Origin of the sequence: Micromonospora nigra, from assembly GCF_900091585.1 — a bacterium.
GTDB lineage: Bacteria > Actinomycetota > Actinomycetes > Mycobacteriales > Micromonosporaceae > Micromonospora > Micromonospora nigra.
The window spans coordinates 5,420,001-5,477,091 of sequence record NZ_FMHT01000003.1; the positions used below are offsets into that span (position 1 = coordinate 5,420,001).

Below are 57,091 nucleotides of genomic sequence, written 5' to 3' on the forward strand. Positions count from 1 at the left end.
TGATGTGTTGTGCAGGTGTGTGGATGGGTAGGGGAGCGTCGTGCCGGGGGTGAAGCAGCCGAGTGATCGAGTTGTGGACGCGGCACGAGTGAGAATGCAGGCATGAGTAGCGAAAGAAGGGTGAGAAACCCTTCCGCCGGATGACCAAGGGTTCCAGGGCCAGGCTAATCCGCCCTGGGTGAGTCGGGACCTAAGGCGAGGCCGAGAGGCGTAGTCGATGGACAACGGGTTGATATTCCCGTACCCGCGAAAGAGCGTCCCTGATGAACCTCGTTGTGCTAACCACCCGAACTGTCGGAGGTCTTCGGACCGATGATGGGGAGCGTGGGAACCTGACGGGTAGTAGTCAAGCGATGGGGTGACGCAGGAAGGTAGCTGATCCCGGCCGGTGGTTGTGCCGGGGTAAGCGTGTAGGCCGTGTCGTAGGCAAATCCGCGACGCATGAAGGCTGAGACGTGATGCCGAGCCGATTCAGGTGAAGTCAGTGATCCTATGCTGCCGAGAAAAGCCTCTAGCGAGTTCTGAGCGGCCCGTACCCCAAACCGACACAGGTGGTCAGGTAGAGAATACCGAGGCGATCGGGCGAACTGTGGTTAAGGAACTCGGCAAATTGCCCCCGTAACTTAGGGAGAAGGGGGGCCGGAGACGTGAAGCCCCACGCGGGTGGAGCGTTGTATGGCCGCAGAGAGCAGGGGGAAGCGACTGTTTACTAAAAACACAGGTCCATGCGAAGAAGTAATTCGATGTATATGGACTGACGCCTGCCCGGTGCTGGAACGTTAAGGGGACCTGTTAGCTCTTCGGGGCGAAGCGGAGAACTTAAGCGCCAGTAAACGGCGGTGGTAACTATAACCATCCTAAGGTAGCGAAATTCCTTGTCGGGTAAGTTCCGACCTGCACGAATGGCGTAACGACTTCCCCACTGTCTCAACCACAGGCCCGGCGAAATTGCATTACGAGTAAAGATGCTCGTTACGCGCGGCAGGACGGAAAGACCCCGGGACCTTTACTATAGCTTGACATTGGTATTCGAATTAGCTTGTGTAGGATAGGTGGGAGCCGGTGAAGCTCATACGCCAGTATGGGTGGAGGCAATCTTGAAATACCACTCTGGTTGATTTGGGTATCTAACTTCGGACCGTTATCCGGTTCAGGGACAGTGTCTGGTGGGTAGTTTAACTGGGGCGGTTGCCTCCTAAAGGGTAACGGAGGCGCCCAAAGGTTCCCTCAGCCTGGTTGGCAATCAGGTGTTGAGTGCAAGTACACAAGGGAGCTTGACTGTGAGACTGACAGGTCGAGCAGGGACGAAAGTCGGGACTAGTGATCCGGCACTTGCGAGTGGAAGCGGTGTCGCTCAACGGATAAAAGGTACCCCGGGGATAACAGGCTGATCTTCCCCAAGAGTCCATATCGACGGGATGGTTTGGCACCTCGATGTCGGCTCGTCGCATCCTGGGGCTGTAGCAGGTCCCAAGGGTTGGGCTGTTCGCCCATTAAAGCGGTACGCGAGCTGGGTTTAGAACGTCGTGAGACAGTTCGGTCCCTATCCGCCGTGCGCGTAGGATACTTGAGAAGGGCTGTCCCTAGTACGAGAGGACCGGGACGGACGAACCTCTGGTGTGCCAGTTGTCCCGCCAGGGGCACGGCTGGTTAGCTACGTTCGGAAGGGATAACCGCTGAAAGCATCTAAGCGGGAAGCTCGCTTCAAGATGAGGTATCCCACCCACCATTGGTGGGGTAAGGCCCCCAGCTAGACGACTGGGTTGATAGGCCGGAAATGTAAGCCCGGTAACGGGTTCAGTTGACCGGTACTAATAGGCCGAGGACTTGACTACCAAGCTGCTACGCGTCCACTGTGCAACTCTAGACAAACGAACACACCACACCACACCCCAGAAACATCGGGGTCGATGGAACGGTTTGTTTGACATGTCCATAAAGTTACGGCGGTCATGGCGGAGGGGAAACGCCCGGCAACATTCCGAACCCGGAAGCTAAGCCCTCCAGCGCCGATGGTACTGCACTCGGGAGGGTGTGGGAGAGTAGGACACCGCCGGACACACTTCCAGTCGAGGGCCGGCCCAACAGGGGCCGGCCCTCGACTGCGTAGCGCCGTGGAAGGCGCAATCAGGAAGGATGTACCCGTGAGTTCAGGACCGCAGGGCGGAGATCGCCCCCGGCGTTACGACGACCGGCCGGGCGGACGCGACGAGTCGCCTCGCAGGGAGGACCGTCCACCGTACCGGGGCGACCGAGACGACGACCGGGGCCGCAGCGGCAACTTCCGTGGTGGCGACCGTCGTGAAGGCGGTTTCCGGGGCGGTTCCCGCGACGGTGATTCGCGTGGTGGCGGTTTCCGTCGAGACGGCGACCGACCGAACAACTCCGGTGAGCGCCGTGAAGGCGGCTTCCGCGGCGGTGACCGCCGTGAGGGTGGTTTCCGTGGTGGCGACCGCCGTGAGGGTGGCTTCCAGGGCGGCGACCGCCGTGAGGGCGGTTTCCGTGGTGGCGACCGCCGTGAGGGTGGCTTCCAGGGCGGCGACCGCCGAGAGGGTGGCTACCGTGGTGGCGACCGCCGTGAAGGCGGTTTCCGGGGCGGTTCCCGCGACGGTGATTCGCGTGGTGGCGGTTTCCGTCGAGACGGCGACCGACCGAACAACTCCGGTGAGCGCCGTGAAGGCGGCTTCCGCGGCGGTGACCGCCGTGAGGGTGGCTACCGTGGTGGCGACCGCCGTGAGGGTGGCTTCCAGGGCGGCGACCGCCGTGAGGGCGGTTTCCGTGGTGGCGACCGCCGGGAAGGTGGTTTCCAGGGCGGTGACCGCCGTGAGGGTGGCTTCCGCAGCGGTGAGCGCCGGGAGGGTGGCTTCCGCCGGGATGGCGAGCGCACCGGTGGCTTCCGTGGTGGTGACCGCCGGGAGGGCGGATTCGGCGGCCAGCGGCGCGAGGGCGGGTACCAGCGCGACGAGAACCGTCAGGACGACCGTCGCGGAGGCTACCGGGAAGGCTCCCGTGCCGGTGAGCGGCGGGAGGGCGGTTTCCAGGGCGGTGACCGCCGTGAGGGTGGCTTCCGCAGCGGTGAGCGCCGGGAGGGTGGCTTCCGCCGCGACGACCGGGGCCAGTCCGGCTTCCGGGGCGGCGACCGTCGTGAGGGCGGTGAGCGGTCTGGTGGCTTCCGTGGCGACCGTGAAGGCGGCGAGCGCCGGGGTGGCGGCTTCCGGGACGGTGACCGCCGGGAGGGTGGCTTCCAGGGCGGTGAGCGCCGGGAGAGTGGCTTCCGCCGGGATGGCGAGCGCACCGGTGGCTTCCGTGGTGGTGACCGCCGGGAGGGTGGTTCCCAGGGCGGCGACCGTCGCGACGGCGGCTACCGCCGGGACGGTGACCGGGGCCAGTCCGGCTACCGGGGCGGCGACCGTCGTGAGGGCGGTGAGCGGTCTGGTGGCTTCCGTGGCGACCGTGAAGGCGGCGAGCGCCGGGGTGGCGGCTTCCAGGGCGGCGACCGTCGTGAGGGCGGTTTCCGTGGCGGCGAGCGCCACGACGGCGGCTTCCGTGGCGGCGAGCGCCACGACGAGCGCCGAGACCGGCCGGAGGCCGGGGCCAGGAGCACCACAGAACCGGTCTTGTCCGATGACATCGCCGCGACCGACCTTGACAAGGACGTCCGTGCGGAGCTGCTGTCGCTGGCCAAGCCGGTGGCCGAGACGGTCGCCCGGCACCTCGTTGCCACAGGCCGGTTGATCGACGATGACCCGGCTGAGGCCCTCGCCCACGCCTTGGCCGCGCGCCGGCTCGCCTCGCGCATCTCCGCGGTGCGGGAGGCCGTCGGGTTGGCCGCGTACCACGCGGGGGAGTGGCAGTCCGCGATCGCGGAGCTGCGTACGTACCACCGGATGTCCGGACTGCAGAGCCACCTGGCGGTGCTCGCCGACTGTGAGCGGGCGTTGGGTCGGCCGGAGCGCGCCATCGACCTGTTCCGGGGCGCGGACCAGGACAAACTTGACCAGGCCGTGGCGATCGAGCTGCTGATCGTCGCCGCTGGCGCACGCGGTGACCTCGGTCAGAAGGACGCCGCCGTGGCGATGCTCCAGGTGCGGGAACTCACCGCCGACGAACCGACGCCGTGGGCGGCCCGACTGCGTTACGCGTACGCCGACGCGCTGCTGGCCGTCGGCCGCCGCGACGAGGCCCGGGAGTGGTTCTCGCGGGCGGCCGACGCGGATTCCGACGGCGAGACCGACGCGGCCGAGCGACTGCTCGAACTCGACGGCGTGCTGATCGAGGGCGACGACGAGGACGAGGCGGCGCTGGAGGACATGGTCGCCGGCCCCGGCAGCCCCGGCGCGGTGGCCGTGCACCCCGACGCCGACCTCACCGGCGGCGGTGACCAGGCCGACGACGCCGACAGCGCGCCGTCGTCGGTGGACGTCGACCGGAACCCGGTCCCGCAACTGGACGACCTCGCCGACGACGAGCTGACCGACGAGGAGGCGCGGGACCTGGTGTCCGAGCGCGACGACGTGTCCGATCGCGAGGACGTCGCCGGCCACGGGACGTCCGAGGACGTCGAGAGCGACGGGCCGTCCCGGGACGTCGAGGGCGACGGGGCGTCCGACGATGTCGGCCGCGACGAGGTGTCCGACGGCGTCGACCGGCGTGGACCGGAGGCCGAGGGACGATGAACGACGGGGTCGGGGGCCGGCTGGCCGACGGGTACGTCATGGTCGTCTTCGACCTGGACGGGGTGATCTACCTGATCGACCGGCCGATCCCCGGCGCGGTCGAGGCGGTGGGCCGCCTGCATGCCGAGGGGCGGGCCGTCGCGTACGCCACGAACAACGCCTCCCGCCGTTCCAGCGAGGTGGCGGACCTGCTCACCGGTATGGGTGTGCCGGCGCGGCCCGACGAGGTCCTGACGTCGGCGGTGGCCGCCGCGGAGCTGCTGCGGGACCGGTTGCCCGCCGGCGCGGCGGTCCTCGTGGTGGGCGCCGAGGCGCTGCGGGCCGAGATCCGCGCTGTCGGCCTCACTCCGGTGGCCCGCGCCGACGAGTCGCCGGTGGCGGTGGTGCAGGGGTACGGGCCGCAGGTCGGCTGGCTGGACCTCGCCGAAGCCAGCGTGGCGGTGCGTGGCGGTGCCACCTGGGTGGCGACCAACACCGACCGGACGCTGCCGAGCGGACGGGGTCCACTGCCGGGCAACGGTGCGCTGGTCGCCGCGCTGCGCACCGCGCTCGACCGGGATCCCGACGAGGTGGTCGGCAAACCGGAGCCGGAGCTCTTCGCCAGGGCCGCGCGGCGGGCGGGAGAAGGACGGACCCTGGTCGTCGGTGACCGCCTGGACACCGACATCGAGGGCGCCAACCGCGCCGGGCTGGACAGCCTGCTCGTGCTCACCGGCGTCAGTGACGTGGCCGAGTTGCTCGCCGCGCCGCCGGACCGCCGCCCGACGTACGTCGCCTGGGACCTGGCCGGGCTGTTCGACCCGGCGGCGGTGGTGTCGGTTCCCGGGCGGGCGGACGCCGACGGCTGGTCGGTGACCGGCAGCGACGACGGGCTGGAACTGGCCGGTTCGGGTCGTGCCCTCGACGCGGTCGGCGCCCTCTGCGCCGTGGCCTGGTCGGCCGGCGACGCCGGGTCGAGAGCCTGGCGGGTGCGGGCCGCCTCCGCGGCGGCCACCGAGACTCTCGCCGCGCTCGGCCTGCCGGTCTGATCCTGTGCCGTCGGCGGACCTGCCGGTCTGATCGCGCCGTCGGCGGCTCAGAGCAGCTTGCGCAGCTTCATCAGGTCGAACGGGTTCGCCTTGATCGACACCCGCCGCGCCGCGATCGCCTTGGTGATGTCCAGCTCGCCCCGGACGAGGGCGATCAGGTCGTCACTGGAGGTGCTCATCGCGATCTTGGCCTTGGGGTCGTCGCCGTCGGTCAGCCCCACCAGCCGCCCGTTCGTGAGCCGGCCGTGGAAGGCGGTGTCGAGGTCGGTGATCCGGCAGGCCAGGGTGCGGTCCAGGTCTACGCGCTCGCGTACGGTCTCCGCGTCGCGGTCGAGCCGTGCGGCCAGATCCTGCAACGCCTGCCGGCACTCGTCCACGCTGGCCACATCGCCCCCTTGTCGCTCGGCACGTCCGTCCCCGGCACCGTACCGCACGGGTGGCACCGCGCGGCCCGGTAGCGTGACACCTGCACATCCCGCCCCGCGGAAGGACTCAGTCATGCAGGACGCGTGGCGCGCCTACCTCGAGCTGGCCATGGGCCTGACGGAGGCGCCCCGGAAGAAGGCCCAGGACGCTGTCCGCCGCCTCGCCGGCTCCAGCGGCGCGACCGCCGCCCAGTTGCAGACCCTCGGCGAGGAACTGATCTCCACCGGCGCGGCCAACCGGGAGGCGTTGACCAAGTTGGTCCGCTTCGAGGTCGACCGGGCCCTGGGCGCGGTGGGACTGGCCACCGCCGACGAGGTCGCCGAACTGACCCGCCGGGTGCACGAGCTGGAACGCCAGCTCCGGCAGGCCAGGGGAGTACCCCCGGCCGGCGAGCCGCAGCCGGCGACCGGCAGCCCGGAGACGGTGGCGAGCGGGACCGTCGTGCAGCAGGCCGCAGCGAGCAAGACCGTGGCGAAGAAGGCCGTGGCGAAGAAGGCCGTGTCGAGCAAGACGGTCGCGAAGAAGACGGTCGCGAAGAAGGCCGTCGCGAAGAAGGCCGTCGTGCGCAAGCCGCCGGCCACCGTGACCCGTACCGCCGAGGTCGGCGATGATGAGTCGGCGCGGCCGGCGAAGGCCACGCGGCCGGCGCGTCGGCCGGAACCGGGCGGTGCCGCGTGACCGGGCGGACCGGCAGGTGAGCACCCCGTTCCGCCCCGGCCCGCCGCCCGGTGCCCGTCCCGGCCCGCGGGTGGGCCCCGCGTCGTCCGACGACCTCGGCGAGGTGCGCCATCCCGCTGTCGACGCCGCGGTGCAGGCGATGGCCAACGCCGCCGAGCTCCCTCCGGCCGACCAGATCGCCCAGTACGAGGCGGCATACGAGACCCTGCGGGAGACTCTCGCCACCATCGACCAGTCCTGATCCGGAGAACAACCATCCATGGCACGTCGTAACCGGCTGGACGCCGAACTCGTCCGTCGTGGCCTGGCCCGCTCCCGCGAGCAGGCCGCCGCCCTCGTCGAGGCCGGCCGGGTCCACCTGCGGGGGGTGCCGGCGCGCAAGGCCGCCGCGATGGTCGACCCCGCCGACCCGCTGCTGGTCACGGGCGAGGACCCGAGCACGGAGTACGTGTCCCGGGGCGGGCACAAACTGGCCGGTGCCCTGGCGGCCTTCGCCCAGGGCGGACTGCGGGTCTCCGGCCGGCGCTGCCTCGACGCGGGGGCGTCCACCGGCGGCTTCACCGACGTGCTGCTGCGGGCCGGCGCCGCCGAGGTGGTGGCCGTGGACGTCGGCTACGGCCAGCTCGCCTGGCCGCTGCGCACCGACGACCGGGTCCGGGTCCACGAACGCACCAACGTGCGCACCCTCACCCCGGAACTGATCGACGGGCCCGTCGACCTGACCGTGGCTGACCTGTCGTTCATCTCACTGCGACTGGTGCTGCCGGCGCTGGCCGGCTGCACCCGCGCCGACGGCGACCTCGCCCTGATGGTCAAGCCGCAGTTCGAGGTGGGCAGGGAACGGGTCGGGGCGGGCGGCGTGGTCCGGGACCCCGAGCTGCGGGCCGAGGCGGTCCTCGACGTGGCCGCGTCCGCCGCCGGGCTCGGCCTGGGCCTCGCGGACGTGGCGGCCAGCCCGCTGCCCGGGCCGAGCGGCAACGTCGAGTTCTTCGTATGGTTACGCCGGGACGCCCCCGCGGCCGACGCGGGGCGGGTGCGGGCCGTGGTGACCGCCGGGCCGCAGGGCCCGGGGCCGTCCGGTGACGTGCCGGACGCGGCGACGGAGGAGGTGGCCGGGTGATCGAGCTGCACAGCCCCGGGGGCGGGACCCGCCCCGTCCGAAAGGGACCGACGCGGTGAGCCGGACGGCCCTGCTGGTGACGCACACCGGCCGGCGTCGCAGCACCGAGCATGCCCGGGCGGTCGCCGCCGACCTGACCGGGGCCGGCTTCGAGGTGCGGGTGGTGGCCGAGGAGGCCGACGACCTGGACCTGCCCGGGGCGGTGCCGGTGACCGGCCCGCAGGCCGCCGACGGTGCCGAGATCGTGTTCGCCCTCGGCGGGGACGGCACCTTCCTGCGCGCCGCCGAGCTGGCCCGCCCGGCGAAGGCTCCGCTGCTCGGCATCAACCTCGGCAAGGTCGGCTTCCTGGCCGAGGCGGAGATCGACGACCTCGACGTCGCGGTACGTGACGTGGTGGAACGCAACTACACGGTGGACGAACGGCTCACCCTCGACGTGACCGCCGAGTTCGACGGTGGCCCCACCATCGAGTCGTGGGCGCTCAACGAAATCAGCGTCGAGAAGGGCGAGCGGGCCCAGATGCTGGAGCTGCTCGTCGACGTCGACGGCCGGCCGTTGTCCCGGTACGGCTGCGACGGTGTGGTCTGTGCGACGCCCACCGGCTCCACGGCGTACGCGTTCTCGGGGGCGGTCCGGTGGTGTGGCCTGAGGTCGAGGCGCTGCTACTGGTGCCGATCAGTGCGCACGCCCTGTTCAGCCGGCCCCTGGTGACCGCGCCCACGTCCACGTTCGTCATCACGGTGGACCCGTTCACCACGCTGGCCGTGCTGTGCTGCGACGGCCGGCGGGTCTACGACCTGCCGCCCGGCGCTCGCGTGACGGTGCGGCGCGGTGCGCTGCCGGTGCGGATCGTGCGACTGCGGGACCGGCCCTTCACCGACCGACTGGTCGCCAAGTTCGACCTGCCGGTGCACGGTTGGCGGGGTAGCCGCCGCTGACGACCCCGCAGGGCCGGGGCCGGCGAACCTCGTCGCCTGACGCGGGTGCGGTGGGCAGCAGGGTTCCGGGACGGAGCGGCGCGGCGGGCAGCAGGGTTCCGCGACGGGAACGGCGCGGGGGGTGCGGCAGGCAGCGGGGACGGGGGACGGCGCGGGGTGCGGCAGGTCGCGGTGTCCGGGGAGACCGGGGCCGTCCGGCTGCGCCGCGCCGGCTGGTCAAGTGTCGGGGCCCGCGTCTAGTGTCGGGTGCTGTGCTGGAAGAGCTGCGCATCACCGGACTGGGCGTCATCGAGGACACGACGCTGCCGTTGACCGGCGGCATGAACGTCATCACAGGCGAGACCGGGGCCGGAAAGACCATGGTGGTCACCGGTCTGGGGCTGCTCTTCGGCGGTCGGGCCGACGCCGGACGGGTCCGGGCCCAGCCCGGCAGGGCGGTCGTGGAGGGGCGGCTGCGCCTGCACGGGCGGGTGGCCGACACGGTGCACGCCCGGATCACCGACGCCGGCGGCGAGCCCGACGAGGACGGTTCGCTGCTGCTGAGCCGTACGGTCACCGTGGAAGGGCGCTCGCGCGCCCACCTGGGCGGGCGGAGCATGCCGGTGTCGATGCTCGGCGAGGTGGGCGAGCAGGTGGTGGCGGTGCACGGCCAGTCCGACCAGCTGCGCCTGCTGCGTCCCGCCGAGCAACGCGCGGCGCTGGACCGGTTCGCCGGCCCCGAGCACGAGAAGCTGCTCGACGCGGTGCGGGAGGCGTACGCCGGGTGGCGGCGGGTCGTCGACGACCTGGCCGACCGGCGGCGCAACGCCCGGGAGCGCAACCAGGAGGCCGACCTGCTGCGCCTCGGGCTCGACGAGATCACCCGGGTCGACCCGCAGCCGGGGGAGGACGACGAGCTGAAGGCGGAGGCCCAGCGCCTGGAGCACGCCGAGGGGCTGCGCACGGCGGCGCAGTTGGCGCACCACAGCCTCGCCGGCGGGGCCGAGGCGATCGACGAGACGCCGGACGCGACGTCGTTGCTGGGCACGGCGCGGCGCACCCTCGAGGCGCAGGCCGGCACGGACCCGGCGCTGGGTGAGCTGGCCGTTCGCCTGGAGGAGGCGGCGACCCTGGTCACCGACGTCTCCGCGGAGCTGTCGGCGTACCTGGCGGCGCTGGACGCCGACCCGGCCCGGTTGCAGACCGTCTACGAGCGCCGGGCCGCGCTGCGTGCCCTGACCCGCAAGTACGCCGACGACGTCGACGGGGTGATCGCCTGGGCGGAGCGGGCCCGCGCCCGGCTGTCCGATCTCGACAGTTCCGACGAACTGCTCGACGAGTTGGAGCGGGAGTCCCAGCGGCTGGCCGTCGAGGTCGCCGACCTGGCCGGGCGGCTGTCGGCGTCCCGCCGGGAGGCGGCCGGCCGGTTCGCCGAGCAGGTCACCGTCGAGCTGGCCGGCCTGGCCATGCCGCACGCCCGCGTCCAGGTGGAGGTGCTGTCCCGGCTGGCCGGGCGGGCCGAGCCGTCGCTGCCGGTCGACGGGGTCGAGGTGGGCGTCGGCCCGGACGGCTGCGACGAGGTGGAGTTGCGCCTGCTGGCTCACCCGGGGGCACCGGCACTGCCGTTGCAGCGGGGTGCCTCGGGTGGCGAGCTGTCCCGGGTGATGCTGGCCATCGAGGTGGTCTTCGCGGGGTCGGGCGGGCCACCGACCCTCGTCTTCGACGAGGTGGATGCCGGGGTGGGTGGGCAGGCCGCGGTGGAGATCGGCCGCCGGCTGGCCCGGCTGGCCCGCAGCCACCAGGTGCTCGTGGTCACCCACCTGCCGCAGGTGGCGGCGTTCGCGGACCGGCACCTGGTGGTGGCGAAGGACACCGGTGGCGCGGTCACCACGAGCGGCGTACGAATGGTGGAGGACACGGAACGCGCTCGGGAACTGGCGCGAATGTTGGCGGGTTTGCCCGACTCGGATCTGGGTATCGCCCACGCCGAGGAGCTGCTGGCCCTGGCGGCGCGGGAAAGGCGACCCTGAGTCCGCCGATTGTGAGCGGAGGCACACCGGCCTCCGCCAGAGTGTGCTTCCCTGGGTAGGCGGCCCTGCTCAGGCATGTCGCGACAGATTCCCCTGCCTCACATGCCAGGATGGTCACGATGCGTCTACCCACGTTGCGCCGGGCCCGGAACGCGGAACCGGGCAGAATCCTCGGCACCGCACGCCTCGACCGCCGCACCAAGCGCCTGGTCGGCCGGCTCCGCCCCGGCGACATCGCGGTCATCGACCACGTCGACCTGGACCGGGTCGCCGCCGACTCGCTGGTCGCGGTCGGCGTCACCGCGGTGCTCAACGCCAAGCCGTCCGTGTCGGGGCGGTACCCGAACCTGGGTCCCGAGGTGCTGGTCGCCGCCGGGATCGCCCTGCTCGACGACCTCGGTGAGGGCGTCTTCGAGCAGATCCGCGAGGGCGACACCGTGCGGATCGAGGGCAACACGGTGTATGTCGGTGAGGAGCCGGTGGCGCACGGTGCCCTACAGGACGCCGAGTCGGTCGGCAAGGCGATGGCCGACGCCCGGGAGGGCCTGTCGGTGCAGTTGGAGGCGTTCGCCGCCAACACCATGGACTACCTGCGGCAGGAACGCGACCTGCTGCTCGACGGCGTCGGCGTGCCGGACATCGCCACCCAGATCCGGGGCCGGCACTGCCTGATCGTGGTGCGCGGCTACGACTACAAGGCCGACCTCGACGTGCTGCGCCCGTACATCCGGGAGTTCAAGCCGGTGCTGATCGGCGTCGACGGCGGGGCGGACGCGCTGGTCGAGGCGGGTTACACGCCCGACATGATCATCGGGGACATGGACTCGGTCACCGACGACGCGCTGCGCTGCGGCGCCGAGGTGATCGTGCACGCCTACCCGGACGGTCGGGCCCCGGGGCTGCCCCGGGTCAACGGCCTGGGGGTGCCGGCGATCACCTTCCCGGCCGCCGCCACCAGCGAGGATCTCGCCATGCTGCTGGCCGACGAGAAGGGTGCCTCGCTCATCGTGGCCGTGGGTACCCACGCCACCCTGGTCGAGTTCCTGGACAAGGGCCGCGGTGGCATGGCCTCGACGTTCCTCACCCGGCTCAAGGTCGGCGGCAAGCTGGTCGACGCCAAGGGCGTGAGCCGGCTCTACCGGCAGAGCATCTCCGGGTCCTCGCTGCTGCTGCTGGTCCTGTCGGCGGTCGCCGCGATGGCGTCCGCCGTGGCGGTCTCCACCGTCGGGAAGGCGTATTTGGGCGTGGCCTCCGAATGGTGGGACAATCTTGTGTTCCAGCTCGGCCTGCTCTTCTAGCTCCCGACCCGATCAAGAGGCTGTAAGCGTGATCAACTTTCGATACCACGTGGTGTCCCTGACCGCGGTCTTCCTGGCGCTGGCGATCGGCCTGGTCGTCGGCACGGCCGCCCTGAACGGCCCCGTGGCCGACTCCCTCAAGGAAACCGTCAACGGACTGCGCAAGGACAACCAGCAGATGCGCCAGGCGGTCCAGAGCATGGAGCGGGAACTCGAGCTGGAAGAGGACTTCGCAGCCGAGATGGCCCAGATCCTGCTGCCCGGCAAGCTGACCGGCAAGCGGGTGCTGGTGCTCAGCCTGCCCACCGGCCGGGACCACACCGAAGGTGTGCTGGAGATGCTCCGGCTGGCCGGGGCCGACATCACCGGCCGGATCGACGTGCAGGACAAGTTCATCAACCCGGAGAACAACAACGACCTGCTGGAACTCGCCGTGACCGCCGCCCGGCCCACCGGCGCGCCCACGGCCGGGCTGCCCGGCAACGGCCACGGCGTGGAGACCTCCAGCGCGCTGCTGGCGAGCGTGCTGCTGGACCGGGCGCCGGACGCCGCCCCGGTCAGTGAGGCCGACCGGCGGGCGGTGCTGGCCGCTTACAGCAACGCGAACTACCTCACCACCGCCGACCAGGTCAGCGGGCCCGCCGAGGCGGTCGTCGTGGTCAGCGGCCAGCCGTACGTGGACAAGGACTCCGCCAAGAAGGACGAGTCGGTCGTCAAGATCGTCGAGCAGTTCGACCGGACCGGGGCGATCGTCGTGGCCGGCAACGGCTCGGCCGGCGGCAACCTGGTGGCGTTCGTGCGGGAGGACGCGGTGCTGACCCAGTCCGTCTCCACCGTCGACAACGCCAACACGGTGCAGGGGCAGTTGGTCACCACCCTGGCTCTGGTGCAGCAACTCAACGAGCGCAAGGCGGGTCAGTACGGCGTGGCGGACAACGCCTCGCTGCTGCCTAGACTGCCCCAGTGACCCGCGCCCGGTGGACCGACGGATGGAGCACGACAGTGATCGTGAGCGGCCTGACGATCGCGGGCGGCGGACCGCGCCGCACCGCCGGACGCGGGGCGACGGCATGAGCGGCCTGGGTCGGCTGCTGGTCGCCGGAGCCGGGGCGGCGCTCGCCCGGTACGCCCTGCGTGAGGTGCGGACCTCGCCGGTCGCCCCCGCGCTGGAGCGCACGAACTTCCGCGGCCGTACGGTCACCCTGGCCGGCGGCCCGGCCCTCACGGTCGGTGCGGCCGGGGCCGCGGCGTTCGGGGCCACCAGCGCCTCCTCGGGCGCGGCGGCGCTGGTCGCCGGTCTCGGTGCCGGCGCGGTCGGCCTCTACGACGACGTGGTCGGCGCCCGACCCGAACAGAAGACCGCCAAGGGCTTCGCGGGGCACCTCGCCGCGTTACGCGAGGGACGGGTCACCGCCGGACTTGTCAAGATCGTCGGGGTGGGTGCCGCCGGGGTGGGTGCCGCCGCGTTGCTCGCCACCGACCGCCGGGTGGCCGGGCACCGGCGTCGGCAGCGGCAGGGTGCCCTCGGGCGGGGCGTCGACGTGCTGCTCGGCGCGGGCGTGATCGCCGGCACCGCCAACCTGGTCAACCTGCTCGACCTGCGCCCCGGGCGGGCGCTGAAGTCCGGTCTGCTGCTCGGCGCGCCGCTGGCCGGCGGGCCACACGGCGGGATCGCCGCCGGGGCCGTCGGTGCCGCCGCCGGCCTGCTCCCCGACGATCTCGGCGAGAACGTCATGCTCGGCGACAGCGGGGCCAACGCCCTGGGCGCGCTGGTCGGCGTGACCCTGGCCGCCCGGACCGGCCCCCTCGGTCGCGCCGGGCTGCTGGCCGTGCTCGCCGGCCTGACCGCCGCCAGCGAGAAGGTCAGCTTCACCCAGGTCATCCAGCGCACCCCGGTGCTGCGCGAACTCGACGCTGTGGGCCGGCGCGCCGACTGACGTGACGACACCGGCACCCCTCGCCGGCGCCGGCCGGGTGGCCGGAGCAGCCGCGCTCATCGCCGTGCTCACCGTGGTCAGCCGGCTGGTCGGGTTCGGGCGTACCGCCGTGTTCACCTGGGTCGTCCAGGACAGCGACCTGGGCGGCATGTACGTCATCGCCAACTTCGTACCGAACATCATCTTCGAGATCGTCGCCGGTGGGGCGCTCGCGAGTCTGGTCGTACCGCTGCTGGCCGCGCCCGTCGCGGCGGGCGACCGGCGGGCGGTGGCCGCCACGACGGGTGCCCTGCTCACCTGGACGGTGACCCTGCTGGTGCCCCTGGCGGTTCTGCTGGCGGTCCTCGCGGCCCCGGCGGTCACCCTGATCAGCGAGGGGCGTTCGGACGCGGAGCTGGCCGCCGGCGCGCGGATGCTGCGGGTGTTCGCCCCCCAGCTGCCGCTCTACGGCATCGGCATCGTGCTCACCGGTGTGCTCCAGGCGCACCGGCGGTTCGCCTGGCCGGTCATCGCGCCGCTGCTGTCCAGCCTCACCGTGATCGTGGTCTACGTCGCCTTCGGTCAGGTGGCCGGCCGGGGCGCCAGCGTCGCCGCGACGGGTGCCGGGGCGGAGCTGATCCTGTCGGCCGGCACCACCCTCGGGGTGGTGGTGCTGTCGCTGTCCCTGCTGGTTCCGCTGCGCCGCCTGCGCCTGCGCCTGCGGCTGCGTCCCGGGTACGCGTTCCCGGCCGACGCCCGGGCGAGGGTGGGCGGGTTGGCCGCCGCCGGCGCGGTGACCGTCACCGCCCAGCAGCTCGCCCTGGTGGTGCTGCTCAACCGGGTTTCCGGCGGTCCGACCGGCTCGCCGCAGGTGTTCACCCTCGCCCAGACCTTCTACCTGCTGCCGTGGGCGGTGCTGGCGGTTCCGCTGGCCACCGCCGCGTACCCGACCCTGGCCGCGGCGGCGGCCGGTGGCGACGAGCGGGAGTACCAGCGCACCCTGTCGAGCACCCTGCGGGGGGTGCTGCTGGCCAGTTTCCTGGGCGCGGCGGTGCTCGTCGGTGCCGCCGTGCCGATCGGTCGGTTCTTTCCGCTCGACTCGGCCGCCACGGCCGCCGCCGTCGCCGGCTTCGCTCCCGGTCTGATCGGCTACGGGCTGTTCGCGGTGCTGTCCCGCGCCCTGTACGCGCGGGGCGCGACCCGGTCCGCCACCGTCGCCATCACCGCCGGCTGGCTGGCCGTCGCGCTGGCCACGGTGCCCCTGGCGGGCCTGCTCCCCGTCGCCGACCGGGTGCTCGCGGTCGCGTTGGCGAACTCGGTCGGCATGGTGCTGCTCGGGGCGCTGCTGTTGACCGCCGTGTTCCGGTCCGCGGGCCGGCCGGCGGTCGCCGGCGCGGCCCGAGCCGCTCTGGCGGGCCTGCTGGCCGGTGTGCTGGCTGCGGCGGCCGGCGCGGTCCTGGCCTGTCTGCTGGACGACGCCGCCGGCGGCACCCCGACGACGGGTGCGGCTCTGCTGCAGGGCATGCTGTCCGGAGTCCTCGTCGGTGTGGTCTTCCTCGCGGTGGTCTGGCTGGTCGACCGGCGGGACGTACGGCCGCTGCTCGCCGGCGTGCGGCGACGCCTGCGTCGGCGTGGCGCCGACGCCGGGCGGACCGGGGAGCGGCACCAGGGAATCCCCCCGGAGCGGGACGACGGGAAGGAGACGGTGGCCCGGTGAGCGCGAGGAGTGCAGCGCAGCGGAGCCCCGCAGTCGCGAGCGAATGGCCTGGTGTGGTGAGCGCGAGGAGTGCAGCGCAGCGGAGCCCCGCAGTCGTGGATGGGAGGTCGGCACGGTGAGCGCGTCCCCATCGCCCACCTGGCGGGGCACGGTGCTGTTGCTGCTGGCGTCGAGCACCGGCGGGGTGGGCCAGCATGTGCGGTCCGTGGCCCGGGGCCTCGTCGAGGCCGGGGCATCGGTGCTGGTGTGCGGCCCGGCCGCCACCCAGGACCAGTTCGACTTCGTCGGTGTCGGAGCCCGGTTCGCCGCGGTGGAGATCCCGGCGATGCCGACCCCGGCCGACGCCCGCGCCGTCGTCGCGTTGCGTCGGGCCCTCGCGGCGGAGCCGGTGGCGGTGCTGCACGCCCACGGCCTGCGGGCGGGCCTGGTCGCGGTGCTCGCCCGCCCGGCGGTGCCGGTCGTCGTCACCTGGCACAACGCGGTGCTGGCCGGTGGGCTGCGCGGAGGCGTGTCCCGGCTGGTGGAGCGCGTGGTGGCCCGGAGGGCACAGGTGACGTTGGGCGCTTCCGCCGATCTCGTGGCGCGGGCCGTCGCTCTGGGTGCGACCGACGCACGACCGGCCCCGGTGGCCGCGCCGGCGCTGCCAGCGCCGCGCCGCCGACGGGCCGCCGTCCGGGCGGAGTTCGGCGTGGCCGGTGACCAGACGTTGATCGTGTCGGTGGGCCGACTGCACCCGCAGAAGCGGTACGACGTGCTGGTCGACGCGGCGGCGCGGTGGCGCGGCCGGACCCCGCCGCCGGTGGTGGTGATCGCCGGCAGCGGCCCCGCCTACCTGCCGTTGGCGGCCCGGATCTCGGCGGCGCGGGCCCCGGTGACCCTGCTCGGGCACCGCTCCGACGTGGCGGACCTGCTCGTGGGCGCGGACCTGGCTGTGGTGACCAGCGACTGGGAGGCCCGGCAGTTGTTCGCGCAGGAGGCGTTGCGGGCGGGCGTACCGCTGGTGGCGACCGCGGTCGGTGGGCTACCGGACCTGGTCGCCGACGCCGCGGTGCTGGTGCCGCCCGGTGACGTCGACGCGGTCGACGTGGCTGTGCGGGACCTGCTCGACGACGGGGCCCGCCGGGCCGAACTGGCCGACCGGGGCCGGACGCGGGCGGCGACCTGGCCCACCGAGGCGGACACCCTGGGCCAGTTGCGTGCCCTCTACGCCGAGCTGGCGCCGCAACCGGCCGGACCGGCGACGCCCGGCGCGGACGCACCGTCGACGGGGCGCCGCTGATGCTGCTGCGCAGACTCACTCCGGTCCTGCTCACCCTGGTCGTGGTGGCATTGGGCATCACGGCCCTGGCGGCCCGCCCGGAGACGGCCCCGACCCGGCGCGGTGCCGACTACGTGGTCCTGGCCGGGGTGGCGGGGCTGCGCTGGGAGGACGTGGACCCGCAGACCACGCCGACGCTGTGGCGGATGGCCAGCGAGGGTGCGATCGGTTCACTGGCGGTGCGGTCCGCGCACCGCCCGACCTGCCCGGTGGACGGCTGGTTGACGTTGGGCGCGGGCAACTACGCCGCCTGGAACGGCGATCGGGGCGACGGCGGGTGCCGGCCCGTCGAGGTGGCGGTGGAGCGACCTGACGGGATCGGGGCGAACCTGCCGGCCCAGGAGAGCGTCGTGCTGCACAACCAGGACCGGCTGCCGTGGGGCGCCATGCCCGGTGCGCTGGCGGAGTCGGTGCGCTGTTCGGTGGCGGTGGGGGAGGGTGCCGCGGTGGCGGCGGCCCGTCCCTTCGGTCGGGTCGACCGGTACGCTCCCGTCCTGCCGGACGACCCGGCGGAGCTGCTCGGGTCGTGTGTGCTGAGCATCGTCGACCTGGGCACCGTCGCCGGTGAGGACCCGGCGGTCCGCCGCGCCGCCGCCCGCGCCGCCGACGAGAGGCTGGCGCGGGTGGTGGCCGCCCGTCCGGCCGAGTCGCTCGTGATCGTCGCGGGGGTGTCCGACACCGAGCGGCCCTCCCGCCTGCACGTGGCCGTCGCCCACGGGGCGGGCTGGGACGGGGGCTGGCTGACCTCGGCCAGCACCGGCCGGGAGGGTTACCTGCAACTGATCGACCTGGCGCCGACGGCCCTCGCGGCGTTGGGTCGGCCCATGCCCGATCGGGCGTTCCTCGGGCACCCGGCGCAGACAGCCGGCACCCGCCCGGCGGATCTGGCCGAGGCGATCGCCGCCCCCGCCGACGCCGACCGGGAGGCCGCCGCCCAGCGGCAGGTGTCCGGCTGGTTCTTCGGGGTGCTCGTGGCCGCCCAGGTGGTCCTGGCGGTGGCGGTGCTGCCGCTGCTGCGCCGGGCCCGTCGGCACGCCGGTCCGCACGGTCCGGAGCCGGTGGCGCGGCCGATCGTGGCGACGGTGGAGGTGCTGCTGGTCGCCGCCGCGCTCGCCGTGCCGGCGGCGTTGCTGGCCGAGACGCTGCCGTGGTGGCGCAACGACCATCCGGCGCCCTCGTTCGCGGTGTTGACGGCACTGCTGCTGGCCGTCGGGACCCTGGTGGTCCGCCTGATCCCCGGGTACGCGGGCACCCTCGGCCCGTTGGGCGCGGTCGCCGGGCTGACCACCCTCACGGTCGGGCTGGACGTGGTCACCGGGGCCCGGTTGCAGCTCAACGGCGTGGTGGGCTACTCCGCTCTGGAGGGCGGCCGGTACGCGGGGTTGGGCACGGTGGCGCTCGGGGTGTTCCTGGCCGGCGCCCTGCTCTGCGCCGGCTGGCTGGCCCAGCGGGTCCGCCGGCAGTGGCGGCCGATGGTGGTGGTGGCTGTCGGTGGGACGGCCGTGGTGGTCGTCGGCAGCCCGTACCTCGGCGCGGACTCCATCGGTGCGATCGCGTTGACGGCGGGGGTGAGCGTGGCGGCGGCGGTCAGTGCCGGTGGCTGGCTGACCGCGAGCCGGTTGGCCTGGGCGGGCATGGCGGGTCTGGCGGTGACGGTGGGTTTCGCGGTGTTGGATCTGCGTCGCCCGCCGACCGAGCGGGGCAGTTTGGGCAGGTTCCTGGCCGCGCTCGGCGACGGCACGGGCGGGCTGACCGTGCAGCGTTCCAGCGCCTCCAGCATCGAGACGCTGACCAGCAGTCCGTTGACGATCCTGGCGCTGGCCGGCGCGTTGCTGGTGTGGTTCGCGCTGCTCCAGCCGTGGGGTGGACTCATGCGACTGTTCGGTATCTACCCGGCGATCCGGGCGGCGATGGCGGGCACCGCCGTGGCCGCGGTGATCGGCGGTGTGCTGGGCAGCAACGCGTTGGACGTGGCCGGCGCGGCGGCGGCTCTGGTGGTGCCGATGGCGGCGCTGTCGGCGCTGCGGGTGCTGGACCACTCGACCGACCGCACCCGTCCCGCAACGGGGCGGCCGGTCGAGGAGGGCTACACCGGTGCCGGTCCGAGCCACGGGGCCGGCCCGGGTGGGCCGGGGCCCGACGCGGCGGACGGGCCGCCGGGAGCCGGGCAGGACGAGCCGCCGGGAGCCGGGGAGGCCGGGCCGGAACGGCCCGACGCGGAGGCCGGGCGGGCCGTGCGGTCGTCGACCGAGGTCGCGGCCACCTGACCCGGTCGGGCGTACCTCGGGTGCGGCACCGGGGCGTCTCCGGTGAGGTGTTACCGTCGAGTCCCGTGGATCGCGTGATCACTCTGCTGATCGGCACGGCGGTCTGCACGACCGCGACGGACGACACGGGAGCAGGCCTTGGCCCCTTCAGCACGGACGACCAGGCACATTTTCGTCACCGGGGGCGTCGCCTCCTCGCTGGGTAAGGGGCTGACCGCCTCCAGCCTCGGCAACCTGTTGACCGCGCGGGGCATGCGCGTGGTCATGCAGAAGCTCGACCCCTACCTCAACGTCGATCCGGGCACGATGAACCCGTTCCAGCACGGCGAGGTGTTCATCACCGAGGACGGCGCCGAGACCGACCTCGACGTCGGGCACTACGAGCGGTTCCTCGACCGGGACCTGTCGGGCAAGGCGAACGTCACCACCGGCCAGATCTACTCGGACGTGATCGCCAAGGAGCGGCGCGGCGAGTACCTGGGCGACACCGTCCAGGTGATCCCGCACATCACCAACGAGATCAAGGCCCGCATCCTGGCGATGGCCGACCCGGACGACGACGGCCGCACCCCCGACGTGGTGATCACCGAGGTCGGCGGCACGGTCGGCGACATCGAGTCGCTGCCGTTCCTGGAGGCCATTCGGCAGGTACGCCACGACCTGGGCCGGGACAACTGCTTCTACCTGCACGTGTCACTGGTGCCGTACCTGGCCCCGTCGGGTGAGCTGAAGACCAAGCCGACGCAGCATTCGGTGGCGCAGCTGCGCAGCATCGGCATCCAGCCCGACGCGCTGGTGCTGCGCTGCGACCGGGAGATCCCGGACAAGGTCAAGCACAAGCTGTCGCTGTACTGCGATGTCGACGCCGAGGCGGTCACGGCCGCGCCCGACGCCCCCAGCATCTACGACATCCCGAAGGTGCTGCACCGGGAGGGCCTCGACGCGTACGTGGTGCGCCGCCTGGGCCTGTCGTTCCGGGACGTGGACTGGACGAGCTGGGACGACCTGCTCGAGCGGGTGCACCAGCCCCGGCACACGGTCACCGTGGCGGTGGTCGGCAAGTACGTCGACCTGCCCGACGCCTACCTGTCGGTCAGCGAGGCGATCCGCGCGGCCGGGTTCGGCCACCGGGCCCGGGTGCAGCTGCGCTGGGTGCCCAGCGACGAGTGCGTCACCCCGGCCGGCGCGGCGGCGGCGTTGGCGGGTGTGGACGGTGTCCTGATCCCGGGCGGTTTCGGCGTCCGCGGCATCGAGGGCAAGATCGGCACCGTCCGGTACGCCCGGGAGAACGGCATCCCGATGCTGGGCCTGTGTCTGGGCCTTCAGTGCATGACCATCGAGGTGGCCCGGCACCTGGCCGGGCTGGACGGGGCGAACTCGCTGGAGTTCGACTCCGAGACCCCGCACCCCGTGATCGCCACCATGGCCGACCAGGAGGACATCGTCGCCGGCCGGGGCGACCTGGGCGGCACGATGCGGCTGGGTGCGTACCCGGCGCGGCTGACCGAGGGGTCGATCGTCGCCGAGGCGTACGGCAGCACGGAGGTCAGCGAGCGGCACCGGCACCGCTACGAGGTGAACAACGCCTACCGTGATCAGCTCGGCCGGGCCGGCCTGCACATCTCGGGTACCTCCCCGGACGGCCGGCTGGTCGAGTTCGTCGAGCTGGACCGGGACCTGCACCCGTTCTTCGTGGCCACCCAGGCCCACCCGGAGCTGAAGAGCCGCCCCACCCGGCCGCACCCGCTGTTCGCGGCGTTCGTCCGGGCCACCGTGGCGTACTCCGAGGCCGACCAGCTCCCGGTCGACCTGGACGCGTCGGCGGACGCCGCCGCGGCGGCGCAGCGGGCGGTCCACAACGGTGCCACCGCGAAGGCGGCGTCGTGAGGGGCGTGTGCGTGAACGGCCCCACTGCGATGGCGGCGTCGTGAGGGGCCTGTGCGAGAACGGCGCCACCGCGAAGGCGGCGTCGTGAGGGGCTTGCGCGAGTGGACCGGCCGGCGCGCCGGCGGGCACTCCCGCGCCGGCTCGGACGAAGGACTGTCGCGTGCCGGGACGGGTCAAGGACTGTCGGGCGCGGGCGGCGGGGTGGCGGGGTGAGCGCCGTCGAGCACCGCTACGAGGTGCGTTCCCGCGAGGTGCGCTACCAGGGCCGGATCTTCGACGTGGTCACCGAGGAGGTGACCATGCCCGGTGGCGGCACGGCCGTGCGTGACCACGTCCGGCATGTGGGCGCGGTGGCGGTGGTCGCCCTCGACGACGCCGGGCAGGTGGTGTTGGTCCGGCAGTACCGCCAGCCGGTGGGTCGGCGGCTGTGGGAACTGCCCGCCGGCCTGACCGACGTCTCGGGCGAGGATCCGGCGGTGACGGCGGCCCGGGAGCTGGCCGAGGAGGTCGACCTGGTCGCCGGGCGGCTCGACGTGCTGGTCGACCTGCACAGCTCACCCGGGTTCACCGACGAACTGGTCCGGGTCTTCCTGGCCCGGGACCTGGCGGAGGTGCCGGCCGGGCAGCGGCACGCCCGCAGCGACGAGGAGGCCGACCTCCAGATCGTCCGGATCGACCTGGACGAGGCGGTGGGAATGGCGCTCGGCGGCGAGGTCACCAACGCGGCCTGCGTGGCCGGGCTGCTCGCCGCGGCCCGGGCCCGCGACGCCGGCTGGTCCGTGGTGCGGCCCGCGGACGCCCCGCTGCCCCGCTGATCACAGCGACGAAGGGCCGTGCGGACGTTCCGCACGGCCCTTCGTCATTCGTCACGCTCAGTCGCGCAGCGGGCGTCCCTGCCCGTCGACGGCACCGTTGACGAGGATCAGGATGCCGTCGATCAGACCCCAGAGACTGCCGAGGCCGCAGGTCACGAGGGTGACGACCAGCTGGATCACGCCCATCTTGGTGTCGCCCATGTAGAAGCGGCCGACGCCGAAGCCGCCCAGCAGGATCTGCAGGACGCCGGCGACGACCTTGCTCTTGTCAGAAACGCCCTGCGGGTAGCCGGGCTGGTAGGGAGGAGTTGTCATGGGGCGACACGATAGTGATCGACTCGGCTGTCGTCTGCACCGGAGTGCCTCCGGTGGCACGATGAAGGTCGAACACTGTCCTCACGGCTGAGGTGGACGTCCTCCCGGCAGCCGGGTCCACACCTGACACTTCGTCAGGGCGTACGGGCACCGGCTGTCACTGTGCTGGCTCATCGGGGGTGGCGGTCGGCCTAGACTGCCGCCGCGGGACAGGTCGACCGCGCCGGCAAAGGGGCCGTCGCGGGGCCGCGCTGTCGGGGGAGAGCCGCCCCGAGGAGAGGTGTCTGCATCGTGAAGGTCGGAATCCCCCGCGAGGTCAAGAACCACGAGTACCGCGTGGCGATCACGCCGTCGGGTGTCCACGAGTTCACCCGCAGCGGTCACCAGGTCTTCGTCGAGTCCGGCGCCGGCATCGGCTCCAGCATCACCGACGACGAGTTCACCGCTGCCGGTGCCAAGATCCTCGCCACCGCGGACGACGTGTGGGACGCCGCCGAGCTGGTACTCAAGGTCAAGGAGCCGATCGCCGAGGAGTACCACCGGATGCGCGAGGGGCAGGTGCTGTTCACCTACCTGCACCTGGCCGCGTCCAAGGCGTGCACCGACGCGCTGGTCGACCGCCGGGTCACCGGCGTCGCGTACGAGACGGTCGAGCTGCCCGACCGGTCGTTGCCGCTGCTCGCCCCGATGTCCGAGGTGGCGGGCCGGCTCGCCCCGCAGGTGGGGGCCTTCTACCTGATGCGTACCGGCGGCGGCCGGGGCGTGCTGCCCGGCGGCGTCTCCGGCGTGTACGCCGCCAAGACCGTGGTCATCGGGGCGGGCGTGTCCGGCATGAACGCCGCCGCGATCGCGCTGGGCCTACAGTCCGAGGTGCTGCTGCTGGACAGGAACATCAACCGGCTGCGGCAGGCCGACGCCATCTACCGGGGCCACCTGCAGACGGTCGCCTCCAACACGTACGAGATCGAGCGCGCGGTGCTCGACGCGGACCTGGTCATCGGTGCGGTGCTGGTGCCCGGCGCGAAGGCCCCGACCCTGATCTCCAACGAGTTGGTGTCCCGGATGAAGCCGGGCAGCGTGCTCGTCGACATCGCCATCGACCAGGGTGGCTGCTTCGAGGACTCGCGCCCCACCACCCACGACGACCCGGTCTACAAGGTGCACGACTCGATCTTCTACTGCGTGGCGAACATGCCCGGCGCGGTGCCGAACACCAGCACCTACGCGCTGACCAACGTCACCCTGCCGTACGCCCTGGAGCTGGCCAACCACGGCTGGCGCGATGCGCTGCGCCGCGACCCGGCGCTGGCCCTGGGGCTGAACACCCACGCCGGGCGGGTCGTCTACGGCCCGGTCGCCGAGGCGCACGGCATGGACACCCTCCCGCTGGCCGAGGTGCTGGTCTGACCGCTACCGCCGCCGCCGGGGCCGGCACGGGCGACGAGCCCGCGCCGGCCCTGCGCCGCGCCCTGCGCGGCTACCTCGACCACCTGACCGTGGAGCGTGGGCTGTCGACGCACACCCTCGCCGCGTACCGCCGCGACCTCCAGCGTTACCTGGCCAGCCTGACCGCCGCCGGGGTGTGCGACCTGGCGGCCGTCACCACCACCGAGGTCGAGGGGCACCTGGCCCGGCTGCGCGGCGGCGACGACGGGCGACCGCCGCTGGCCGTGTCGTCGGCCGCCCGCGCCGCCAGCGCCGTTCGCGGCCTGCACCGCTTCGCCGTGCGCGAAGGGTTGGCCGGCGGCGATCCGAGCCGGGACGTCCGCCCGCCCGCACCGCCGCGCCGGCTGCCCCGGGCGCTGCCCGTCGACGACGTGGTACGGCTGCTGGAGACCGCCGGGGCCGTCGCCGCGACCGGCGAGGGCGCCCCGACCGCCCTGCGCGACCGGGCGCTGCTGGAGTTCCTGTACGGCACCGGGGCGCGGATCTCCGAGGCGGTCGGTGCCGCCGTGGACGACCTGGACGTCGACGCGGGCGGCGTGCTGCTGCGCGGCAAGGGCGGGCGGACCCGGCTGGTGCCCGTCGGCGGGTACGCGGTCGAGGCGCTGCGCGCCTGGCTGGTGCGTGGCCGACCCGTCCTGGCCGCCGGCGGACGGGGCAGCCCGGCGGTGTTCCTCAACGCCCGGGGCGGCCAACTGACCCGGCAGGGCGCCTGGGGGGTCCTGCGGCGCGCCGCCCAGCGCGCCAACCTGCCCGTCGACGGGCCCGGGGCGGTGTCCCCGCACACCCTGCGCCACTCGTACGCCACCCACCTGCTCGACGGCGGCGCCGACGTGCGGGTGGTGCAGGAACTGCTCGGCCACGCCTCGGTGACCACCACCCAGGTGTACACGTTGGTCACCGTGGAACGGCTGCGCGAGGTGTACGCGACGGCCCACCCGCGCGCCCTCGGCTGACGGCCACCGCCCACCCGGCGACGGATCGCCGTCCCCCTGTGTGGCAGGCCGTCGTCTCTGTCGTGCGGCGGGCCGTCGTCCCGTCTGTCGTGCGGCGGGCCGTGGTCTCTGTCGTGCGCGGGCCGTCGTCCTGGTTGCGCGGCCGGGTCGCCGGTGCCGGCGCCGGCCTGGTCGGGGCCGGTCGCCGACACGCCGACCGGGTACCGAACGCCCTGCTGGCCGGTGGCGTACAGTCGGCATCGGCGCGAACCTTGCGGGGCGGATGCCCGGGGTGCGCAGCGGCGCCGCGAAGGACGTCGGTCGGCTCCGACGCCGGGTGGTCGTCGGGAGGGGGCAACGAGGACATGGCTGGCAACGCTGACCGTGCCGAGACCTGGACGTCGGAGCTCCGTGAACAGCAGGCCACGCTCGGTGCGGACCTCGGCCCGGCGGATCCGGCCGCGTACACGATGCGCAAGCCGATCCCCGAGCCGATGCCCACCGACCGGCACGGTCCGGCCCGGATCATCGCGATGGCCAACCAGAAGGGCGGCGTCGGCAAGACCACGACCACCATCAACCTGGGCGCCGCCCTGGCCGAGTACGGCCGCAAGGTGCTGCTGGTCGACTTCGACCCGCAGGGCGCCCTGTCGGTGGGGCTGGGGGTCAACCCGCACAACCTCGACCTGTCGGTCTACAACCTGCTCATGCAGGACGACGTCACCGCCGAGGACGTCCTCATCAAGACCGACGTGGCGGGCCTGCACCTGCTGCCCGCCAACATCGACCTCTCCGCCGCCGAGATCCAGCTGGTCAACGAGGTCGCCCGCGAGATGGCCCTGGCGCGGGTGCTGCGGTCCATCCGCAAGGAGTACGACTTCGTCCTGATCGACTGCCAGCCCTCCCTGGGCCTGCTGGCGATCAACGCGTTGACCGTCGCGCACGGCGTGCTCATCCCGCTGGAGTGCGAGTTCTTCAGCCTGCGGGGCGTGGCCCTGCTGCTGGACACCATCGACAAGGTGCGCGAGCGGCTCAACTTCGACCTGGAACTCGAAGGCATCCTCGCCACCATGTACGACAGCCGCACGACACACTGCCGGCAGGTGCTCCAGCGGGTGGTGGAGGCGTTCGGCGACAAGGTCTACCAGACCGTCATCACCAAGACGGTGAAGTTTCCCGAGTCGACCGTCGCCGGGGCGCCGATCACCACCCTCGACCCCGCCTCGTCGGGTGCCCGCAACTACCGCCAGCTGGCCCGCGAGGTGATCGCCGCCCAGGCCGAGCGGTAGGCCGGGGTGCACCTTCGTGACGACCGGGTCGACCCGTCCACTACGGTCGTCGGGTGACCGCCCCGCCGCCTGCCCCAACTGTCGTGCCCGAGGGCGCCAGCGGGTCCCCGTCTGAGACGCCCAGCAGGCCCGCGGCGCCGCGACCCGGGTCCTCCGCCCCCGGTGCCGGGTCGGGGATGGCGGGTGCCGGTGCTCCGGCGGAACCCGCCGAGGCGCAGGAGAGCGCCGGGTTCACCGTCCGGCTGGCCAACTTCACCGGCCCCTTCGACCTGCTGCTGCAACTGATCGGCAAGCACAAGCTCGACGTCACCGAGGTCGCCCTGCACCGGGTCACCGACGAGTTCATCGCCTACATCCGGGCCATGGGCGACCAGTGGGATCTCGACGAGGCCAGCGAGTTCCTGCTCATCGCCGCCACCCTGCTCGACCTGAAGGCCGCGCGGCTGCTGCCTGCCGCCGACGTGGAGGACGAGGAGGACCTGGCGCTGTTGGAGGCGCGGGACCTGTTGTTCGCCCGACTGTTGCAGTACAAGGCATACAAGGAGGCGGCGGCGCACATCGCCGCGTTGGAGGAGGTCGGCGGGCGGCGCTACCCACGGGCGGTCACCCTCGAGCCCCGCTACGCCGAGGCGCTGCCCGACCTGGTGCTCGGCATCGGACCGGAGCGGCTGCTGAAACTGGCGATCCGGGCGATGACCCCGAAGCCGGTGCCCGAGGTCTCCATCGCCCACGTGCACCTGGTCCGGGTCAGTGTCCGGGAACACGCGGCGATCATCGCCGAACGGCTGCGCCGGGCCGGCACGGCGACCTTCTCCCTGCTGTGCGCCGACTGCGAGGCGACCCTGGAGGTGGTGGCCCGGTTCCTGGCCCTGCTGGAGCTGTACCGGGAGGGCCTGGTCGCGTTCGTGCAGGAACAGGCCCTGGAGGAGTTGACCGTACGCTGGACCGGCCCGGCGGAGGGCGGCCCGGAGTTGCACGTCGACGAGTACGCCGGCACCTCCGATCCACCGGAGCCGGCCGAGCCACCGGAGCCAGCCGGGCCGGCCGAGCTGGCTGGGCCCGCCGAGTTGGTTGGGCCCGCCGAGTTGGTTGGACCGGCCGGGTTGGTTGGGCCTGCGGAGTTGGTCGGGCCGGCCGAGGCGGCTGGGCCGGCGGGGTTGGCGGATCCGGCCGAGGTGGCCGGGCGGACCGAGGTGGCCGGGCGGACCGAGGTGGCCGGGCCGGAGCGTACGGGAAGGACTGAGGAGTGAGCGGGATGAGCAACGAGGAGCGCCAGGGCTCCCTGGCCGATCGGGCTGCCGCCTGGGTCCCGCCCTGGAACCGTCCCCGCCCCCCTGCCGCGGACACCGAGCCCCCCGAGGCTGCCCCTGCCCCTGCCGACCCGGCTGACGACACCTCAGACGGCACTTTCGCCGTCGCGTCCGACGACACCTCAGACGAGACTTCCGCCGTCGCGTCCGACGACACTCACGCCGACCTTTCCGCCGTAGCGTCCGACGACACTTCCGCCGTAGCGTCCGACGTCGCATCCGGGGTGAATCCTGGAGGGAATCGGCCCCCGGAGGGGACAAAGCCCCCCAACATCTCCCCGGCGCCCGACGAGTCGGCGGGCGCCGGCCCGGATCTTGGTACGGAAGTGCCCCCGGAGGGGCCGAAACGTACCAAGATCGGCAACCCCGTTGACGGGGCGATCGCAGCGGATCCCGGACCCGGCCGACCGGGGGAGGGGGAGGCTGCGGGCGTACCGGAGCGGGCACCCCGGCCCCGGCGGCGGGCGGCGGTCGTGCCGGAGCCGGCGCCGCAGCTCGACGACGCCGAGCTGCGGGGGGCGTTGGAGGCGATTCTGCTGGTCGTGGACGAGCCGGTCAGCGAGCTGATCCTGGCCCAGGTGCTGGAGCAGCCGGTCGAGCGGGTCGGCCCGATGCTCGACGAGATCGCCGCCGGCTACACGGCCGCCGGGCACGGTTTCGACCTGCGCCGGGCGGCTGGCGGCTGGCGGCTGTACACCCGGCCGGAGTACGCCACCTACGTCGAACGGTACGTGCTGGACGGGCAGTCCGTGCGCCTGACCCAGGCCGCGCTGGAGACCCTCGCAGTGATCGCCTACAAGCAGCCGGTGACCCGGTCGCGCATCTCCGCCATCCGGGGTGTCAACTGCGACGGCGTGATCCGTACCCTGGTGTCGCGCGGGCTGGTGGAGGAGTGCGGCACCGAACCGGACAGCGGGGCGTTCCTCTACCGGACGACCACGATGTTCCTGGAGAAGCTGGGCCTGAACAGTGTCGCCGACCTTCCCCCGCTGGCCCCGTTCCTCCCCGACGACGTAGAAGAGCTTGCTGATGCCACGCGATGACCGCTCCCCGAAGCCCGACGCCCCCGTCTACACCGACGCCGAGCGTCTCCAGAAGGTGCTCGCCGCCGCCGGTGTGGGCTCCCGGCGGGCCTGCGAAGATCTGATCTTCCGCCGCCGGGTGACCGTCAACGGGCGGGTGGCGCAGCTCGGTGACCGGGCCGACCCGTCCCGAGACGTGATCCACGTCGACGGCGAGCGGTTGCAGGTCGACACCCGGCTGGTCTACCTGGCGTTGAACAAGCCGCGCGGGGTGGTCTCCACCATGGCCGACGAGAAGGGCCGGACCGCGCTGGCGGACTTCATCGGTAACCGGGTGGAGCAGCGTGTCTACCACGTCGGGCGGCTCGACGCCGACAGCGAGGGCCTGCTGCTGCTCACCAACGACGGCACGCTGGCGCACCGTCTGATGCACCCGTCGTACGAGGTGCTCAAGACGTACCTGTGCGAGGTGGCCGGGCCGATTCCGCGTAACCTCGGCAAGCGGCTGGCAGCCGGCGTGGAGCTGGAGGACGGCCCGGTGCGGGTGCACTCGTTCAAGGTCATCGACACCCTGGGCAAGACCGCCCAGGTGGAGCTGACCCTGCACGAGGGGCGCAAGCACATCGTCCGCCGTCTGCTGGCCGAGGTGGGTCACCCGGTGAGCCGGCTGGTGCGTACCTCCATCGGGCCGATCCGGCTGGGCGACCTGCGCGCCGGGCGGACCCGGCGGCTGACCAACGCGGAGGTCGCCGCGCTGTTCAAGGCCGTGGGTGACTGACCCCGCGTTGGCGGGTACGGCTGACGGTAGGCTCCGTGACTGGCCCGGCGGGCCGTGGGCGGCGCGTGGGCGCCCCGCGGCGGTGTGCGGGGCGTGCCGGCAGGAGCCGGGCATCATGGAAGACGTGTGACAACCGCTCGCGGTCGCCGGTGGGGTGATTCGCGGGGTACGGGCTGAGGAGGACGACGGTGGAGGAAAGCGTGCCGGCCGGGCGCTGTGTGGTCGCTGTGGACGGGCCGTCCGGTTCGGGAAAGTCCACCGTCTCCCGACGGTTGGCCGCCGGGATCGGCGCCCGCTACCTGGACACGGGCGCGATGTACCGGGCGGTCACCTGGTCGGTGCTGCGCTCGGGGATCGACCTGACCGACGCCGAGTCGGTGGCCAAGGTCGCCGGCGAGGTCGACCTGCGCATCGGCACCGACCCGCATGGGTACGGCGTGACCGCCGACGGTGTCGGCGTCGACGTGGAGATCCGTGGCCCCGAGGTCACCGGGGCGGTCTCCGCCGTCGCGGCCGTGCCGGCGGTGCGGGCGCTGCTGGTGGCCCGGCAGCGGGAAATGATCGCCCACGCCGGCCGGATCGTGGTCGAGGGCCGCGACATCGGGTCGGTGGTGGCTCCCGACGCCGATTTGAAGGTCTATCTGACCGCGTCGGCGGAGGCCCGGGCGGCCCGGCGCAGCGCGGAGGACGCGACCGAGGTGGCCGTGACCGCAGCGGACCTGGCCCGGCGGGACACGCTCGACTCGACCCGCAAGGCCGACCCGCTGGCGATGGCGGCGGACGCCGTGGAGCTGGACACCACCGGGCTGGGCATCGACGAGGTCGTCGCCCGGCTGCGCGAGCTGTTGACCGAGCGGGGAGTGGCGTGACCGACGACGGCAGTGGTTGGGTGGAGTTGCGTGAGCCGGACCTCGACGTCGAGGAGCCGAGCGGCCCGCAGCCCGTGGTGGCCGTGGTGGGCCGGCCCAACGTCGGTAAGTCCACGTTGGTCAACCGGATCATCGGTCGCCGGCAGGCGGTCGTGGAGGACGTGCCCGGGGTGACCCGGGACCGCGTGCCGTACGACGCGCAGTGGGCGGGCCGGTCGTTCACCGTGGTGGACACCGGTGGCTGGGAACCGGACGCGAAGGACCGGGCCGCGGCGATCGCCGCGCAGGCGGAGACGGCCGTGGTGACGGCCGACGTGGTGCTGTTTGTGGTGGACGCGATGGTCGGCTCCACCGACGTCGACGAGGCGGCGGTGAAGATGCTGCGGCGCAGCGCCAAGCCGGTGATCCTGGTGGCGAACAAGGCCGACAACGCCGCCATCGAGATGGAGGCGACCTCGCTGTGGTCGCTCGGCCTCGGCGAGCCGTATCCGGTGTCGGCGCTGCACGGCCGGGGTTCCGGTGAACTGCTCGACGCGATCATGGACGCGTTGCCCGAGGCACCGAAGATCGTCGAGAACCGCCCGCGTGGCCCGCGCCGGGTGGCCCTGGTCGGACGGCCGAACGTCGGCAAGTCGAGCCTGCTCAACCGCTTCTCGGGCGAGGACCGGGCGGTGGTCGACTCGGTGGCCGGCACCACCGTCGACCCGGTGGACAGCCTCGCCGAGATCGGCGGGGAGGTCTGGCAACTGGTCGACACCGCCGGGCTGCGTAAACGGGTCGGCAAGGCCAGCGGCACCGAGTACTACGCGAGCCTGCGAACAGCCGGGGCGATCGAGGCGGCCGAGGTCGCCGTGGTGCTGCTGGATTCCAGTGAGGTGATCAGCGAGCAGGACCAGCGGATCCTGTCGATGGTCACCGAGGCCGGCCGGGCCCTGGTCATCGCCTTCAACAAGTGGGACCTGGTCGACGCCGACCGCCGGTACTACCTGGACAAGGAGATCGACCGGGAACTGCGCCGCATCCCGTGGGCGATCCGGCTCAACCTGTCCGCGCGGACCGGCCGGGCGGTCGACAAACTCGCCCCGGCGCTGCGCAAGGCCCTGGCGAGCTGGGAGACCCGGATTCCGACCGCGCAGCTGAACTCGTGGCTGACCGCCCTGGTGCAGGCGACCCCGCACCCGGTGCGCGGAGGACGGGCACCGAAGATCCTGTTCGCCACGCAGGCCGGCGTGGCCCCGCCGCGCTTCGTGCTGTTTACCACGGCCCCGCTGGACGCCGGCTACCAGCGCTTCGTCGAGCGCAAGCTGCGCGAGGAGTTCGGCTTCGAGGGCAGCCCCATCGAGATCTCGGTACGCCCGCGCAAGAAGCTGGGCCCGGGCGGTCGGGGCAAGGCGCACGGCTGACCGCACTTTCGACGAGAACCGGGGTGGGAAACTCTCCCACCCCGGTTCTCGTTCTCCCACTCCGCCTCGCGGAGCCCTCCCACCTATCCTCCTAGGACGCTATAGGGGTGGTGTGGTGGCCCACTCGAAATAGGCGTAGGCGGCTCGAAACCGGCACAGGAGGGGGCGATGCGACGGAACAGGGAACCTGCGCTAAGCTGTAGCGGCTGTCGCGGGGTGATACGCGACAGCATCGGGACGTGGCGCAGCTTGGTAGCGCACTTGACTGGGGGTCAAGGGGTCGTCGGTTCGAATCCGGCCGTCCCGACAGCACGAAAGAGGCCGTCGACCGGGATATTCTCCCTGGTCAACGGCCTCTAATTCGTACTGAAGTGGTAGGGGTTTCCTGATCTAGACGGCGCGTAGCTGGGGACCACCTGGGGACCGACGGGCCTTCAAGTGGGCGCTGAGCGCCGTTCCCGCGTCGGTGAATGACTGCCGGTCGGGGTGTAGGTACCGCTGGGTGGTGGTCAGCGACCCGTGACCCGCGATCTTCCGTAGGACGTGCACCGGTACGCCTGCGTCGGCCATCCAGGTGAGGCCTGTGTGCCGTAGGTCGTGTCGGCGTAGGTGTTCGTATCCGAGCTTCGTGACCACCTCATCCCAATGCGTCGCGTCGCGGAGAACGGCGGTACTGATTCGGCCACCGCGCGGGCCGGTGAACAGCCTGGATTCCGGCTTGGACGCGGCGTCCAGGCGGTGAGCCACGATCGGCCGTACCTCTTCGATCAGCGGCACGGTCCGGGCGCGCTTTCCCTTGGTGCCCTTGTCGATGAGGCCACCTGGGCTGGGGGTGGTTTGGCGGCGGACCGTCCACATCCACGTTTCCCGGTCGATGTCCTCGGCCCGCACGCCGGAAACCTCACCGATTCGAGCGGCGGTACAGGCGGCGAATATCACCACGTCGGCCCACCCGGTGAAGTGATTCGCGGACCGGTCGACCAGGGCAGCGGCAAGCTTGGTCAGCGTTTCCCAATCGGGCAGGGCCAGTGAGCGTGGATCGTCCAACTCGTCGGCGGCCCGTTGGTATTCGCGCTGCCATCCGGTCACCTGGGCGGGATTCCGTTGGATGATGCCGTCCCGTACGGCCTGTTCCATCACCCGGACCAGCACGGCGAGACTGTTCTTCACTGTCGATCGGCTGTATTCGTCGGCAATCCAGGAATGCACCGCCCGATCCACCGCACCATTGGTGATCATCCGAACCGGAATGTGACCGAGCGTCGGCACCACCCGCTTGCGCCAACCCGCCAGGTAAGGATCAAGGGTTTTGCGTTCCAAGCCGCGTAGGGCCAGCGTCATCACGCTCTCGCCGTACTCGGCGAGGCGCTTGGTCGCGGCGATCGGGTCGACGCCACCTTGTGCGGCGCTGGCCATGCCGTCGATCCAGGCTTGCGCTTCTTCCGGTGTGGCGACCGTCGTTGACTTGGACAGCCGGCGGTTGCTGGTCGGGTCGGTCCACCGCACCCGCGCCCGGTAGGGCCGGTCGCGGCCGGGCCGGTGCTCAACGTCGGTGGCCAGGCGCACGCCGATCGGTGGTTGCTGCGGCGTGACCATCAGGCCGCCTGCGGGTAGACGCGACGGGCCGACAGCCAACGCTCTACATCGGCCGTCGCGTACTTCACCACCCGGTCAGAGATCTGGATGAACGGCGGACCCTGCAACGGTCGGAGAGTGCGCCACCGCCGGATGGTCGACGGGTCCACGTCGAGCAGTTCGGCTAGCTCCTCGGTGGACATGAATGGCTTGGGCGAGAGGCGGATGACGTTGTCTCCTTCCTGGCGGTCGGTCGCGTCTGCGGGCTGATTCTGCGGCACGAGTCGCACGGTGAGCGCCTTTCCGGGGTGATTGGACTCTGCGGTATGACAGGGAGGTATCGGCTCAGAAAGGCGTAGAACGGCCCGCTGAGAGCGCCGTAGACGCAAGATTTCGGGTGCCCAGGTGTACGGCGTAGGGCGGTTGCGTCTGTGTGGCTCTCAGCGGGCCGTTCGGTGGGCCGGTGGCCGACGGTCGGGCAGGGGTGGCCGGTCAGGGTCGGCGGTGGGTGACGTGTCGCCGGGGGGTATCCGTACCATCCGTACCAAGCTCGTTTTGCCTGGTCAGGTGCGGTACGGATTGGTGTGCTGGTACGGATTGATGCGTACCAGGGGCACGGCTGGGTGGGGTTGGTGGTACGGATCGATCCGTACCAGGCGGGTAATCCGTACCGGGGATGACCTGCGGAAACGAGGGTGGGACGGATGGTACGGATGGGGCGGGGCAGTACCGGTTCCATGCGTCGGTGAAGGCTTCTCGGGTGTAGCCCTTGGCCTGGCCGACGGGGAAGCGGATGGTGGTCGAGGTGATGCCGAACTCGCGGAGCAGGTCGCCGAGTCGCTTGCCGGTGAGGCCGGTTGGCCCGAATCCTGCCCAGGGTGCTTCGTCGTCGCCGTTGAGCGCGGCGAGTAGGTCGTGTGTGGATGCGGCGGGCGGGTCGCCGAGCACGGTGAACGCGGTCCGTACGTCGGCGAGTAGCCGTACGCGGGTGGAGACGTTGCCTGCTTCGTCGGCCTCAGCGGTGAGGGTGGTGACGGCGTGCCGGGCACGGGTCGGCCAGGTGCCACCGGCCAGGTCGGCGACGGCTACGAGGGGTTCCCAGGTGTCGGCGGCGCGGTCTTCGACGGGCATGGGTGGTTCCGCGGCTTCGAGTGCGGCGAGGTTCGCGCCGAGCCATACGGTGAGGCGTTGCGCGATCGCGCGTAGGGCGGGTCCGTCGCGGCGGTGCCGGTAGGGGGCGACGGTTTCGCCGGGGGCACGGCGGCGCATCCGGACGACGACGGCGCGGTCTTCGATGGTGTCGGGCATCGCGCCGATACCGGCCAGTGCCGCCATGGCAAAGGTGGGGATCTTCTCCAATCGCTGTGTGCCGGCGTCCCATCGGATCGCGGGCCGGTTGCGTTGGTGGCCGGCGTTGAGTAGTCCGCGTAGGTCTTCGTTGGCGTCGGCGTTCTTCCCGCCGAAGATGGTGTCGGCTTCGTCGACGAGCAGGGTGGGCGGGTTGTCGGTGCCGATGGCTCGGTAGACGGCAGCGGGTGAGGCGTTGACGGTGATCAGCGGGTTGTGGCAGCACCCTTCCACCACATCCAACAGCCGAGACTTGCCGCACCGCTTCTCCGGTGCCCGGATGACGAGGCGGGGCGCGTGCGCCCAGGCGGGTTGGGCGTGGGTGGCGGCGATCCACAGCGCCACGGCGTCGACTGCCTCGGCGGACGGCAGGATCACGTATCGGGTCAGGGCAGCGTGGAGGGTGTCGAGGATGGCCGCGCCGTCGATCGGCTCACTGGGGGTTCTGGTCGGGTCGGGCATGGGTTCACCTGCCTTGATGGTGGTCGAGGATGATGCGGCCGATGTGTTCGGCGACAGCGGGGACGACGGCGTTGCCGAGGGCGGTAACTCGGTCCACCCGGCCGGGAAGCCCATCAACCACTCGACCCACTCGGGGTTCAGCGGGCCACCGGCCCGCTCCGACAGGGGCCGTCCGGGCCGGTTCCAACCAGCGCCGCGCCGGCCGTCCCTCGCGGTGGGCGTGGGCCAGGACGAACAGGCGGGGTCGTGGGTGTGGGGCGCCCATCTCGCAAGCGCGGACAATGCCGGCGCGGGCGGTGTATCCGAGCCGGTCGAGGTCTCGGAGCACGAAACGAAGTCCCTGGGTGCGGTGGCCGAGGACGTTTTCTCCGATGACGTAGCGGGGGCGTAGGGCGTGGATGACGCGGGCCATCTCGGGCCAGAGCCACCGTTCGTCGTCCGTGCCGCGACGGGGTCCGGCCAACGATTCGGGTTGGCAGGGGTAGCCACCGGCGACAACATCGACGCGTGGGCGAGGCTTGCTGCGCCACCAGGTGGTAGCGGTGCGTACGTCGTCATGGCAGGGCACCTCCGGCCAGTGCTTGCGTAGGACGGCACGGCAGAACGCGTTGATTTCGACGTGGCCGACGATCCGCATCCCGGCGCGTTGCAGGCCGAGAGACAGGCCACCGATGCCGGCGAACAGTTCCAACACGTTCAGCGGCTCGGTCATGCGGCGACTCCTTCGGCTCGGAAGCCGCCACGGATGGCGGCGCGAATGTCGCGGTCGGTTTGCTCGGCGCGGCGGCCGGCGTCGGTGAGGGCGGCGATGGCGTCGGCGTGGTCGATGGCTCCGGCGGTGACCATCCGGGCCACGCCCCGCGCTGCGCCGTAGAGGGTGGTGCGGCGCACGCCTTCGGGGGCGGCGGTGACGCGGTCGAGTAGCACGGCTAGGAGGCGGTCGGGATGGGAGATGCCCCCCGCCTCACGTACGCGCGTTGGGCCGGTCACGGCCGGGATGGGTGGTGCCGGCGGCGGCAGGCAGGCCGTCAGCAGGGCGGGGGGCATCTCCCCTACCTCCGTGTCCCTGCCGGTCGCCCATCGGTACGGGCGTCCGGTGCGCGGGTGCACCGACGGCGGCAGCACGACGTAACCGCCATCGGCCTTTACGTCGACCCCGGGGCCGAGTCCTTGTCCCGGCTTGCCCTGGCTGCATGGCACTCGGCGGCCGGGGTGCCGGTAGTACAGGTGCCACCCACCGGAGCCGGTGCCCACGTACGCGGTCGGCGGCAGAAGTCCCCGGCTGATGAGGTCGGTCATGGTGGTGCGGCCATCGTGGGCGGGGTCGATGTCGATGACGACGGTTCCCGAGGCGGCACCGGTGCGCAGTGCTAGCTGTCCGTTGGGGACGGCGGCCACGATCGCGGCCACCCGCTCGGGGTCGGTGGTGGCGGCGTAGAAGCCGTGACAGGTCAGGCACGAACAGCGTTCCTGATCGTGGGTCGGGTCTTCGTCGGCTTTCGGGCAGGCCGGGCAGTTGGCCACGGGCCGTTTGGTGCGGCCGAGCATGAACACCGGCCACCCACGACCGGCGTACGCCAGCGCGGCGGCGGTGACCAGCCGGGCAGGGTCGGGCATAGAGGGAACTCCTTTCCGGTGCGGCGGTCCAAGCCGGGGCGGGTCGGGCGCTAGCCACCAGGGGTGAGGGCGCGAAGCGCGCCGATCAGGTCATGCCGCCAGCGGCAGCGAACCGGAACGCGGCGGCCGAGCCGGGCGGCGCTGGTGGCGTTCCTGTGCACAGGCGGCGCAGTCACGCCGTTGCAGGTAGACCGGCCGTCCACTACGGGTGTTCGTGCCGTCCACCCGCCGTCCGCAGACGTGGGGGTAGGGCTCGTCGTCGTTGACCGGTCGGCCGAGTGCCGCGCTCGCGGCAAGCCACCGCGCCATCGGTTCACCACCTCGGCCGGGGCCGAGCGGCGATCGCGGCGCGGGTGACGGCGTGCCGTAGGTCGCCGAGTAACCCGACCAACTGTCGGCGGGCGGCCACCTCGGCGGGGGCGAGGGCGACTCGTAGCCGGATCTCGGCGTGGTCTCGGCCGGCGGCGGTCCGCACGCGCACGAGCACGGCCCGCGCCCGTCCGGGGACGTCGACCACGATTTCCGGCGAGCGGTGTTCGCCAAGGTTGCAGCGGTGGTCCCGGCCGCACCAGTCGGTGTGCCCGGCGGCGCTGCGGCGGTTCATCGGTGCGCCTCAGCGTGTAGCCGGTGGAAGACGTTGTAGACGCGCCGTCCGGTGCGCAGTCTCATGCCTCGGTCACAGCGGCGGCAGGCGCGCGGGCGGCGCAGGAATCGGGTGGTGGTCTGGCCGGTGCCGGCGCACCGTTGGCAGGTCTTGAACGGGCTCACCCAACACAAAAGACCGTAACCAAGCGTGACCAGTGCGGGGATGGTGGCGAGGGTGATAGCGGCTTTGGTCAGGGGGTTCACGGCAGCCTCCAAGGCCGGTTTTTGGGCGTGAACGGCTGTGAGCTGCTATCCGCTAGAGGGCAGCTCATGATTCGGTTTGGGTGCTAGCGGGGGTGCTAGCGCTAGCAGCACGGGCCGCTAGCGCTAGCACCCTGCGGGGCGGTCAGTCGGCGGACCGTTTGCGGTCACGCTCCGCGATCGCGGCCAAGAGGTCGGTGTGCTTGATGCCGCGCCGGGTGACTGACTTGCCGTCGATGCGGCGACCCACGTCGGCGACCTTGACGGCCGGGTGGGGCTTGAGCGCGGTGGTGAGCTGTGCGGCTTCCCATCCGCCGTAGACGTCGGGTCGCAGTTCGGCGAGCAGACCGCACAGCGTCTCGTTCCACGCCGACTTCTCATCCCCCGGCCACACCTGCGCGAGGTCGCCGAGCACGTCGGCGACCGGGGCAACCTCGCGGGTCTGCTCGTCCGGCTTGGGCAGGGTGCCGGCCGTCTGGCGCAGCGCCACGGCGCGGGCGACGATGCGGCCGGCGGCGGTGGTGTCGACGTAGAACGACCGGACCGCCGAGGCTTTCGGTCCGAAGCCGCGCAGGATGCCCCACCCTGCTTCGATGACCGGCTGAAACACCGTGGCCCGGTACCCGTTCTTGTACGCCGACGTGCCAAGGATCATGTCGTTCGCGGTCTGATCAGCGACGGACAGGCAGAACCGGGAGTTGACGTTGCGGGTGATGCCGGTCGGCAAGCTGTCCTTGTCCGGGATCTGTGTGCCGATCAGGATGATCACCCCGAGCGCCCGGCCAAGCTTGATGACCTTTTCCAGGAGTTCCCCGGCGTCCTTGCCGTACTTGCTGGTCATCAGCTCTTGCAGCTCATCGAACCACGCCACCAGCGGGTGAAGGCCGGAGTCCTTGAGTGACGCCAGTTCCGGGGTGACCTTGTTCTCCGGGGCCTTGCCCAACCTCGCGTAGTGCTCGATGCGCTTGGAGCGGCGGCGGCACTCCTCGTACAGCCACTCGATGAACCCGAAGCACCGGGCGAGGGTGTCGTCATCGAAGCCGTTGCCGTACTCGGCCATCACCGGCTCCAACACCGCGAAGTCACCCACGCCCTTCAACTCGTACCCGCGAATCTCCGCCCGGGGGTCGAGGGCTGCGGCCAGGATCAGATCCCGCAACGCAAACGTCTTGCCGGACCCGGGCTGGCCACCGAACAGGAAGTTGCGGAACATCAGATCCACGCTCACCGTGTCCAGCCGGGGCGTGGTGGCGAACGGGAACGGCTTGAACACGTCCACCTTCACCCCGGCGTTGAGCAGCGGCCAGGCGGGTTGCTTCATCTGCGAGGCCGGTTCATACCCGACCCACAGCGCGAGTCGGCCGGTGTGGCCCGGGGCGGGTTCGGGCCACACCTGATCCAGCGGCAACCGCATCGCCGATGCCAGCTTGCCGCGCCGGGCGACCACCTCGGCGGCTTCCACCCCGTAGGGCAGGTCCACCACGGCCAGGTGGCCGGGACCGTCACGGTGGATGTCGACCGGGAAGCTGATGGCCTTCGGATCCTTGGCCACCGCCGAATTGATCGCGGGCATCTGCAACGAGGTCAACGCCCGACGCACCAGCTCGGCAGTCAGCTTGCGGTAGCGGGTGCCTTCGGTCACCCGGTCCGTGATCGGCCGGTCCGCCGGACGACCCCGGGTCGCCAACCACGGCACCACCACCGCGCCGGCCACCGCCGACCACCACGACGGGCCGGCGGCCAGCACGATCACGCCGGTTCCGGTCCCCGCGGTTCCGGCCGCCAGCACCCACCACCGCCACACGGACTGGCGCTGCCGGCGGGCGTCCAGCTTCAACCACGTGTCGGCGTCACCCCGCGACGCGGCGGCCTGCCGCAGGTGCCAGTTGCCTTCCTCGGCGGCGGCCCACCGGACGGCTTGGCCGATGCTGCGGACCGCGCCGATCGGAGCCCACGCCAGGGCCTTCACCGCGTACTTCGGCAACCGCACACCGTGATACGCGGCCACGTAACCGGCATCCTTCGTTTGGTGCTTCACAGCGGCGCGTAGGGCACGGCCCGAGCGCGCCCACTCGGCCAGGATCGGCCGGCGCTGCTGCTGCCGGGCCACCACCTCGGCCGGAACGTCGTCGGCCATGTCCACCGGCCCGCCGACCCGCTCCGGTCCCGCGTCAACCGTCTCCGCATCCTCGGCGTCGTTTGCGTCGTCCGCGTCGTCGGGGTCGGGGCCGGTCGGGGGGCGCGGGGCACGGCGGGCGCGAGCGTCGTCCAGGTCGACCACCTCGGCGTCCGGCCCGGTGGTGAGGTCAGCTTCGGCGGCCTGCCAGTCGAAACGGCCATCTTCATCAGGGGCAGTCATGATGGGGGTTCCTCCAATGAATCCGTTCGTGCGGGTCGGAATGGGGGCCGGCGGCACGGCCCGTGGTTTGCGAGGCCGGAGGGCCGTGCCGCCGGGCGGGGGTCAGACCTCCCACATGGCTCCGCACTGGGTGCAGACCATGTACTTCTTCCCGTTGACGTAGGTGTAGTGGAAAGCGGGGTGCGGGCAGCTCATGCCGAAGCTCCTTCGGTCAGGGGTGGTCCGGTCGGGCCACCTCCGCGCGGGCACCCGGTGATGGGCGGGTGCCCCACGGGGGCGGTCAGACCGCGCAGAACAGCGCGGCGATGAACAGCCACCCGACATGCCACGACTGATCGAGGGCGTACGCGCCGGTGCCCAAGCTCGGGTTGTCGTCGCGGCCGGGCCGGGGCGTGCCGAGGCGGTAGAACGCGGCGCTGCCGGTCCGCTCGGCGATCCATCGCAGCGGGGTGCGCCGGTCGGCGATGTAGTGGGTGACGGCGGAGATACCGAGTCCGACCGCCACGCCCCAGGGGTCGAGGCGTAGACCGGTGCCGGCGATCAGGAACACCAACGCCAGCACCGCCGTCCCGGTGTAGGTGGCGACGTGCGCCGCACAGGCGAGGCGACCGGCCCAACCGGGCTGGCCCTTGCAGTCGGCTTGGTGCTGGGTCTGAATCCAGTGATCGGCCACCTGATGGGCGGCGTAGAGGGCAACGAACACAGCGGCGAAGGTCGCGGCGTGCGCGCTGGTCGGGTCTGCGAGCATGGGTGTCTCTCCCAAGGTCCGTGAGGGTTGAGGGGTGAGGCCGGCGGCACGGCATCGGTTTCCAGGCCAGGGGCCGTGCCGCCGGGCGGGGCTAGTCGTGCGAGCGAACGAGGTGCGCCAGCGCCGCGCCCATGCCGAGCACCGCCACCGGCAGGCACGCAACGGCGGTGGTGATCCACCACGGGGCCACCTGTACTCCGGCGGCGACCAACAGGTGATACGCGACTTGGCCGAGCGCGCCGACCAGCAGCGACGCGATTGCCGACCATTTGGCGAAGCTGCGGGCGCGGGCGGGTACGCGGCCGGACAGCCACACGTAGAGGGCATACGCGCCGTAGGTTTCGACGCCGATGGGCAGGGTGATCGCGGTGTTGATGGCGAACCCGTCGGCGATACCGGGTAGCGGGTGCACCACCCCGAATCCGGTGAGTCCGCCGAGTCCGACCCACCCGGACCAGATCGCCACGAACGCCGGAAGCGCCAGCAGGATCACCGGCCACACCACCGCCGGGCGGGCCGGCTTGCCGGTGGCGGGTGGGGTGGGCGTGTCCGGGTGACCGACCGTGCCGACCTCGGCCAGCGGCACGGCCGGCGGGATGATCGGCGGCTCGGCGGGCGGCGGCGTGTGCTCGGGCACGTCCGGCACCGGGGTCGGGTCCGGGCCGATCGGCTCGGCGTAGTCCAACCTCGGCGTAGCCGGCGCGTCGGTGGCGGTCTGTGGTGCCAGCAGGGCACCCCGGACGGCCATCGCGGAGCGAAGGGTGTCGGTGCGGGTCCGCTCGGCGTGCTCGGACTTGAGGCGGGCCAACAGCTCATCGGCCTTCGGGGCACCGATGCGGAACTCCCGCATCAACCGGTTACGCGACGGGAACTCCTGCCCGTCCGGCAGGTCCAGCGCGCGGGCGGCCGGCAACAGCGTTTCGACGGGTTGCGGGTAGCGGGTGCCGTTGATAGTGGGGGCGGTCATGCTGCTTCCTCCATCGGGTAGGCGCAGTCGACGCACTCGCCGAGCGAGCGCGGGATGCAGTAGGGCCGGACAACCCGGCAGGTCGGGCAGGTACGGCGGGCCGTCAACGCGGCGTCGATCGCGCGGAGCTGGGCGGGGGTGGCGGTGCGCTTCGGCCGGGCCAGGTCGACCCGGTACAGGTACGCGGTCCGGGTACCGCCCACGCCGCGCCAAAGGATCTGCGCGGCGATGGGCTGGCCACCGGGTCGGAGACCGGCGGCGCGGAGTTGACGGCGGGTGGCGTAGCCGGCGGGAGCGCCGCGCCACCAATACGTGGGGATGCCGTACTTCGTGCCGTCCGGGTCGTAGTAGGCGGCACGGATGCGCGACATCAGGCCGCGCGCTGCGGGTCGGTGGTGCGGGTCGCCACCTCGGCGGCGGCGCGGGTGACGCGGGCCTCGGCCCGGCGCAACCTGCGCCAGTCCAGGGCGGTCGGTCCGCCGTGGTTCTCGGCGTAGATCAGCGTGATTTCGGCGTCGAGCACGTCCAGGTCGGCGGCGATCAGCGGCCATTCGTTGTCGATCGCGGCCAGGTCGGCGGCGGTCGGCTCAGCGGTGGGGAGGTTGGTGATCACTTCGATCGGTTCCTTCCAGAACGGCGGGAGCGCACGGTCGGCGGGCAGGACCGGCAGTGACGCTCATCGGGTGCCAGCGGGGCGAGCCGCCCGCACCGGTTGCAGGTACGCCACACGGCGCTGTTCTTGGTGGTCACTCGAACGGCAGCGAAGACGCTCACGGGCATGACGGCTCACCTCCACAAGGCAGGGATCAAGACGGGAAAGCCGAGGTGAGGTACCGCGCTGGATCAGCGCAGGTACCTCACCCCGCAGGTACGAAGAGGCAGAAGGCGTTCCGCGCGCCAAGACCCGACCCGCTCGGCCCGCTCGCCCTGGATCTACAGGGGTCGGCCACCGTGTGGCTCAAGGCGGGAATACCGCAAGCCAGATCAAACGCGGCGCTTCTGCTCTGAAGTTCTCAATGAACGACCGCACAGCGGGACGTAGGCGCGCAGTGCTGTTACGCACTGCCTTCCCCGGACCCCAACTGACGGAATACAACGTGGCGTTGTATTCGTGACGCTACAGCGCCACGTTGTATTCGCGCAAGCGCCTGTACCGCGTAGGCTTGTACTGATGACTGACGCTGACCTGCCCGCCGACTGGTGGACGACGGACCACGTACGCACCTACCTCGCCTCGGTAGGTGCCCCGATCAGCCGCGCAACCTGGGCTTCTTACGTCTCACGCGGTCAGGCACCCGCGCCTGACCGGATGTTCGGCCGGTCCCCGGCCTGGCAGCCCGACACCATCCGGAAGTGGCAGGCCGAGAGGCCGCGTCGAGGCACCACCGGCTAGGTCGGATCATCTGGTGCCTCCTGTCCTTGGTTCCTGTCTGCGGCGGCGCGTTGCTCGCCTGCCAATGAGACTGCCCGGCCGGCGGCGATCCGGGCAGGTACCACGCACGGACACGAAGGACACGGCCCATGTCCACTGAGGTCCCTCGGCAGTACAAGCCGAACCTTGTGCTGGTCAACCGTCGTAAGGCGGCCGGTTGGGAGTCGCGTAAGCGCGCCGCGCGAGAGCTGCACCGCGTCGGCCACCAGCGCGGCATCCGCGAGACGCCCACGGTTGAGGCCATCGAAAAAACGATGTACCGCCACGAGACCGGGCGCGTAGCGGTCACCGACCCGATCTACCGGCAGCTCTACTGCCTGGCGTACGACGCAAAGCCCCACGACCTGTTCGGCGAGCTGACCAGTGGCGCTGAGGACCGGCCGCATTTCTCGGCGCGATCCCACAAGTTCGTAACGGCGTTCGTCGGCGCTGGCGGCGCTGCGCGACTGCGGGAGGTCGCAGGCTGCGCGGCAGCCGTGGGGGAGTGGCATACCTGCTACTCAGCACCCGTCGAGCACCCGGAAGGCGACTGCACCCTCTACGTCTGGCCGTGCGGGTCAGTGGTTTTCCACCTGGTCGAGCCTGTGCAGTTGTCCACGATCGCGGCGCTAGCCGTGTGGCGGGTCGCCTCCTATGGCGACAACATCAAATGGGCTATCGACTACCTCGCGCCCACTGCGCCGGTCGAGGATGAGTCTGCGGTGTACGTCCTTGGTGCCCACTGGGTTGTAGAGCCAGCGTGGCCGGCAGAGTTTCTAGGAACCGCGCTACGCATCATGTCGACGCCGAAGGTGTTGCTGCACCGCGATCGCCCGATGGATGACGAACACTTGGCGCATGCCGAACTGGTCGAGCAGTCGTTGATAGCCGAATCGTACGATCACACGGGCATCGAATCATTCGGCGTTCCGGGGATCTCTGTGGGCTACGCCTCATGGTCCGGAGTCGTGTACCACCCGATCTCTGCCGAGCGCTCCCTAACGGAGCCTGAGATAATCTCGTGCGAGCTTGCAATCCAGTCCATGTGGGCGTATGGCGACGCGATCGCGCGTCAGATAGAGCAGGGGCGAGATCCACGGGTGCCGCCGGAATATGGATGGCGCTACCTTCGGGGAGTGCGCTCCCGACTCACTGTTTCCCGCCTACGGGAGACCGGACAGCATCAGGCAATGCGCCGAGCAATCTTAAGGACATGTGACCTAATGCCAGCCCTAGATCAAGCCATCGAAACCCTCCGTGATACGGATCGAGGTTAAGTCAATGACATCGGGTCGCCCTGTGCTTGTCGTGACCGACATGCAGAACGGCTTCGTGCGAGAGCAGTCCGCACACATCGTTCCCGTCGTTGTCGACCTGGTCCGCCGCTGGCAGGCAGCCGGCGGCGACACGCTTTTCACCCGATACCTGAACTACCCGGGCAGTCCGTTTGAGCGCTTCTTTGGCTGGCAACGGCTCCAGTCTTCCCCTGATACTGATCTCGTGTCTGAGTTGTGTCCGTATGTGGATCGGGGCGTGGTACTTGACAAGAGGATCTATAGCCCGTTCACCCCAGAGGGGGTAGGGCTATTCAGGCAGCATGATTGGGAAGAGCTCTACTTTTGCGGCATCGCCACCGAAAGCTGCGTCTTGAAAGGTGCCGTGGACGCATTCGAGCAGGGCCTCACGCCGTGGCTAATTGCGGATGCGTCAGCGAGCCACGCCGGCACTGATGCTCACGAGGCGGGACTGCTCGTCGCGCGGCGGTTCATTGGGCCGAGACAGGTTATCCGGCTCGTCGACATCCCGACCGCGCTTACTGCCTCGAAATGCTAGGACGCCGGTGGATTCCAGGCTTCCATCCCTGCTTCACGGAGTCGGCCGGATATGTAATTCACTACAAGTGAGTGCATCTCGTCGGTAAGGAAGGCGGGGGTAGGTTGGGCCGGTGGCCAAGTCCATCCATCGTGCCGGGTGCTCACGGGGTTGCCGCAGATTCGCGGTATGTTCAGGACCGCTAGTAGGTCGTCCATTTTCTCGTTGCTGGAGTGAATCGAAAGCATATGTACCTGATAAAAGAGGATCGACGTCAGACGCCACTCGTCCTCAACGATAGAACGGTAGGGGCCTCTGTCTGTCAAGCCAATTGGTGTTGACCTGGTCTTTACGAATGGGTTGGCGATGACCGGGTACATCCAGAAGTGAAAGCGTGCGGGTACCTTCCCTTGCTGCAAATCAATGTACTGGTCTTCGCGGCTAGTTTGGTTTGCTTTCAGTGTTGTTTCGACAACGAAAGCCGTTTTAGCGGCCCATCTTGTAATGGTCGCCAGGTCCTCTGGCGTCAGATTGCGGTCCTCGCCCTTAGCAAGAGCCAGAACCAGGTTTCCGGCCTCCTGTTCTAAGTCGTTCATCCAGCCGTTATTGCACCGACCGCAGAAAGCCTTTACTGTCTGCTCGAAGCCGACTTTGCGATAAGATCTCGAATCATGTACAGCTTGGCCTGAATCATCTCGTTGCCACCCCCACTCGTGAATGTTGTGGGTTGACTTGCCGAAATGATTCTTCCAGCTTTGTCGAAAAATGTGTTCTTTTGTCAATGGTCTATTGGCGTTGCAGAACGTGCACTTTGCGACTCCAGCTTTTGCCATACTGAATCCTTTCGTTGGGAGCCCCGGCAATGCTTAGGGTCACAGGATCGGAAAATCTCGGGGCTCTGCCTCGAACCCCGACCCTCCTCAGACATGCCGTCACGGATCCCCTCGCCGGGCACCACGGACGAGGAGATTCGATTAGCTTCCCGTCTCAGCCGCTTTCGCCGCCCGCAACTCCCGAGCGCGCTGAACCCTGGCGACAGATTGGAAGATCTCTTCGAGAACCTCACCCATAAGCGTCAGGATCAGGCTTGATTCCTCGGCTTGGACGGGCGTAATGAAATCGCCATGAGCCATGTCATTGCCGAGGTGGCGAACTTCGTGAGCCCCATCCCTCACATGTTCTCGGATTAGCCGCTGGTCAAACATTTCATCGATCTTCTTGAGGAGGGGGCCGCTCGTGATGCCCTTCTCCTTGGCCGTAGCCTCGATGACAGACCTAGCCAGTAGGACAGCCGCCCGATACGCCTCGATGCTGTGGCACCTGTAAGCCTCATCCGCCGTCTCGGCGATGTGGCTAGGAACGTCGGGGAACTCCTTCCCGTCGACCCGGTCGACCCATAGGCGGAAGATGTTCTTGCCGGCCTGGTCTGTGAGGCCAGCGACCGGCCGTCCGCAGGCGACACACACCAACGCCGCGTGGTAGCGCGTCGTGCCCTGCCATCCCCAGTCTGAGCCGCCAATCCAGACGACTTCAAAGAGGGAGCGGGCTCGACATCGAGGACAGGTATCGGTCAGCACGCCGGGCAGGCTACTTGACCGGTGTGACGCCATGCTAGCGAGATGATCGCAGCCGATGCGATGGTCCGCATCTAGTCCGCGGTCATCGGGCCTACCGGGGACCAGGTGGGGACCACACGGCCTGCGCGATGGTGCGCGGCACGATGTCGACCGAACGGCCTGATCTTGGGGATAGCGTGCGTGACGTGCGTGGACGTGTGGCGAAGCGTCCTGGGGGTCAAGGGGTCGTCGGTTCGAATCCGGCCGTCCCGACAGACGAAAGCCCTGACCAGCAGAAACTCTGGTCAGGGCTTTTACTTACTTCTATAAGTCGTGAACCGCCCCCGAAAGCTGCCGCCTACCCGCCTCCATCGCCGTGCTCAATGGTCCTGAGCAAGACCAGCCCGAGATTGAACGCGTAGGTCAGGCGTTGAACACCTGGCCAGCAGATCCAAGATCCGTTGACAGCTGCGGTTGTCATGGCGGTGTGGGCTGACGTGCGAGGTCGGGAGCGCCCCGCCGTCGCCGCCGGTGTTCACCGGGTTGGCCGAGCTGTCAACGCCGCCTCAATCGTTTTCAGGCGGAGCCGACACGAGCGCGCTGGCTGTCTGAGCCGACGTCGGGATGACGAAGGGTGACCCGAGCCCTCCGCGTCGTCGCGCGGATCGCGGCAGGTGGGCAGCCTACCTACCAACCTTGGGCTTGCCCATGCTTGATGTGCACGGCGCTGGTGGAGGCCCCCGGTCCGCCGTCTCTTTGCGGCAGACCGTTGCGCGTAACCGATCCGTGCGTCCGATGGGCCGGGTCCGTCGTGGCGGTCGTCGCTCATCTGGCCGGCATCATGCTCGGGACCGGCGGGAGTCGAGCACAGCGACCCTGCGTGAGCCGGCCGTACCTCGGTAGCTGGCGTCGAGTAGCTCGTCGACCTCATCCCAGTCGGTGTCGTCGGTCAGGTCCACCCCGATCCACCCAGAGGAACCCAGGTAGGCCGGCACGAAGCAGTGGTCTTCCTCCAACAGCGCCGCACGCTCGTCGGGATCAACCAGCACGAGCACCGAATGTTCATGCTGCCGATAGACGCCGTCGACTTTGACCGATCCGCCGTAGTAGGCGAAGACCTTGGTGGTGAAGAAGGCGGGACGCCCGTGCGAGATCTTCTCGGCCGCGTCGGGGAAGGCCAGGGCGAGCGCCCGCAGCCGGCTCAGGATCGGGTCAGCCTCGTCGAACATGATGGGGTGCGGCATATCAGAAGGTAAGCACACGGTGGACGGTTGTGGCAGCCTGTCAGCGCTCATCTGCGCCAGCCGACACGGTCGACCTGCCTCTCGCGCGGATCGTCGCGGCAGATCCGGACGGGTTGACCCGTTGCCGTCATCGCGGCGCGCGGATGGTTGTCTCCGTCGAATGCGACAAGTCGTACCCGCTGAACGTGTGTGAGCGGGCCCACCGTCGGCACGACGATCTGAGCTGTCTGATCGGGAGGTGGGCCGTACGCGCCGGTGGCGATCGCAGGAAGGTGACGGGCCGGGGACCGAGTTCATCGACGATCCCGATCATTGCACAACAGGATTCTGACACATCAAACGAAGGCGCATCGGCGCACCGGATCCGGCCGGGTATGCGTTTCCAACCGCCTGGGCAACAGGCCTGATTGTCCCCTCAACGCCCCGCTCGGACCGCCAGGAACACCATGACCAGGTGCTCTATGGCAGTTGTTGTGCTGTAGCCGGGTTGGCCACGATGGTCTGTGCGACGTCGATGAGCCTCTGATTGTGGCTGCGGGCGTGGCTGCGGATGCGGGTGAAGGCGTCATCGACGCTGACGCCGCGGGCCTGAGCGACCGCGCCTTTCGCCTGTTCGATCACGATGCGGCTGTTCAGCGCCCCTTGTAGCTGTTCGGTGAGGATTTCTCCGCGGTTGATGGTCCGCTCCTGGAGCAGAGCGATAGAAGCGATGTCAGCCAAGGCTTGCATGACGGTGACGTCGGTGTCTGCGAAGTCGCCACCCTTGGTCGCGCCGAACACGTTCATGGCACCGATGGCCTGCTGGCGCAGCCGGAGCGGGAACGCGTGCACTGATTGGAAGCCTGCTTCGGTGGCGCGGGGTGCGAACTTGGGCCAGCGGGCACCGGCCGCACCGAGGTCGACGTTGATGACCGGCTGGGCGGTGCGGAACGCCTCCAGGCAGGGGCCTTCCTTGTTCTGCAGTTGGAACAGTTCCAGCAGCTTGACGTTCTCGTCGGAGCCGGCCATGAACTGGAGTTTGCCCCGTGGGTCGGCCAGCAGGATCCCGACGGCGGCTGCGTCGACCAGCGCTGCGGCTCGGTCGGTGAGCATGTGCAGAAACTCGATCAAGTCGAATTCGTCGACCAAGGTGTCGGCAACCTCCACGAAGATCGTTGCCAGCCGTTGTGCGGATACAGTCGTCATGTCAACCTCTCGGCCTTCCCGTTGTGGGCGACGGGTGTCTCACGTGTGATCCGGATCGAAGAACAATCGGCGGGCGACGATGTCATGGGCCACCTCACTGAGACGGCGGTTGTCGGCGTAAGCGTAGGCGCGCATCCGTACCATGGCCTCCTCGATGCTGACGCCGAGCTGCACCATCACCATCCCCTGGGCCTGGAACAGTTCGGCACGGCCCTCGATCGCCTCGTCCAGATCGACAGGACTGATTCGGTCGCCGTTCTGTTCGTGACGGTCGAGCAGGGCACCGACCGTGATCTCTGCGAGCAGCAGCGCCTGCCGCAGTTCCTCCGGTTTCAGTTCCCCTGTGTGGTCGCGGAAGACGTCCAGCACTCCGAGACGGGCGGCGCCGGCCTGCAGAGGGAACGCGAAAACCGCACGGACGCCGGTGTCGTGGGCGGTCGGTGCGTAGATCGGCCAGCGGGTCATCGCGCTGTCGGTCAATTCCGGAACCAGTACGGGCCGCCGGGACGCGTAGGCGTCCAGGCACGGGCCTTCGCCCAGGGTGAACTGCAGCTCTTCGAGGCGCTCGGCGCTCGGATCCGACGCCGCGTACACTCCCCGGATGCCCTGGCCGGCCATCATGGCCACCCCGGCACCGGAGGCGGACAGGGTTTGCACCGCCGCTCCGCACACCCGCCGCAGCAACCCCACCGTGCCGTTTCCTTCGACCCGGTTCGACGGGCCGGCCACAAGCGCCGTCAGCCGAGCGACATGATCGTCGACACCGGTCATGTCCGGCACCCCGAAGGCGGCGGAAGGTCGGTTGTACGCAGAGCGGGATAATGCTGAAAGTAGGCCATGAGCATGGTGCACCTTCCAGTGAGGTGCTACCGAGGGCTGGGGCAGCGGTGCCCACCCTACGCTGACCCCGGGCGACCGCGCACAGTGGACGCAAGTTCACCCGGCCCCCGTCTGGTGCTGCGCTCGCGGCAGAATGCAGATAACGTCAATGATGAAGTTCTCGTCTGGCCGCTGCCCGAGACCCTGGCATGTCATCTACCAGCCCCCTCGAAAGGGCGGAGCCATGCCCGGCAGCGTCACCCACAACGTCACCGTCACGTTCTCACCGGACCGATCACGAGCCGTGGTGAAACTCGGCGGAGAACTTGACATGGACGCACGACCACAACTGGACGACGCCGTCCACCGCCTGACCGTCGCCGCCCCTGACCGGGTCGACATCGACGTCGACGCCCTGACCTATGTCGGGTCCGACCTGCCCAACTTCCTCGTGCAGGTTCGCGAAGCGATTCCGGCCGGATCAGTGCTCACAGTGTCTCGCCCGTCACCCTGGACCCACCGCATCCTGCGCCTGACGAACATGGCCCGGATCGCCCGCATCGACGACGCCATCCCGACGAGAACCGCGGGGAAACTGCGGCTCGAGCAAGCCGACCGTGCGCCGATCGCAGACTTCCGACCCTGACTCGGACGCCGTCGGCCCAGGGTGCGACGTGTCGATGTCGGCGTTACAGTCACAGGTGCCGCCCTGGACCCCGGTGGCTCATCAGTCGTCGACTCAACGACCTTGAGCCCGGGGGTAGCCCATGACCGACGTTGCCGCGTCGACCGCCGACCGTCCCCTACGAGCCGTCGGTGTCGAGCACGTATGCGAAGCCTGCGCCCGCGAACTCTGCCGACGCCATGGGGCTGCGTTGCTCGCCTTGGCGTCCATGGTGCTCGGTGACGCCGACACGTCGGGTGACATCGTCGCCTCCGCCATCTCCGTCGCCTGCCGCGACCACCGGCTCAGGTCGCTCAGCGACAGCGTGACCCGGGCCAGGCTCGCCCGATCGGTCTACCATCGCTGCCTCGGCCACCTCGCTGTCATGGAGCGATTCCCGCAGCTCACACATGCGCGATCCCGCCGGCGGTCCGCACCTCTGGATCACCTGACCGCAGAGCAGAGGATGATCCTGGCTCTCGTCGTGTTCGGCGGGCACGACATCGCGTAGACCGCGAGCACTATGCGACTGCCGCTCTCGACTGTTGTCCAACAACTTCCACAAGTGCTCGCGAGCGTTGCCACGGACACCGCCGCCGGCTCACGCACCCGCTTTCCACAGCATCGCATCCTGGACACTCCCAGGACTGACGGGCGCCGCGCCGCCGTCGCGGACTTCTCCGGACCACATCGGCCGGATCACTGACCACACCCCCGGCGGGGGGCGGCGGGCCTCGACCCCTGGGGGAGGACGAGCCCGCCGCCCCGCCACCCCGACCACCCATCGACCGCTACGCTCTACGTGGTGGCGCCTGGACATCACGGTACGGCTGCGCCGTCACGGCTCCTCCGGGCTTGGCCACCTGCTCGCCGATCCGGTCCGCGACCGGATCGGCCGTCTGGCCGCCACACACGCGGCGGTGAGCACAGTGCCCGGTACAGCCCGACCGGCGACGAGGCAGTTGACGGACGGGCCATCGACTTCAGCCATCCCGGCGGCAGCCACCAGTGGGCCAGGCCGAGAGGCGTCATGGTCGCCGTACCAGCGCCAGGCGCACCTGCTGGCCGTGTGGCAAGCCCGAGGTGAACGAGCCTGTTCGATTCCTTGACACGCACGATGCGATCGCTAACACTTGTCCGCAACACGAGCTTAACGAACAGGACACATGTTGCCTGTATCGGCGTGACACGGAAGAGCTGCTCGTGTAGCGAGTCAACCACGGCAAGACTGCGAAGCTCCGGGACAGCGCATGCTAACAGTTGTTAACGCTAACATGGATGATTACCCCGGACGGCGGCGGCACCGCCGACCCCCTCTGGCGCTTCGACCAGACCCCACCTGCTTCCACCCCGACTGTCGGGAGCATCGATGATGCGTTCACGTCCACTCCTCGTGCTCTCCGCCGTGGCCGCCGCCGCTTTCGTGGTGGTCTTCGACGAGCCGGCCCACGCCGCCACGCTGCCGACCGGCGCCCGTTCGCTGGAGTCGGTCAACCAGGCCGGACGGTACGTTCGGCACGTCGACCAGCTCGGTCAGCTCGATCCGGTGACCGCCAGCAGCGCCGCCCAGACGAAGCGGGACGCCACCTTCACCGTGGTCAACGGTCTGGCGTCCCCGACCTGCTACTCGTTCCAGACCACGACAGGACTGTTTCTGCGACACCGCGACTACCGGCTCCGGGCCGAGTCCAACACCGGCGACGCCACGTTCCGTGCCGACGCCACCTTCTGCCCGGTGGACGGCTCGGTCGCCGGATCAGTGGCGCTCACCTCGTACAACTATCCGAACCGGCGGATCCGGCACCGCGACTTCGCGCTCTGGCTCGACACCTACCAGGACACGGCCGCGTTCCGGGCGGACAGTTCCTTCCGGCTCGTCGCGCCGTGGGCGCCCCGGACCACCAAGGGTCCGGTGATCCCGGGCCTCTTCGCCGACCCGCACATCGCCGTACTCAACGGCCGCTACTACCTGTATCCGACCACCGACGGCTACGCGAGCTGGGCCGGCACCTACTACAAGGCGTTCTCCTCCACCGACCTGGTCAACTGGACCGACCACGGGGTGATCCTCGACCACGGCCCGGACGTGTCCTGGGCGGACAACTCGGCCTGGGCGCCGGCGGTGGCCAGCGCCAACGGCCGCTACTACCTGTACTTCAGCGGCGGCGCGGCCAGCGGCAACACCGCCAAACAGCTGGGCGTGGCGGTGGCCGACAGCCCCGTCGGGCCGTTCCGCGACGCCCTGGGCCGACCCCTCATCCGTAGTGACCAGTTCTCCGGCGGGCAGGCCATCGACCCGATGGTGTTCACCGACGACGACGGACGGTCCTACCTGTACTGGGGGCAGGGCGTCGCGCGGGCGGTGCGGCTGAACAGCGACATGGTCTCCTTCGACGCGGCGCAGGCGCGGGTCATCACGCCGTCCGGCTACAACGAGGCGCCGTTCGTGTTCAAGCGCAACGGCCGGTACTACTTCATGTGGTCGGAGAACGACACGCGCAGTGAGGACTACCGGGTCGCGTACGCCACCGGCCCCTCGCCCCTCGGGCCGTGGACCAGGCGTGGCGTGGTGCTGCAGAAGCGGCTCGAGGTGGGCATCAAGGGCACCGGCCACCACTCCGTCGTCCGGGCACCCGGCAGTGACACCTGGTACATCGCCTATCACCGGTTCGCCGTGCCGGCCGGCAACGGCACCAACCGCGAGACCACCGTCGACCGGATGGAGTTCAACGCCGACGGCACCATCCGCCCCGTCGTGCCGACCCTCTAGCGGGCCCCGTCGGGCCCGGTGGGGGCGACGGCGAGGCTCGCCCGGCAGGACCGAGAAAGGAACCCGCGTCATGCTCATACGTCCACGATCCCTGGTCACCGCGTTGGTCGCCGCTGTTCTGCTCAGCGTCGGCATGGTGACCGTCTCCACCCCGAGTAGCGCCGCTCCCGGCTCGTCGTTCCAGAATCCCATCGTCGGTACGCCCAACAGTGCCGACCCGTGGCTCGGTTACCACAACGGCAACTACTACTACACGGCCACCACCTGGACAGGGAACATCTACATCCGTAAGGCGTCGACACTCGGCGGCCTGCGTACCGCGCCGGAGACCCGGGTGTTCACGATGTCGCAGCCGAACGCGACGTCGAACATGTGGGCGCCCACCATGCACCTGCTCGACGGCCCCAACGGCAAGCGGTGGTACCTGTACTACTCGGCCGGCCCGAGTGCGTGTTGCGGCGGTCAGCGTCAGCATGTGCTGGAAAGTGCGGGAACCGATCCGATGGGGCCCTACACCTACCGGGGCCAGCTGAGCCTGATGCCGAACAACGGCTGGTCCATCGACGGCAGTGTCATGACGGTGAGCGGGGTGAACTACTTCGTGTTCTCCGCGTTCACCAACAACTCCGGATTCGAGAACGGCGGCCTGCAGAGCCTTTACATCACGCGTCTGACCAACCCGTGGACGCCGGCGTCGTTGGGGACGCTGATCTCTGAGCCCACCCTGTCGTGGGAGCGTCAGGGCAACCCCGTGAACGAGGGCCCCTACGTCCTGCAACGCGGCGGTCGCACGTTCCTGACCTACTCGGCCAGCTACTGCGGCACACCCGACTACAAGATCGGCGCGCTCGAGCTGACCGGCGCCAACCCGCTGAACCGTGGCTCGTGGACGAAGCTCGCCGACCCGCTGTTCCAGCGCAACGACGCCAACGGCGTGTACGGGCCCGCCCACCACTCCTTCTTCACGTCGCCCGACGGCACGGAGGACTGGATCGTCTACCACGCCAACTCCTCGCCCTCCCAGGGCTGCGGCACCACCCGCACGAGCCGCGCGCAGCGAATCTCCTGGAACCCGGACGGCACGCCCAACCTCGGGGTCCCCGTCTCCACCTCCACCGTCCTGGCCGGCCCGTCGGGCGAGCTCAACAACGCGGGTGCGGTGCCCGTCCAGCGGTTGCAGTCGTTCAACTTCCCGGACCGCCATGTGCGGCATCAGGACTTCGCCGTCCGGATCGACCCGAACGTCGACCCGGCGCTGGACGGACAGTTCCGGGTGGTGCCCGGACTGGCGAACAGCGGATCCGGGTACGTGTCGTTCGAGTCGGTGAACTTCCCCGGCCACTACCTGCGGCACAGGAACTACGTGCTGGGCCTGGAACCGAACGACGGCTCGACGACGTTCAGGCAGGACGCCACCTTCCGCCAGGTGGCCGGACTGGCGAACTCGTCGTGGTCGTCGTTCCAGTCCTACAACTTCCCCAGCCGGTACGTCAGGCACAGCAACTACGTGTTACGGATCGACGAGATCAGCACCGCTACCGACCGTGCCGACGCCACGTTCCGCCGGACATCCTGACATCCGACAGCACACTGCGGTGCGGTAGCGCCGACACCCACCGCGGGCACGAAACCGGTCCGTGGTGGGTGTCGGCCGTACCGGACAATGTTCGAAGTCGAACGGTTCTGAACGTGTCGGTTCGAATGCTGGATTCCCATTGTCGTTTCCGTTACCGATGTAACCCGGACGACATCATTCCGATGTCCGAACCCAGAGAGGCCAGATCTAGTGATTCGACATTTCTTGACACGGATCATGTCGTCTGTTGGTTACCCGTCAGCACCATCGTGGAGCACCCGGTCGTCGCGTCGGTTGCTGGGCGCGCTGGTGACGGCGGCGACAGCGATGGTCGGCGTCGTCGTCACGTCGTCGCCGGCCACTGCCGCCACCAACCAGTTCCGGGGGATGAACTGGGCCGTGCTGGGTGACAACTTCAGCACCGGCCCGCTCGTCGTGCACGGCCTGAGCTCGTCCGACAGCAACGCGACCGTGCGGGCCAAGGCCAACGCCCTCTACGACGACATGGCTTCCACCATGGGGGTCAACACCGTCCGGCTGCCCATCAACACCCACACGGTGGGGACGACGTGGTGGGACGCCTACCGAGGCGCCATCGACGCCGCCACCGCCCGTGGATTCAAGGTCATCCTGGCCTACTGGGAGGACGGTGCCGCCTCCGGCGGCAGGATCACGAACCTGGCCGCGTGGAACAGGATGTGGTCCACGGTGACCAGCACGTACGGCTCGAACGCCAACGTCTACTTCGAGCCGATGAACGAGCCGCACGGTTACAGTTCGGCGGAGTGGCGAAACGTCGCGGCCGACTGGCTCAGCTACCACTACTCGGCGGTACCCGGCCGGGTGCTCATCGGCGGCACCGGCTACAGCCAGGACCTGCGGGACGTCTGCGACGACGCCCGCTTCGACTCGACGCTGCTGTCCTTCCACCACTACGCCTTCTTCTACAACGAGATGACCTACGACGCCTTCCGGAGCCACATCCAGACCCGCCTCGGCAACTGCGCCTCCCGCGCGGTCGCGACCGAGTTCGGCGCGCCCATGGACAACGGCCTCAACTACGCCGACGCGAACAGCACCGACAACTTCGTGCGTCACATCCGCGCCATGGCCCAGGTCATGCGCGACAACCGGATGGGTGGCACCTACTGGCCTGCCCTCGGCGGCAAGCGCACCGGCAGTTCCGACCACGACTGGTACTCGATGTTCTCGCTCAGCGGTAGCGGCACCAACCTGAACCTGGCCGTCCGCAACACCTCCGGCGCGGACCGGGTCCGCTACGCGTGGGGCGACACCGTCGGCGGCGGCCCCACGACGCCGCCGCCGGGAACGGTCTACCGGATCAACGTGCGCCACAGCGGCAAGGCCATGGACGTTCAGTCGCCGAACACCGACAACGGCGCGCGCGTCGGCCAGTACACGTACGGTGGCAGTGCGTGGCAGCAGTGGCAGTTCCAGGACGCCGGCAGCGGCTACTGGCGCATCGTCAGCCGGCACAGCGGAAAGTGCCTCGACGTGGTGAGCGCGTCGACCGCCGACGGTGCCGAGCTCATCCAGTACACCTGCGGCACCGGCACCAACCAGCAGTTCCAGATGGTCGCCAGCGGCAGCTACTTCCAGCTCCGGGCACGACACAGCGGCAAGTGCGTGGACGTACCGTCGGCATCGACCGCGGACGGTGTGATCCTCAAGCAGTACCCGTGCAACACCGGCACCAACCAGCAGTGGTCGCGCACGGCCGTCTGACGATCGCCCCGACGCCACCACCGATCCACCACTCCGCGGATCCACGGTACGGCCCGGACACCGAGCACCAGCTCGGTACCGGGGGTGTGCGGGCCGTACCGACGCTGACGGGGGCTCAGGCCTCGCGTGCTGGGCGACCCCGGCCGGGGTCGCCCAGCACGCGAGGCGGAGCGGTCGACTCACGTACCCGCAGGGACGGGCTGATGACGACCCGGTGTGCGGGGCGATCGGGGTCGGTGAGCCGGTCGGCGACCAGTCGCACGGCGGCGCGGCCGATGGAGCGTCGTGGCGGCCGGACCGCGGTCAGCGGTGGGCTGAACAGCTCGGCGACCTCGTCGTCGTACGCCACGATGGAGAGTTCGCCGGGCACGGTCAGGTGCCGCTCCTCGCAGCGCTGCACCAGCGCGATCGCCTCGGGGTCGGCGTGCACCAGCAGCGCGGTGGTGCCGGTCTCCCGGCACTGGTGGAGGACGGCGTCGAGGGCGGCGTCCCGCTCTGGTGCGCGGGCGTCCGGCACCACCGCCGCGACCGTGGTCTCCGGGTTCAGGCCACACTCCGCCGTGGCGTCGAGCCAGCCGCGTCGCACGTGTCGGCTGGAGGGACTGTTGGCGGCGACCACGAGGCCGACCTTGCGGTGCCCGAGGGAGGTGAGGTGCCGCACCGCCATGGCCGCGCCGAGGGCGTGGTCGGTGACCACCGACTCCATCACGGCGTGGTGGCTACCCACCGTGGCCGTGCGTTCCAGCAGGACGACGGGGAAGCCGAGCTGGTCGAGCCACTCGATCGTACGTTCGGAGGTGGGTGCGTCCATGCGCGGCGCGATGATCAGGCCGTCGACGGCCATCCGTTCCACGAGCCGGGCGAGCTGGGGCTTGTCGTCCTCTGTGTCGTACGAGGAGCCGCGCAGCACCACGCGCATGTCGAGTTCG

51 protein-coding genes, 1 tRNA gene, 2 rRNA genes and 1 pseudogene (2 of these 55 only partly in view) are annotated in these 57,091 nt (G+C 70.4%); 34 read left to right on the forward strand and 21 right to left on the reverse strand.

What is annotated here, in order from left to right; all coding sequences use genetic code 11:
- Both GA0070616_RS23865 and rrf read left to right on the forward strand, forming a co-directional pair.
- Positions 1-1,835: ribosomal RNA gene (locus tag GA0070616_RS23865) — 23S ribosomal RNA — on the forward strand (it extends 1,275 nt beyond the left edge of the window).
- Positions 1,836-1,942: 107 nt separating this feature from the next.
- Positions 1,943-2,059: ribosomal RNA gene (gene rrf / locus GA0070616_RS23870) — 5S ribosomal RNA — on the forward strand.
- Between the two features lie 91 nt (positions 2,060-2,150).
- Here the strand turns inward: rrf and GA0070616_RS23875 are convergent.
- Positions 2,151-3,563, reverse strand: a complete 1,413-nt coding sequence (locus tag GA0070616_RS23875; protein ID WP_091087589.1) for a hypothetical protein — start codon at positions 3,561-3,563, stop codon at positions 2,151-2,153.
- Positions 3,564-3,677: 114 nt separating this feature from the next.
- Here GA0070616_RS23875 and GA0070616_RS23880 point away from each other — a divergent pair, with 114 nt between their 5' ends.
- Positions 3,678-4,676: a tetratricopeptide repeat protein gene (locus GA0070616_RS23880; RefSeq protein WP_425413010.1), complete on the forward strand. Its 999-nt coding sequence runs from the start codon at positions 3,678-3,680 to the stop codon at positions 4,674-4,676.
- The gene (locus GA0070616_RS23885) at positions 4,673-5,704 is read left to right on the forward strand and encodes an HAD-IIA family hydrolase (RefSeq protein ID WP_091087592.1); all 1,032 of its coding nucleotides are present in this window, start codon (positions 4,673-4,675) and stop codon (positions 5,702-5,704) included. The genes GA0070616_RS23880 and GA0070616_RS23885 overlap by 4 nt, the downstream gene beginning before the upstream one ends.
- Positions 5,705-5,751: 47 nt before the next feature.
- On the opposite strand, the gene GA0070616_RS23890 is transcribed toward GA0070616_RS23885, so the two are convergent.
- Positions 5,752-6,090: an SCP2 sterol-binding domain-containing protein gene (locus GA0070616_RS23890; protein ID WP_091087595.1), complete on the reverse strand. Its 339-nt coding sequence runs from the start codon at positions 6,088-6,090 to the stop codon at positions 5,752-5,754.
- Positions 6,091-6,202: 112 nt separating this feature from the next.
- On the opposite strand from GA0070616_RS23890, the gene GA0070616_RS23895 reads away from it, so the two are divergent.
- From GA0070616_RS23895 to GA0070616_RS23955, 13 genes and pseudogenes are all read left to right on the forward strand, one after another.
- Positions 6,203-6,808: a phasin family protein gene (locus GA0070616_RS23895; RefSeq protein ID WP_091087599.1), complete on the forward strand. Its 606-nt coding sequence runs from the start codon at positions 6,203-6,205 to the stop codon at positions 6,806-6,808.
- A gap of 16 nt (positions 6,809-6,824) precedes the next feature.
- A complete protein-coding gene (locus tag GA0070616_RS23900) occupies positions 6,825-7,049 on the forward strand; it encodes a hypothetical protein (RefSeq protein WP_091091490.1) in 225 nt (74 codons plus the stop codon).
- 18 nt (positions 7,050-7,067) lie between these two features.
- Entirely contained in the window at positions 7,068-7,928 is an 861-nt protein-coding gene (locus GA0070616_RS23905) for a TlyA family RNA methyltransferase (protein WP_091087602.1), read from the forward strand.
- 55 nt (positions 7,929-7,983) lie between these two features.
- Positions 7,984-8,867, forward strand: a pseudogene (locus tag GA0070616_RS23910) (NAD kinase).
- A gap of 251 nt (positions 8,868-9,118) precedes the next feature.
- Positions 9,119-10,876 carry a DNA repair protein RecN gene (gene recN / locus GA0070616_RS23915; protein WP_091087604.1) on the forward strand — a complete coding sequence of 586 codons (1,758 nt, stop codon included), beginning with the start codon at positions 9,119-9,121 and terminating at the stop codon, positions 10,874-10,876.
- A 119-nt stretch (positions 10,877-10,995) separates the two neighbouring features.
- Positions 10,996-12,174: a putative cytokinetic ring protein SteA gene (steA, locus tag GA0070616_RS23920; RefSeq protein WP_091087607.1), complete on the forward strand. Its 1,179-nt coding sequence runs from the start codon at positions 10,996-10,998 to the stop codon at positions 12,172-12,174.
- A 28-nt stretch (positions 12,175-12,202) separates the two neighbouring features.
- Complete coding sequence (locus GA0070616_RS23925; protein WP_091087611.1) at positions 12,203-13,141, forward strand: copper transporter; 939 nt, start codon at positions 12,203-12,205, stop codon at positions 13,139-13,141.
- A 103-nt stretch (positions 13,142-13,244) separates the two neighbouring features.
- Positions 13,245-14,111, forward strand: a complete 867-nt coding sequence (locus tag GA0070616_RS23930) for a hypothetical protein (protein WP_091091494.1) — start codon at positions 13,245-13,247, stop codon at positions 14,109-14,111.
- 1 nt (position 14,112) lies between these two features.
- Positions 14,113-15,807 (forward strand): murein biosynthesis integral membrane protein MurJ, encoded by a 1,695-nt coding sequence (murJ, locus tag GA0070616_RS23935; RefSeq protein WP_091087614.1) that lies wholly within the window; start codon positions 14,113-14,115, stop codon positions 15,805-15,807.
- A gap of 115 nt (positions 15,808-15,922) precedes the next feature.
- The gene (locus GA0070616_RS23940) at positions 15,923-17,086 is read left to right on the forward strand and encodes a glycosyltransferase family 4 protein (RefSeq protein WP_245712869.1); all 1,164 of its coding nucleotides are present in this window, start codon (positions 15,923-15,925) and stop codon (positions 17,084-17,086) included.
- 2 nt (positions 17,087-17,088) lie between these two features.
- Positions 17,089-19,392, forward strand: a complete 2,304-nt coding sequence (locus tag GA0070616_RS23945; protein ID WP_139129018.1) for a hypothetical protein — start codon at positions 17,089-17,091, stop codon at positions 19,390-19,392.
- 138 nt (positions 19,393-19,530) lie between these two features.
- Entirely contained in the window at positions 19,531-21,279 is a 1,749-nt protein-coding gene (locus GA0070616_RS23950; RefSeq protein ID WP_091087622.1) for a CTP synthase, read from the forward strand.
- A 209-nt stretch (positions 21,280-21,488) separates the two neighbouring features.
- A complete protein-coding gene (locus tag GA0070616_RS23955; protein WP_091087625.1) occupies positions 21,489-22,094 on the forward strand; it encodes an NUDIX domain-containing protein in 606 nt (201 codons plus the stop codon).
- Between the two features lie 57 nt (positions 22,095-22,151).
- On the opposite strand, the gene GA0070616_RS23960 is transcribed toward GA0070616_RS23955, so the two are convergent.
- Positions 22,152-22,472: a TM2 domain-containing protein gene (locus GA0070616_RS23960; RefSeq protein ID WP_245713024.1), complete on the reverse strand. Its 321-nt coding sequence runs from the start codon at positions 22,470-22,472 to the stop codon at positions 22,152-22,154.
- A gap of 228 nt (positions 22,473-22,700) precedes the next feature.
- On the opposite strand from GA0070616_RS23960, the gene ald reads away from it, so the two are divergent.
- The 9 genes from ald to GA0070616_RS24005 all read left to right on the forward strand — a co-directional run bounded on the left by ald (position 22,701) and on the right by GA0070616_RS24005 (position 31,765).
- Positions 22,701-23,816 (forward strand): alanine dehydrogenase, encoded by a 1,116-nt coding sequence (ald, locus tag GA0070616_RS23965; RefSeq protein ID WP_091087632.1) that lies wholly within the window; start codon positions 22,701-22,703, stop codon positions 23,814-23,816.
- The gene (locus tag GA0070616_RS23970) at positions 23,813-24,808 is read left to right on the forward strand and encodes a site-specific tyrosine recombinase XerD (RefSeq protein WP_091091497.1); all 996 of its coding nucleotides are present in this window, start codon (positions 23,813-23,815) and stop codon (positions 24,806-24,808) included. Before ald ends, GA0070616_RS23970 begins: the two co-directional genes overlap by 4 nt.
- Positions 24,809-25,152: 344 nt before the next feature.
- Positions 25,153-26,076, forward strand: coding sequence for a ParA family protein (locus GA0070616_RS23975; RefSeq protein WP_091091501.1), 924 nt, complete (start codon positions 25,153-25,155; stop codon positions 26,074-26,076).
- A 176-nt stretch (positions 26,077-26,252) separates the two neighbouring features.
- Positions 26,253-27,326: a segregation and condensation protein A gene (locus GA0070616_RS23980; protein ID WP_245712870.1), complete on the forward strand. Its 1,074-nt coding sequence runs from the start codon at positions 26,253-26,255 to the stop codon at positions 27,324-27,326.
- Positions 27,327-27,658: 332 nt separating this feature from the next.
- Entirely contained in the window at positions 27,659-28,429 is a 771-nt protein-coding gene (gene scpB / locus GA0070616_RS23985; RefSeq protein WP_245713025.1) for an SMC-Scp complex subunit ScpB, read from the forward strand.
- Entirely contained in the window at positions 28,416-29,186 is a 771-nt protein-coding gene (locus tag GA0070616_RS23990; protein ID WP_091087639.1) for a pseudouridine synthase, read from the forward strand. Before scpB ends, GA0070616_RS23990 begins: the two co-directional genes overlap by 14 nt.
- Before the next feature lie 188 nt (positions 29,187-29,374).
- The gene (cmk, locus tag GA0070616_RS23995) at positions 29,375-30,055 is read left to right on the forward strand and encodes a (d)CMP kinase (protein ID WP_091087645.1); all 681 of its coding nucleotides are present in this window, start codon (positions 29,375-29,377) and stop codon (positions 30,053-30,055) included.
- Positions 30,052-31,458, forward strand: a complete 1,407-nt coding sequence (gene der / locus GA0070616_RS24000; RefSeq protein WP_091087649.1) for a ribosome biogenesis GTPase Der — start codon at positions 30,052-30,054, stop codon at positions 31,456-31,458. Before cmk ends, der begins: the two co-directional genes overlap by 4 nt.
- Before the next feature lie 233 nt (positions 31,459-31,691).
- Positions 31,692-31,765: transfer RNA gene (locus GA0070616_RS24005), tRNA-Pro, on the forward strand.
- An 83-nt stretch (positions 31,766-31,848) separates the two neighbouring features.
- Here the strand turns inward: GA0070616_RS24005 and GA0070616_RS24010 are convergent.
- The 12 genes from GA0070616_RS24010 to GA0070616_RS24065 all read right to left on the reverse strand — a co-directional run bounded on the left by GA0070616_RS24010 (position 31,849) and on the right by GA0070616_RS24065 (position 41,992).
- Positions 31,849-33,054, reverse strand: a complete 1,206-nt coding sequence (locus GA0070616_RS24010) for a site-specific integrase (RefSeq protein ID WP_091087653.1) — start codon at positions 33,052-33,054, stop codon at positions 31,849-31,851.
- The gene (locus GA0070616_RS24015) at positions 33,054-33,236 is read right to left on the reverse strand and encodes a helix-turn-helix domain-containing protein (RefSeq protein WP_091087655.1); all 183 of its coding nucleotides are present in this window, start codon (positions 33,234-33,236) and stop codon (positions 33,054-33,056) included. The genes GA0070616_RS24010 and GA0070616_RS24015 overlap by 1 nt, the downstream gene beginning before the upstream one ends.
- A gap of 289 nt (positions 33,237-33,525) precedes the next feature.
- Complete coding sequence (locus tag GA0070616_RS24020; RefSeq protein ID WP_091087658.1) at positions 33,526-34,842, reverse strand: DUF3631 domain-containing protein; 1,317 nt, start codon at positions 34,840-34,842, stop codon at positions 33,526-33,528.
- Positions 34,843-34,846: 4 nt separating this feature from the next.
- Complete coding sequence (locus tag GA0070616_RS24025) at positions 34,847-35,554, reverse strand: DNA cytosine methyltransferase (protein WP_091087662.1); 708 nt, start codon at positions 35,552-35,554, stop codon at positions 34,847-34,849.
- Positions 35,551-36,459, reverse strand: a complete 909-nt coding sequence (locus tag GA0070616_RS24030; RefSeq protein WP_091087666.1) for a bifunctional DNA primase/polymerase — start codon at positions 36,457-36,459, stop codon at positions 35,551-35,553. Before GA0070616_RS24030 ends, GA0070616_RS24025 begins: the two co-directional genes overlap by 4 nt.
- Positions 36,460-36,549: 90 nt before the next feature.
- A complete protein-coding gene (locus tag GA0070616_RS27780) occupies positions 36,550-36,768 on the reverse strand; it encodes a hypothetical protein (protein WP_139128986.1) in 219 nt (72 codons plus the stop codon).
- 4 nt (positions 36,769-36,772) lie between these two features.
- On the reverse strand, positions 36,773-37,063 hold the full coding sequence (locus tag GA0070616_RS24035; protein WP_091087670.1) for a hypothetical protein: 291 nt from the start codon (positions 37,061-37,063) through the stop codon (positions 36,773-36,775).
- A gap of 387 nt (positions 37,064-37,450) precedes the next feature.
- Entirely contained in the window at positions 37,451-39,664 is a 2,214-nt protein-coding gene (locus GA0070616_RS24045) for a P-loop NTPase family protein (protein WP_091087677.1), read from the reverse strand.
- Positions 39,665-39,944: 280 nt separating this feature from the next.
- On the reverse strand, positions 39,945-40,412 hold the full coding sequence (locus GA0070616_RS24050) for a DUF3307 domain-containing protein (protein ID WP_091087681.1): 468 nt from the start codon (positions 40,410-40,412) through the stop codon (positions 39,945-39,947).
- Positions 40,413-40,503: 91 nt separating this feature from the next.
- Positions 40,504-41,379 (reverse strand): ABC transporter permease, encoded by an 876-nt coding sequence (locus GA0070616_RS24055; RefSeq protein ID WP_091087686.1) that lies wholly within the window; start codon positions 41,377-41,379, stop codon positions 40,504-40,506.
- Entirely contained in the window at positions 41,376-41,750 is a 375-nt protein-coding gene (locus GA0070616_RS24060) for an RRQRL motif-containing zinc-binding protein (RefSeq protein ID WP_091087688.1), read from the reverse strand. Before GA0070616_RS24060 ends, GA0070616_RS24055 begins: the two co-directional genes overlap by 4 nt.
- The gene (locus tag GA0070616_RS24065; protein WP_245712872.1) at positions 41,750-41,992 is read right to left on the reverse strand and encodes a DUF6284 family protein; all 243 of its coding nucleotides are present in this window, start codon (positions 41,990-41,992) and stop codon (positions 41,750-41,752) included. The genes GA0070616_RS24060 and GA0070616_RS24065 overlap by 1 nt, the downstream gene beginning before the upstream one ends.
- 558 nt (positions 41,993-42,550) lie before the next feature.
- Between GA0070616_RS24065 and GA0070616_RS27785 the strand changes: the two genes are divergently transcribed.
- The 3 genes from GA0070616_RS27785 to GA0070616_RS24075 all read left to right on the forward strand — a co-directional run bounded on the left by GA0070616_RS27785 (position 42,551) and on the right by GA0070616_RS24075 (position 44,623).
- Positions 42,551-42,772, forward strand: a complete 222-nt coding sequence (locus GA0070616_RS27785) for a helix-turn-helix transcriptional regulator (protein WP_139128987.1) — start codon at positions 42,551-42,553, stop codon at positions 42,770-42,772.
- A 128-nt stretch (positions 42,773-42,900) separates the two neighbouring features.
- Positions 42,901-44,067: a hypothetical protein gene (locus tag GA0070616_RS24070; protein WP_091087696.1), complete on the forward strand. Its 1,167-nt coding sequence runs from the start codon at positions 42,901-42,903 to the stop codon at positions 44,065-44,067.
- Positions 44,068-44,071: 4 nt separating this feature from the next.
- Complete coding sequence (locus tag GA0070616_RS24075) at positions 44,072-44,623, forward strand: cysteine hydrolase family protein (RefSeq protein WP_091087699.1); 552 nt, start codon at positions 44,072-44,074, stop codon at positions 44,621-44,623.
- On the opposite strand, the gene GA0070616_RS27790 is transcribed toward GA0070616_RS24075, so the two are convergent.
- The 5 genes from GA0070616_RS27790 to GA0070616_RS24095 all read right to left on the reverse strand — a co-directional run bounded on the left by GA0070616_RS27790 (position 44,620) and on the right by GA0070616_RS24095 (position 49,358).
- Entirely contained in the window at positions 44,620-45,435 is an 816-nt protein-coding gene (locus tag GA0070616_RS27790) for a hypothetical protein (protein ID WP_139128988.1), read from the reverse strand. The genes GA0070616_RS24075 and GA0070616_RS27790 overlap by 4 nt on opposite strands.
- Before the next feature lie 141 nt (positions 45,436-45,576).
- Positions 45,577-46,179, reverse strand: a complete 603-nt coding sequence (locus GA0070616_RS24080; protein ID WP_217628228.1) for a DUF4145 domain-containing protein — start codon at positions 46,177-46,179, stop codon at positions 45,577-45,579.
- A gap of 818 nt (positions 46,180-46,997) precedes the next feature.
- Entirely contained in the window at positions 46,998-47,402 is a 405-nt protein-coding gene (locus GA0070616_RS24085; RefSeq protein ID WP_091087706.1) for an MmcQ/YjbR family DNA-binding protein, read from the reverse strand.
- Between the two features lie 459 nt (positions 47,403-47,861).
- Positions 47,862-48,587 (reverse strand): GAF and ANTAR domain-containing protein, encoded by a 726-nt coding sequence (locus GA0070616_RS24090; protein WP_091087709.1) that lies wholly within the window; start codon positions 48,585-48,587, stop codon positions 47,862-47,864.
- 39 nt (positions 48,588-48,626) lie between these two features.
- Positions 48,627-49,358, reverse strand: coding sequence for a GAF and ANTAR domain-containing protein (locus GA0070616_RS24095; protein ID WP_091091504.1), 732 nt, complete (start codon positions 49,356-49,358; stop codon positions 48,627-48,629).
- 292 nt (positions 49,359-49,650) lie between these two features.
- Between GA0070616_RS24095 and GA0070616_RS24100 the strand changes: the two genes are divergently transcribed.
- The 5 genes from GA0070616_RS24100 to GA0070616_RS24120 all read left to right on the forward strand — a co-directional run bounded on the left by GA0070616_RS24100 (position 49,651) and on the right by GA0070616_RS24120 (position 56,162).
- Positions 49,651-50,052 carry an STAS domain-containing protein gene (locus tag GA0070616_RS24100; RefSeq protein WP_175440190.1) on the forward strand — a complete coding sequence of 134 codons (402 nt, stop codon included), beginning with the start codon at positions 49,651-49,653 and terminating at the stop codon, positions 50,050-50,052.
- Between the two features lie 121 nt (positions 50,053-50,173).
- Positions 50,174-50,581, forward strand: a complete 408-nt coding sequence (locus tag GA0070616_RS24105) for a hypothetical protein (RefSeq protein WP_091087716.1) — start codon at positions 50,174-50,176, stop codon at positions 50,579-50,581.
- A gap of 858 nt (positions 50,582-51,439) precedes the next feature.
- The gene (locus GA0070616_RS24110) at positions 51,440-52,840 is read left to right on the forward strand and encodes a family 43 glycosylhydrolase (RefSeq protein WP_091087720.1); all 1,401 of its coding nucleotides are present in this window, start codon (positions 51,440-51,442) and stop codon (positions 52,838-52,840) included.
- Positions 52,841-52,910: 70 nt separating this feature from the next.
- Positions 52,911-54,416, forward strand: a complete 1,506-nt coding sequence (locus tag GA0070616_RS29015) for a family 43 glycosylhydrolase (RefSeq protein ID WP_091087723.1) — start codon at positions 52,911-52,913, stop codon at positions 54,414-54,416.
- A gap of 309 nt (positions 54,417-54,725) precedes the next feature.
- Positions 54,726-56,162 carry an RICIN domain-containing protein gene (locus tag GA0070616_RS24120; protein ID WP_245712873.1) on the forward strand — a complete coding sequence of 479 codons (1,437 nt, stop codon included), beginning with the start codon at positions 54,726-54,728 and terminating at the stop codon, positions 56,160-56,162.
- Positions 56,163-56,277: 115 nt separating this feature from the next.
- Here GA0070616_RS24120 and GA0070616_RS24125 read toward each other — a convergent pair whose 3' ends face one another.
- Positions 56,278-57,091, reverse strand: the 3' portion of a protein-coding gene (locus tag GA0070616_RS24125; RefSeq protein WP_091087729.1) for a substrate-binding domain-containing protein. It continues 362 nt past the right edge of the window; 814 of the gene's 1,176 nt are visible here — the last part of the coding sequence; its start codon lies off the right edge, out of view; the stop codon is at positions 56,278-56,280.

What these genes read in the sequence shown, in the direction of transcription:
- GA0070616_RS23885 (WP_091087592.1), top strand. Translation starts at nt 4,673, where the DNA reads ATGAACGACGGGGTCGGGGGCCGGCTGGCCGACGGGTACGTCATGGTC.
- GA0070616_RS23895 (WP_091087599.1), top strand. Translation starts at nt 6,203, where the DNA reads ATGCAGGACGCGTGGCGCGCCTACCTCGAGCTGGCCATGGGCCTGACG.
- GA0070616_RS23905 (WP_091087602.1), top strand. Translation starts at nt 7,068, where the DNA reads ATGGCACGTCGTAACCGGCTGGACGCCGAACTCGTCCGTCGTGGCCTG.
- steA (WP_091087607.1), top strand. Translation starts at nt 10,996, where the DNA reads ATGCGTCTACCCACGTTGCGCCGGGCCCGGAACGCGGAACCGGGCAGA.
- GA0070616_RS23930 (WP_091091494.1), top strand. Translation starts at nt 13,245, where the DNA reads ATGAGCGGCCTGGGTCGGCTGCTGGTCGCCGGAGCCGGGGCGGCGCTC.
- GA0070616_RS23975 (WP_091091501.1), top strand. Translation starts at nt 25,153, where the DNA reads ATGGCTGGCAACGCTGACCGTGCCGAGACCTGGACGTCGGAGCTCCGT.
- GA0070616_RS23980 (WP_245712870.1), top strand. Translation starts at nt 26,253, where the DNA reads ATGGCGGGTGCCGGTGCTCCGGCGGAACCCGCCGAGGCGCAGGAGAGC.
- GA0070616_RS23990 (WP_091087639.1), top strand. Translation starts at nt 28,416, where the DNA reads ATGCCACGCGATGACCGCTCCCCGAAGCCCGACGCCCCCGTCTACACC.
- GA0070616_RS24010 (WP_091087653.1), bottom strand. Translation starts at nt 33,054, where the DNA reads ATGGTCACGCCGCAGCAACCACCGATCGGCGTGCGCCTGGCCACCGAC.
- GA0070616_RS24015 (WP_091087655.1), bottom strand. Translation starts at nt 33,236, where the DNA reads ATGTCCACCGAGGAGCTAGCCGAACTGCTCGACGTGGACCCGTCGACC.
- GA0070616_RS24020 (WP_091087658.1), bottom strand. Translation starts at nt 34,842, where the DNA reads ATGCCCGACCCGACCAGAACCCCCAGTGAGCCGATCGACGGCGCGGCC.
- GA0070616_RS24025 (WP_091087662.1), bottom strand. Translation starts at nt 35,554, where the DNA reads ATGACCGAGCCGCTGAACGTGTTGGAACTGTTCGCCGGCATCGGTGGC.
- GA0070616_RS24030 (WP_091087666.1), bottom strand. Translation starts at nt 36,459, where the DNA reads ATGCCCGACCCTGCCCGGCTGGTCACCGCCGCCGCGCTGGCGTACGCC.
- GA0070616_RS27780 (WP_139128986.1), bottom strand. Translation starts at nt 36,768, where the DNA reads ATGGCGCGGTGGCTTGCCGCGAGCGCGGCACTCGGCCGACCGGTCAAC.
- GA0070616_RS24035 (WP_091087670.1), bottom strand. Translation starts at nt 37,063, where the DNA reads ATGAACCGCCGCAGCGCCGCCGGGCACACCGACTGGTGCGGCCGGGAC.
- GA0070616_RS24045 (WP_091087677.1), bottom strand. Translation starts at nt 39,664, where the DNA reads ATGACTGCCCCTGATGAAGATGGCCGTTTCGACTGGCAGGCCGCCGAA.
- GA0070616_RS24050 (WP_091087681.1), bottom strand. Translation starts at nt 40,412, where the DNA reads ATGCTCGCAGACCCGACCAGCGCGCACGCCGCGACCTTCGCCGCTGTG.
- GA0070616_RS24055 (WP_091087686.1), bottom strand. Translation starts at nt 41,379, where the DNA reads ATGACCGCCCCCACTATCAACGGCACCCGCTACCCGCAACCCGTCGAA.
- GA0070616_RS24060 (WP_091087688.1), bottom strand. Translation starts at nt 41,750, where the DNA reads ATGTCGCGCATCCGTGCCGCCTACTACGACCCGGACGGCACGAAGTAC.
- GA0070616_RS27785 (WP_139128987.1), top strand. Translation starts at nt 42,551, where the DNA reads ATGACTGACGCTGACCTGCCCGCCGACTGGTGGACGACGGACCACGTA.
- GA0070616_RS24070 (WP_091087696.1), top strand. Translation starts at nt 42,901, where the DNA reads ATGTCCACTGAGGTCCCTCGGCAGTACAAGCCGAACCTTGTGCTGGTC.
- GA0070616_RS24075 (WP_091087699.1), top strand. Translation starts at nt 44,072, where the DNA reads ATGACATCGGGTCGCCCTGTGCTTGTCGTGACCGACATGCAGAACGGC.
- GA0070616_RS27790 (WP_139128988.1), bottom strand. Translation starts at nt 45,435, where the DNA reads ATGGCAAAAGCTGGAGTCGCAAAGTGCACGTTCTGCAACGCCAATAGA.
- GA0070616_RS24085 (WP_091087706.1), bottom strand. Translation starts at nt 47,402, where the DNA reads ATGCCGCACCCCATCATGTTCGACGAGGCTGACCCGATCCTGAGCCGG.
- GA0070616_RS24090 (WP_091087709.1), bottom strand. Translation starts at nt 48,587, where the DNA reads ATGACGACTGTATCCGCACAACGGCTGGCAACGATCTTCGTGGAGGTT.
- GA0070616_RS24095 (WP_091091504.1), bottom strand. Translation starts at nt 49,358, where the DNA reads ATGACCGGTGTCGACGATCATGTCGCTCGGCTGACGGCGCTTGTGGCC.
- GA0070616_RS24100 (WP_175440190.1), top strand. Translation starts at nt 49,651, where the DNA reads ATGCCCGGCAGCGTCACCCACAACGTCACCGTCACGTTCTCACCGGAC.
- GA0070616_RS24105 (WP_091087716.1), top strand. Translation starts at nt 50,174, where the DNA reads ATGACCGACGTTGCCGCGTCGACCGCCGACCGTCCCCTACGAGCCGTC.
- GA0070616_RS24110 (WP_091087720.1), top strand. Translation starts at nt 51,440, where the DNA reads ATGATGCGTTCACGTCCACTCCTCGTGCTCTCCGCCGTGGCCGCCGCC.
- GA0070616_RS29015 (WP_091087723.1), top strand. Translation starts at nt 52,911, where the DNA reads ATGCTCATACGTCCACGATCCCTGGTCACCGCGTTGGTCGCCGCTGTT.